This is a genomic window from Haloferax sp. Q22 (genome assembly GCF_001482285.1).
Lineage (GTDB): Archaea > Halobacteriota > Halobacteria > Halobacteriales > Haloferacaceae > Haloferax.
Window position 1 is genome coordinate 218,391 of record NZ_LOEP01000027.1, and the last position, 56,051, is coordinate 274,441.

Annotated in this window: 55 protein-coding genes, 1 tRNA gene and 1 pseudogene (2 of these 57 cut by a window edge); 22 read left to right on the top strand and 35 right to left on the bottom strand. The window is 66.6% G+C overall.

Translation table 11 applies throughout. The annotated features are described in order from the left end of the window. Positions 1 to 1,641: the 3' portion of a CDC48 family AAA ATPase gene (locus AM590_RS12010; protein ID WP_058827677.1), read on the top strand. The gene continues 591 nt to the left of window position 1, outside the view; 1,641 of the gene's 2,232 nt are visible here — the last part of the coding sequence; its start codon lies off the left edge, out of view; its stop codon occupies positions 1,639 to 1,641. A 122-nt stretch (positions 1,642 to 1,763) separates the two neighbouring features. Next, complete coding sequence (locus AM590_RS12015) at positions 1,764 to 2,042, top strand: hypothetical protein (protein WP_058827678.1); 279 nt, start codon at positions 1,764 to 1,766, stop codon at positions 2,040 to 2,042. Positions 2,043 to 2,133: 91 nt separating this feature from the next. On the opposite strand, the gene phoU is transcribed toward AM590_RS12015, so the two are convergent. The 5 genes from phoU to AM590_RS12040 form a co-directional block, all read right to left on the bottom strand. Further along, positions 2,134 to 2,814: a phosphate signaling complex protein PhoU gene (gene phoU, locus AM590_RS12020; RefSeq protein WP_058827679.1), complete on the bottom strand. Its 681-nt coding sequence runs from the start codon at positions 2,812 to 2,814 to the stop codon at positions 2,134 to 2,136. A gap of 174 nt (positions 2,815 to 2,988) precedes the next feature. Beyond that, entirely contained in the window at positions 2,989 to 3,837 is an 849-nt protein-coding gene (gene pstB / locus AM590_RS12025) for a phosphate ABC transporter ATP-binding protein PstB (RefSeq protein ID WP_058827680.1), read from the bottom strand. 51 nt (positions 3,838 to 3,888) lie between these two features. Continuing rightward, the gene (gene pstA, locus AM590_RS12030) at positions 3,889 to 5,517 is read right to left on the bottom strand and encodes a phosphate ABC transporter permease PstA (RefSeq protein WP_058827681.1); all 1,629 of its coding nucleotides are present in this window, start codon (positions 5,515 to 5,517) and stop codon (positions 3,889 to 3,891) included. 1 nt (position 5,518) lies between these two features. Then, positions 5,519 to 6,478 (bottom strand): phosphate ABC transporter permease subunit PstC, encoded by a 960-nt coding sequence (gene pstC / locus AM590_RS12035; protein ID WP_042662128.1) that lies wholly within the window; start codon positions 6,476 to 6,478, stop codon positions 5,519 to 5,521. 63 nt (positions 6,479 to 6,541) lie between these two features. Then, positions 6,542 to 7,579: a PstS family phosphate ABC transporter substrate-binding protein gene (locus tag AM590_RS12040; protein WP_058827682.1), complete on the bottom strand. Its 1,038-nt coding sequence runs from the start codon at positions 7,577 to 7,579 to the stop codon at positions 6,542 to 6,544. Positions 7,580 to 7,924: 345 nt separating this feature from the next. Between AM590_RS12040 and AM590_RS12045 the strand changes: the two genes are divergently transcribed. Beyond that, positions 7,925 to 8,926, top strand: a complete 1,002-nt coding sequence (locus AM590_RS12045) for a phosphate uptake regulator PhoU (RefSeq protein WP_042662126.1) — start codon at positions 7,925 to 7,927, stop codon at positions 8,924 to 8,926. Between the two features lie 163 nt (positions 8,927 to 9,089). On the opposite strand, the gene AM590_RS12050 is transcribed toward AM590_RS12045, so the two are convergent. Next, the gene (locus AM590_RS12050) at positions 9,090 to 9,467 is read right to left on the bottom strand and encodes a 30S ribosomal protein S8e (RefSeq protein ID WP_042662125.1); all 378 of its coding nucleotides are present in this window, start codon (positions 9,465 to 9,467) and stop codon (positions 9,090 to 9,092) included. Between the two features lie 129 nt (positions 9,468 to 9,596). On the opposite strand from AM590_RS12050, the gene AM590_RS12055 reads away from it, so the two are divergent. Further along, positions 9,597 to 10,043, top strand: a complete 447-nt coding sequence (locus AM590_RS12055; protein ID WP_058566799.1) for a DUF2240 family protein — start codon at positions 9,597 to 9,599, stop codon at positions 10,041 to 10,043. A gap of 80 nt (positions 10,044 to 10,123) precedes the next feature. Beyond that, the gene (locus AM590_RS12060; protein ID WP_058827683.1) at positions 10,124 to 10,528 is read left to right on the top strand and encodes a hypothetical protein; all 405 of its coding nucleotides are present in this window, start codon (positions 10,124 to 10,126) and stop codon (positions 10,526 to 10,528) included. Between the two features lie 20 nt (positions 10,529 to 10,548). Here AM590_RS12060 and AM590_RS12065 read toward each other — a convergent pair whose 3' ends face one another. Further along, positions 10,549 to 11,208 carry an HAD family hydrolase gene (locus AM590_RS12065; RefSeq protein WP_058827684.1) on the bottom strand — a complete coding sequence of 220 codons (660 nt, stop codon included), beginning with the start codon at positions 11,206 to 11,208 and terminating at the stop codon, positions 10,549 to 10,551. A 150-nt stretch (positions 11,209 to 11,358) separates the two neighbouring features. On the opposite strand from AM590_RS12065, the gene AM590_RS12070 reads away from it, so the two are divergent. Next, positions 11,359 to 12,633: a DNA double-strand break repair nuclease NurA gene (locus AM590_RS12070; protein ID WP_058827685.1), complete on the top strand. Its 1,275-nt coding sequence runs from the start codon at positions 11,359 to 11,361 to the stop codon at positions 12,631 to 12,633. 40 nt (positions 12,634 to 12,673) lie between these two features. Here AM590_RS12070 and AM590_RS12075 read toward each other — a convergent pair whose 3' ends face one another. Then, the gene (locus tag AM590_RS12075; protein WP_058827686.1) at positions 12,674 to 13,087 is read right to left on the bottom strand and encodes a hypothetical protein; all 414 of its coding nucleotides are present in this window, start codon (positions 13,085 to 13,087) and stop codon (positions 12,674 to 12,676) included. Between the two features lie 135 nt (positions 13,088 to 13,222). On the opposite strand from AM590_RS12075, the gene AM590_RS12080 reads away from it, so the two are divergent. Then, positions 13,223 to 15,193 (top strand): ATP-binding protein, encoded by a 1,971-nt coding sequence (locus AM590_RS12080; RefSeq protein ID WP_058827687.1) that lies wholly within the window; start codon positions 13,223 to 13,225, stop codon positions 15,191 to 15,193. 104 nt (positions 15,194 to 15,297) lie between these two features. After that, positions 15,298 to 15,729: a universal stress protein gene (locus tag AM590_RS12085; RefSeq protein WP_058827688.1), complete on the top strand. Its 432-nt coding sequence runs from the start codon at positions 15,298 to 15,300 to the stop codon at positions 15,727 to 15,729. A 37-nt stretch (positions 15,730 to 15,766) separates the two neighbouring features. On the opposite strand, the gene AM590_RS12090 is transcribed toward AM590_RS12085, so the two are convergent. After that, positions 15,767 to 17,305 (bottom strand): aspartate aminotransferase family protein, encoded by a 1,539-nt coding sequence (locus tag AM590_RS12090; protein ID WP_058827689.1) that lies wholly within the window; start codon positions 17,303 to 17,305, stop codon positions 15,767 to 15,769. Positions 17,306 to 17,480: 175 nt separating this feature from the next. Here AM590_RS12090 and AM590_RS12095 point away from each other — a divergent pair, with 175 nt between their 5' ends. Then, positions 17,481 to 18,152 carry a nitroreductase family protein gene (locus AM590_RS12095; RefSeq protein WP_058827690.1) on the top strand — a complete coding sequence of 224 codons (672 nt, stop codon included), beginning with the start codon at positions 17,481 to 17,483 and terminating at the stop codon, positions 18,150 to 18,152. Positions 18,153 to 18,245: 93 nt separating this feature from the next. Here the strand turns inward: AM590_RS12095 and AM590_RS12100 are convergent, their stop codons facing one another. Continuing rightward, on the bottom strand, positions 18,246 to 19,355 hold the full coding sequence (locus AM590_RS12100; RefSeq protein ID WP_058827691.1) for a KaiC domain-containing protein: 1,110 nt from the start codon (positions 19,353 to 19,355) through the stop codon (positions 18,246 to 18,248). Between the two features lie 173 nt (positions 19,356 to 19,528). On the opposite strand from AM590_RS12100, the gene AM590_RS12105 reads away from it, so the two are divergent. After that, on the top strand, positions 19,529 to 20,350 hold the full coding sequence (locus AM590_RS12105; RefSeq protein ID WP_058827692.1) for an NAD(+)/NADH kinase: 822 nt from the start codon (positions 19,529 to 19,531) through the stop codon (positions 20,348 to 20,350). Between the two features lie 18 nt (positions 20,351 to 20,368). Here AM590_RS12105 and AM590_RS12110 read toward each other — a convergent pair whose 3' ends face one another. After that, the gene (locus tag AM590_RS12110; RefSeq protein WP_058827693.1) at positions 20,369 to 21,121 is read right to left on the bottom strand and encodes an SDR family oxidoreductase; all 753 of its coding nucleotides are present in this window, start codon (positions 21,119 to 21,121) and stop codon (positions 20,369 to 20,371) included. 147 nt (positions 21,122 to 21,268) lie between these two features. Then, positions 21,269 to 24,517, bottom strand: coding sequence for a carbamoyl-phosphate synthase large subunit (gene carB, locus AM590_RS12115; protein ID WP_058827694.1), 3,249 nt, complete (start codon positions 24,515 to 24,517; stop codon positions 21,269 to 21,271). 144 nt (positions 24,518 to 24,661) lie between these two features. Here carB and AM590_RS12120 point away from each other — a divergent pair, with 144 nt between their 5' ends. Next, positions 24,662 to 25,684 carry a S66 peptidase family protein gene (locus AM590_RS12120; protein ID WP_058827695.1) on the top strand — a complete coding sequence of 341 codons (1,023 nt, stop codon included), beginning with the start codon at positions 24,662 to 24,664 and terminating at the stop codon, positions 25,682 to 25,684. 22 nt (positions 25,685 to 25,706) lie between these two features. Here AM590_RS12120 and AM590_RS12125 read toward each other — a convergent pair whose 3' ends face one another. The 3 genes from AM590_RS12125 to AM590_RS12135 all read right to left on the bottom strand — a co-directional run bounded on the left by AM590_RS12125 (position 25,707) and on the right by AM590_RS12135 (position 27,032). Next, positions 25,707 to 26,237: a DUF5815 family protein gene (locus AM590_RS12125; protein WP_008095664.1), complete on the bottom strand. Its 531-nt coding sequence runs from the start codon at positions 26,235 to 26,237 to the stop codon at positions 25,707 to 25,709. Between the two features lie 157 nt (positions 26,238 to 26,394). Further along, positions 26,395 to 26,646, bottom strand: a complete 252-nt coding sequence (locus AM590_RS12130) for a hypothetical protein (RefSeq protein ID WP_004975390.1) — start codon at positions 26,644 to 26,646, stop codon at positions 26,395 to 26,397. A gap of 164 nt (positions 26,647 to 26,810) precedes the next feature. Continuing rightward, positions 26,811 to 27,032 (bottom strand): hypothetical protein, encoded by a 222-nt coding sequence (locus AM590_RS12135; RefSeq protein WP_058827696.1) that lies wholly within the window; start codon positions 27,030 to 27,032, stop codon positions 26,811 to 26,813. Between the two features lie 170 nt (positions 27,033 to 27,202). On the opposite strand from AM590_RS12135, the gene eis reads away from it, so the two are divergent. Both eis and AM590_RS12145 read left to right on the top strand, forming a co-directional pair. Then, complete coding sequence (gene eis / locus AM590_RS12140) at positions 27,203 to 28,426, top strand: enhanced intracellular survival protein Eis (protein WP_058827697.1); 1,224 nt, start codon at positions 27,203 to 27,205, stop codon at positions 28,424 to 28,426. Between the two features lie 76 nt (positions 28,427 to 28,502). Continuing rightward, positions 28,503 to 29,525 (top strand): sodium:calcium antiporter, encoded by a 1,023-nt coding sequence (locus AM590_RS12145; protein ID WP_058827698.1) that lies wholly within the window; start codon positions 28,503 to 28,505, stop codon positions 29,523 to 29,525. Positions 29,526 to 29,565: 40 nt separating this feature from the next. Here the strand turns inward: AM590_RS12145 and AM590_RS12150 are convergent, their stop codons facing one another. The 5 genes from AM590_RS12150 to AM590_RS12165 all read right to left on the bottom strand — a co-directional run bounded on the left by AM590_RS12150 (position 29,566) and on the right by AM590_RS12165 (position 33,114). Then, positions 29,566 to 31,248, bottom strand: a complete 1,683-nt coding sequence (locus AM590_RS12150) for a DUF3604 domain-containing protein (RefSeq protein ID WP_058827699.1) — start codon at positions 31,246 to 31,248, stop codon at positions 29,566 to 29,568. 183 nt (positions 31,249 to 31,431) lie between these two features. Further along, positions 31,432 to 31,563, bottom strand: coding sequence for a hypothetical protein (locus AM590_RS21275; protein WP_256364942.1), 132 nt, complete (start codon positions 31,561 to 31,563; stop codon positions 31,432 to 31,434). Between the two features lie 179 nt (positions 31,564 to 31,742). Then, complete coding sequence (locus AM590_RS12155; RefSeq protein WP_058827700.1) at positions 31,743 to 31,931, bottom strand: hypothetical protein; 189 nt, start codon at positions 31,929 to 31,931, stop codon at positions 31,743 to 31,745. A 326-nt stretch (positions 31,932 to 32,257) separates the two neighbouring features. After that, positions 32,258 to 32,331, bottom strand: a tRNA-Ile gene (locus AM590_RS12160). Positions 32,332 to 32,514: 183 nt separating this feature from the next. Next, positions 32,515 to 33,114, bottom strand: a complete 600-nt coding sequence (locus tag AM590_RS12165; protein WP_058827701.1) for an FxsA family protein — start codon at positions 33,112 to 33,114, stop codon at positions 32,515 to 32,517. A gap of 172 nt (positions 33,115 to 33,286) precedes the next feature. Here AM590_RS12165 and AM590_RS12170 point away from each other — a divergent pair, with 172 nt between their 5' ends. Then, entirely contained in the window at positions 33,287 to 34,945 is a 1,659-nt protein-coding gene (locus AM590_RS12170; protein ID WP_058827702.1) for a DUF255 domain-containing protein, read from the top strand. Positions 34,946 to 35,019: 74 nt separating this feature from the next. Next, complete coding sequence (locus AM590_RS12175) at positions 35,020 to 35,823, top strand: TrmB family transcriptional regulator (protein WP_058827703.1); 804 nt, start codon at positions 35,020 to 35,022, stop codon at positions 35,821 to 35,823. Between the two features lie 45 nt (positions 35,824 to 35,868). Here AM590_RS12175 and mptA read toward each other — a convergent pair whose 3' ends face one another. The 6 genes from mptA to AM590_RS12200 form a co-directional block, all read right to left on the bottom strand. Continuing rightward, entirely contained in the window at positions 35,869 to 36,795 is a 927-nt protein-coding gene (mptA, locus tag AM590_RS12180; RefSeq protein WP_058827704.1) for a GTP cyclohydrolase MptA, read from the bottom strand. Positions 36,796 to 36,876: 81 nt separating this feature from the next. After that, positions 36,877 to 37,272, bottom strand: a complete 396-nt coding sequence (locus AM590_RS12185) for a hypothetical protein (protein ID WP_172795800.1) — start codon at positions 37,270 to 37,272, stop codon at positions 36,877 to 36,879. Positions 37,273 to 37,425: 153 nt separating this feature from the next. Further along, positions 37,426 to 37,665, bottom strand: coding sequence for a hypothetical protein (locus AM590_RS20525; protein WP_157575463.1), 240 nt, complete (start codon positions 37,663 to 37,665; stop codon positions 37,426 to 37,428). Between the two features lie 201 nt (positions 37,666 to 37,866). Next, complete coding sequence (locus tag AM590_RS12190; RefSeq protein WP_008095689.1) at positions 37,867 to 39,108, bottom strand: NAD(P)/FAD-dependent oxidoreductase; 1,242 nt, start codon at positions 39,106 to 39,108, stop codon at positions 37,867 to 37,869. Between the two features lie 106 nt (positions 39,109 to 39,214). Next, a complete protein-coding gene (locus tag AM590_RS12195) occupies positions 39,215 to 39,601 on the bottom strand; it encodes a hypothetical protein (RefSeq protein ID WP_058827706.1) in 387 nt (128 codons plus the stop codon). Positions 39,602 to 39,689: 88 nt separating this feature from the next. Then, the gene (locus AM590_RS12200) at positions 39,690 to 40,598 is read right to left on the bottom strand and encodes a winged helix-turn-helix domain-containing protein (RefSeq protein ID WP_058827707.1); all 909 of its coding nucleotides are present in this window, start codon (positions 40,596 to 40,598) and stop codon (positions 39,690 to 39,692) included. A 109-nt stretch (positions 40,599 to 40,707) separates the two neighbouring features. On the opposite strand from AM590_RS12200, the gene AM590_RS12205 reads away from it, so the two are divergent. After that, positions 40,708 to 41,349, top strand: a complete 642-nt coding sequence (locus AM590_RS12205; RefSeq protein ID WP_172795797.1) for a DUF6149 family protein — start codon at positions 40,708 to 40,710, stop codon at positions 41,347 to 41,349. 27 nt (positions 41,350 to 41,376) lie between these two features. On the opposite strand, the gene AM590_RS12210 is transcribed toward AM590_RS12205, so the two are convergent. From AM590_RS12210 to AM590_RS21280, 4 genes are all read right to left on the bottom strand, one after another. After that, on the bottom strand, positions 41,377 to 42,861 hold the full coding sequence (locus AM590_RS12210) for an MATE family efflux transporter (RefSeq protein ID WP_058827709.1): 1,485 nt from the start codon (positions 42,859 to 42,861) through the stop codon (positions 41,377 to 41,379). Further along, positions 42,858 to 43,517, bottom strand: coding sequence for a TetR/AcrR family transcriptional regulator (locus AM590_RS12215; protein ID WP_058827710.1), 660 nt, complete (start codon positions 43,515 to 43,517; stop codon positions 42,858 to 42,860). Before AM590_RS12215 ends, AM590_RS12210 begins: the two co-directional genes overlap by 4 nt. Positions 43,518 to 43,679: 162 nt before the next feature. Next, positions 43,680 to 44,993: an NAD(P)/FAD-dependent oxidoreductase gene (locus AM590_RS12220; RefSeq protein ID WP_058827711.1), complete on the bottom strand. Its 1,314-nt coding sequence runs from the start codon at positions 44,991 to 44,993 to the stop codon at positions 43,680 to 43,682. 232 nt (positions 44,994 to 45,225) lie between these two features. Continuing rightward, entirely contained in the window at positions 45,226 to 45,360 is a 135-nt protein-coding gene (locus AM590_RS21280; protein WP_007543265.1) for a hypothetical protein, read from the bottom strand. 58 nt (positions 45,361 to 45,418) lie between these two features. Here AM590_RS21280 and AM590_RS12225 point away from each other — a divergent pair, with 58 nt between their 5' ends. From AM590_RS12225 to AM590_RS12240, 4 genes and pseudogenes are all read left to right on the top strand, one after another. Next, positions 45,419 to 46,696 (top strand): RNA-guided endonuclease TnpB family protein, encoded by a 1,278-nt coding sequence (locus AM590_RS12225; RefSeq protein WP_058827712.1) that lies wholly within the window; start codon positions 45,419 to 45,421, stop codon positions 46,694 to 46,696. A gap of 19 nt (positions 46,697 to 46,715) precedes the next feature. Then, positions 46,716 to 48,473 (top strand): annotated as a pseudogene (locus tag AM590_RS12230) (histidine kinase N-terminal 7TM domain-containing protein); the annotation flags it as partial. Positions 48,474 to 48,539: 66 nt separating this feature from the next. Further along, positions 48,540 to 49,421 carry a homoserine kinase gene (locus AM590_RS12235; protein ID WP_058827713.1) on the top strand — a complete coding sequence of 294 codons (882 nt, stop codon included), beginning with the start codon at positions 48,540 to 48,542 and terminating at the stop codon, positions 49,419 to 49,421. Between the two features lie 133 nt (positions 49,422 to 49,554). After that, positions 49,555 to 50,046 (top strand): universal stress protein, encoded by a 492-nt coding sequence (locus tag AM590_RS12240; protein WP_058827714.1) that lies wholly within the window; start codon positions 49,555 to 49,557, stop codon positions 50,044 to 50,046. Between the two features lie 73 nt (positions 50,047 to 50,119). Here AM590_RS12240 and pdxS read toward each other — a convergent pair whose 3' ends face one another. Beyond that, positions 50,120 to 51,028: a pyridoxal 5'-phosphate synthase lyase subunit PdxS gene (gene pdxS, locus AM590_RS12245; RefSeq protein WP_058827715.1), complete on the bottom strand. Its 909-nt coding sequence runs from the start codon at positions 51,026 to 51,028 to the stop codon at positions 50,120 to 50,122. A 149-nt stretch (positions 51,029 to 51,177) separates the two neighbouring features. Between pdxS and AM590_RS12250 the strand changes: the two genes are divergently transcribed. Continuing rightward, entirely contained in the window at positions 51,178 to 51,897 is a 720-nt protein-coding gene (locus AM590_RS12250) for a DUF1405 domain-containing protein (RefSeq protein WP_058827716.1), read from the top strand. A 69-nt stretch (positions 51,898 to 51,966) separates the two neighbouring features. Next, complete coding sequence (locus AM590_RS12255) at positions 51,967 to 53,022, top strand: hypothetical protein (RefSeq protein ID WP_058827717.1); 1,056 nt, start codon at positions 51,967 to 51,969, stop codon at positions 53,020 to 53,022. A 52-nt stretch (positions 53,023 to 53,074) separates the two neighbouring features. Here AM590_RS12255 and AM590_RS12260 read toward each other — a convergent pair whose 3' ends face one another. The 4 genes from AM590_RS12260 to AM590_RS12275 form a co-directional block, all read right to left on the bottom strand. Next, a complete protein-coding gene (locus tag AM590_RS12260) occupies positions 53,075 to 53,323 on the bottom strand; it encodes a DUF4242 domain-containing protein (protein ID WP_157575464.1) in 249 nt (82 codons plus the stop codon). Between the two features lie 218 nt (positions 53,324 to 53,541). Continuing rightward, positions 53,542 to 54,486, bottom strand: coding sequence for a DUF6293 family protein (locus tag AM590_RS12265; protein WP_058827719.1), 945 nt, complete (start codon positions 54,484 to 54,486; stop codon positions 53,542 to 53,544). 51 nt (positions 54,487 to 54,537) lie between these two features. Continuing rightward, on the bottom strand, positions 54,538 to 55,662 hold the full coding sequence (locus tag AM590_RS12270; RefSeq protein WP_058827720.1) for a putative sulfate/molybdate transporter: 1,125 nt from the start codon (positions 55,660 to 55,662) through the stop codon (positions 54,538 to 54,540). A gap of 114 nt (positions 55,663 to 55,776) precedes the next feature. After that, a protein-coding gene (locus tag AM590_RS12275; protein ID WP_058827721.1) for a hypothetical protein crosses the window boundary here: on the bottom strand, positions 55,777 to 56,051 show its 3' portion. The gene runs 109 nt beyond the window's last position; the window shows 275 of its 384 coding nt (coding positions 110–384); the start codon falls outside the window, past its right edge; its stop codon occupies positions 55,777 to 55,779.

The following is a 56,051-nucleotide window of genomic DNA, read 5'->3' on the forward strand; positions in this document are numbered from 1 at the left end:
ATTCAGCGCGTCCGCGAGATGGTCGAACTGCCGATGAAACACCCCCAGATATTCAAGAAACTGGGCATCGAGCCCCCGCAGGGGGTGTTGCTCCACGGCCCGCCGGGCACCGGGAAGACGCTTCTCGCTCGCGCGGTCGCCAACGAGACCTCGGCGAGTTTCTTCTCTATCGCAGGGCCGGAAATCATCTCGAAGTACTACGGCGAGTCCGAACAGCAACTCCGCGAGATATTCGAGGACGCCAAAGAGGAGTCGCCGAGCATCATCTTCATCGACGAACTCGACTCCATCGCGCCCAAGCGCGAGGACGTGACCGGCGAGGTCGAACGCCGGGTCGTCGCCCAACTCTTGACGATGATGGACGGGCTCGAAGCCCGCGGACAGGTCATCGTCATCGCGGCGACGAACCGTGTCGATTCGGTCGACCCCGCGCTCCGCCGTCCCGGTCGGTTCGACCGCGAAATCGAAATCGGCGTGCCGGACGAGGAGGGCCGCAAGGAAATCCTCCAGATTCACACCCGCGGCATGCCGCTTTCGGACGACGTCGACCTCGACGACCTCGCCGACGACACCCACGGCTTCGTCGGTGCCGACATCGAGGCGCTGACGAAGGAAGCCGCGATGAAGGCGCTGCGGCGCTACCTCCCCGAAATCGACCTCGACAGGGAGGACATCCCGCCGAGCCTCATCGACCGCATGGTCGTCAAGAACGACGACTTCGGCGGCGCGCTCGGCGAGGTCGAACCCTCGGCGATGCGCGAGGTGCTCGTCGAGATCCCGAAGGTGACGTGGGAGGACGTCGGTGGTCTCGAAGGGCCCAAACAGAAGGTCCAAGAGAGCGTCGAGTGGCCGCTGACGACCCCCGAGAAGTTCGAGCGGATGGGTATCGAGGCCCCGAAGGGTGTGCTCCTCTACGGGCCGCCCGGCACGGGCAAGACCCTGATAGCGAAGGCCGTCGCCAACGAGACCAACGCGAACTTCATCTCGGTGCGCGGCCCGCAGCTGCTCTCGAAGTGGGTCGGCGAGTCGGAGAAGGCGATTCGGCAGACGTTCCGCAAGGCGCGGCAGGTCTCGCCGACCATCATCTTCTTCGACGAGCTTGACGCGCTCGCCCCGGCCCGCGGCAACGACATGGGCAACAACGTCTCCGAGCGCGTCGTCAACCAGCTCCTGACGGAGTTAGACGGCCTCGAAGACGCAGGCAACGTCATGGTCATCGCGGCGACCAACCGCCCGGACATGATCGACCCCGCGCTCATCCGCTCGGGCCGGTTCGACCGCCTCGTGCTCATCGGCCAGCCCGAAGAGGAGGGCCGCGAACAGATTCTCGACATCCACACGCAGCGGAGCCCACTCGCCCCCGACGTGAGCCTCCGCGAAATCGCGGAGATAACCGACGGCTACGTCGGCTCCGACCTCGAATCCATCTGCCGCGAGGCGGCCATCGAGGCGCTCCGCGAGGACTCCGACGCCGAGGAGATCGAGATGCGCCACTTCCGCAAGGCGATGGAGTCGGTCCGGCCGACCATCACCGAGGAGCTGATGCGCTACTACGAGGACATCCAAGACCAGTTCAAGGGCGGGTCCCGCGAGGGCCTGTCGCCCGACACCCGCGACGGCGGCCGCATCGGCTTCCAGTAAGCTGGGGGCGGCTCTTCGGGTTTTTTCGCTGCGCAAACCGTGTCAGCCAGCGGCTTTGATTTGGGCGCACATCCAGAATGACAACCAGAAAACATACTTCGGGGCGTCGTCAGTACAGTTGTGTGTCCGCCCACATCGACCGACGGCTCACCAGCGGGTTCCTCGTCGTCTGCGCTGGTGCCCTCGCGCCCCACATCGCCGAAGCATTACTGGCGCACCGCCTATCGCTTGAGGGGATGCCCGTGGTGTACGGCACGCTCGGCATTTCGCTCGTCGCGGCCGCCGCCGCAGCCTGGTACGCGTCAGCGTACTCGCTGAAGTACGTCCTGCTCTACAGTGCTGTGGCTGTCGGAACTGCGGGGCTGATGTTCGGGTATCTGTTCATGCAGACGTCCGCCTGACCCGTTCGGAAAATGCGGAGAACGCCGGGATTCGGTCTGACCCGCGTTGACCGACCCGCGGCCGACCGAGCCACCCGAGCGCCGACGTGCCTCAGAACAGCAGCGAGTCGTCGTTGTCTATCATGTAGAGCGTCCGCGCCGCGACGTTGACGGCGTGGTCGCCGATGCGTTCGAGGTCGCGCACCGTCAGCAGGAGGCGGCGCACGTCGACGAGCGCGGTCTCGGGTTCGAGGTCGCCGTCGCCCTCGAAGTCGTCGCCGCTCATGAGGTCGCGGACGATGCTCTGCGACGCGTTGTCACACATCGTGTCGAGGCTGTCGTCGCGCTCCGCTACGGACTGACAGAGGTCGGTGTCTTCGGTCTCGTAGGCGTCCATCGCCTGGTCGACCATGTCGAGTGCGGCGTCGCCGATGCGGCGGATGTCGACTTCGGTGTAGACGTCGTTTTCGGCGTCGATGGCGTACTGCGCGAGGTTGGTCGCGAGGTCGCCGATGCGTTCGAGGTCGGTGATGATCTTGAACGACGCCGCGATGAACCGCAGGTCGCCCGCGACTGGCTGTTGGAGCGCGAGCAGGTCGATACAGTCCTGCTCTAAGTCGAGGTAGATGCGGTTGATTTCGTGGTCGCCCTCGATGACTTCCTGTGCCTTCCGCTCGTCTTTGTCTTCGAGCGCGTCGAGGGCGTGCCGAACTCGCTCCGAGACGAGTTCGCTGAGATACAACACGTCCTCTTCGAGCTGATTGAGGCGAGACTGGTACGTGTTTCTGGCCATACGTGACGTTCCAACAGGCGAAGTGAAATTCCTTGTGATGGTTTCGGTGGTCGAGTCGCCGATACGTCCCGAACGACCGTGTCGAATGCGCGACGCCGAAACGCGGGCGTCGAGTCGGCGGTGCGAACCGAGCGTGGCACAAAACGAGCCGCGAGCCTCGCGAGCGAGAACGGGTTATCCGAACTTACCGGTGATGTAGTCTTCGACGCGCTGGCTCTCGGGGTTCTCGAAGATTTTCTGGGTGTCGTCGAATTCGACGAGTTCGCCGCCCGTGAGGAAGACGGCGGTCTTGTCGGAGATACGCGCCGCCTGTTGCATGTTGTGGGTGACGATAACGACGGTGTAGTCCTCGGCGAGTTCCTCGACGAGGTCTTCGATTTGCGAGGTCGCCACGGGGTCGAGCGCCGATGCGGGCTCGTCCATGAGCAGCACCTCGGGGTCGGTGGCGATGGCGCGGGCGATACAGAGGCGCTGTTGTTGGCCGCCGGAGAGGTCGAGACCGGACTCGTGGAGGCGGTCTTTCACCTCGTCCCAGAGGGCGGCGCGCTTGAGCGACTCCTCGACGACCTCGTCGTAGTCGGCGTCGATACCCTGAATCTTCAGGCCGTAGACGACGTTCTCGTAGATGCTCTTCGGGAACGGGTTCGGCTTCTGGAACACCATGCCGACGCGGCGGCGGAGCGCGACGGGGTCGACGTCATCGTCGTAGACGTTCTTGCCGCGGAGCGTGAGTCCCCCTTCGACGCGGGCGACGTCGATGAGGTCGTTCATGCGGTTGATACAGCGGAGGAACGTGGACTTCCCGCAGCCAGAGGGACCGATCATGGCGGTCACGCTGTTCTCGGGGATGTCCATCGAGATGTCGGTGAGCGCGTGGTCGTCGCCGTACCAGACGTTGATGTTATCCGAGCTGATGACGGTCTCGGCGTCCCGCCCCACCGAACTCTCCGACGCAGAGAGCCCGTCGCTCACGTCGGTTTCGACGAGCATCTCGTCGTTCGTCGGGTCCTCTGTTCCGTTCATGGCTTGCTGTTCTCCCTCGGGTGCTTTGTCTCTTTGGCTCATTGATGGTGTTCAGTTTTCACTTTCGAACTTGTTGCGCAGGACGATGGCGATGGAGTTCATCGCGAGGAGGACCGCCAGGAGGACGACGACGCCCGCCGGGACGGCCTTCGTGTAGAAGTCCTCGCTGGCGAACAGGCTGGACCACGCGTACACCTGCAGGGGCATCGCGCTCACCTTCGAGGAGAGCTCCGTCGGCAGGTTGAAAAGCACGTTCGGCGCGCCGATCATGATGAGCGGCGCGGTCTCGCCGATGGCCCGGCCGAGCGCGAGGATGGTCCCGGTCAGGATGCCGGGGAACGCCTCCGGGAGGACGACGTTCTTCACGGTCTGCCAGCGCGTCGCGCCCATCCCGTATGACGCCTGCCGCATGTCGCCGGGCACGGCCCGGATCGCCTCGCGCGAGGAGATGATGACGATGGGCAGGATGAGGAGCGCGAGCGTCGCGCCGCCGATGAGGACCGTCCCCGTCGGCTGGCCGAGATAGGTGACGAACACGCCGAGTCCGAGCAGCCCGTAGACGACCGAGGGGACGCCGGCGAGGTTCGAGATGTTCACGTCGATGAATCGGGTGAAGGCGTTGTCGGGGGCGTACTCTTCGAGGTACACCGCCGCGCCGACGCCGAGCGGGAACGAGAGGGCGGCGACCGTCGCCATCAGCAGGATGGAGCCGCCGATGGCCGGATAGAGGCCGGCGTTCTCCGCGGTCCCGCTGTGGGCGCTCGTGAGGAACTGCCAGTCGACCCACGACTGCGGGCCGGCGAAGCCGAGCGCGTCGACCGCGACCGCGCCGACGAGCGAGCCGCCGATGACGGCGGCCGCGAGCAGGAGGCCGATTCGCTCCTGTTCACGGGTGACCGCCGCGCCGCCGGCGTAGGCCACCGTGGGAACGAACGCGACCGACGTGACGACGGCGGCGGCGTTGGCGTCGACGCCGAGCATCGGGCCGACGACGGCCGCGAGACCGGTCAAGACGACCGTTGACGCGCCCGCCGCGAGTCCCGCGGTGGTGTTCTCACGGATGCGGGCGACGTACTGGCCGACGACGACTGCGGCCGCGCCGCCGAGGACGAGCGTCAGAATCATCCAGTCGGCGGGGACCACGGGGAGTTGCCGGACGATTTCGGGGATACTGTGGAAGTAGCCCGGGACGCCGACGAGCGAGAGAACGAACGCGGCGCCGGTCGCGGCGACGCGGAGGGTGAAGGGAATCTGCTGTTCGTACTTCGTCAGGACGACGACGAGCGCCGCCGGGACGAGGAGGCCGACGACGTACGAGAGGCCGGTCAGCGGCGGGATGATGTCGACGAAGACGATGGCGACGCCACCGCTGAACATCAGGAACACGGCGAGCATCCCGACGACCATGCCGCCGAGTTTGAGCGCCGGCACGTTGCGCCGGGCGAGGTAGCCGCCGACGACCGTCGTGGGGACGACGAGCGTCAGGAAGAAGGTGAGATGCCAGCCGAGGTCGGCGGTGAGCGGGCGAATCGCGTCGTTGGCGACGTAGACGAGGAGGACGGCGAGGGTGACGATGCCGAACATCGTCGCGGCCAACAGCAGGTACCGGAAGACCGTCCCGGTGGTTCGGCTGACCTGTCCGAAGCTGTCGATGTAGCCGGAGTCGGTGTCGGTCGCCATTTCAGTATGCCTCCCGGTAGCGCCGCGAGACGTAGTCGCTGATGACGTTCATGATGAGCGTGATGACGAAGAGCACGAGGCCGATTGCGAACAGACTGCGGTAGGCCAGCCCGCCACCGGTGATGTCACCGGTGAGAAGCTGGACCATCGCGGCGGTCATGGGCAGCGCGCCTTCGAGATACGACGCGGGGTTCAGCGGATTGAGGAACTTCGCCTGCGCGCCCGCGGCGACGGTGACGGCCATCGTCTCGCCGATGGCGCGCGAGAGCGCGAGGATGAAAGAGGAGAAGATACCGGAGAGCGCGGCGGGGACGACGATGCCGGTCGACACGTCGAACTTCGTCGCGCCCATGCCGTAGCCCGCCTGTCGGAGTTCGTCGGGGACGGCGGACATCGCGTCCTCGCTGATGGAGGCGACCATCGGGATGATCATGATGCCGACGACGATGCTCGCAGAGAGCATGTTGAACGTCCCGATGCTGGGGAAGACGACTTCCAGCGCCGGCGTGATGTAGATGAGCGCGAAGAAGCCGTAGACGACGGTCGGGACGCCAGCGAGGATTTCCAGCGCGGGTTTGAGAATCGAGCGCGCCTGTGCGCTCGCGTACTCGCTGAGGTAGATGGCGGTGGCGACGCCGAGCGGGAGCGCGATGACAGCCGACCCGATCGTGACCATCAGCGTCGCCGACACGAGCGCCAGCACGCCGAACTCTTGGCTGTGTATCTGCCACGTGGTTCCGGTGAGGAAGTCGACGATGGACGCCGTCTCCCCCGCGACTCCCATCAGCGGGGCTGTCAGCGTGAAGAACTTGGACGCCTCCGTGATGAGAAGGCCGACGATACTGAGGGTCGTCACGACGGACAACGCCGCGCACAGGAAGAAGAACGACCGCGTCAGTAGCTCACGCGGCGAATTCTCCGTGTTCCGCGTGAGGTCGGTTTCGAGGTCATCTGTGCTCATTGGTTGGATTGAATCGTGGTATATGAAAAAGCGCTTCGTTAGCTGATTCTGTCGGGAGAGCGGCTAGTTGGCTTCCTCGATGGCCGCGTTGAGCGTGTCGAGCATCTCCTGTTGCTCGTCCTCGCTGAGCGGGACGTAGCCGACCTCTTCGGCGACGATTTCGCGGCTGGTGGCGTTGTCAATCCAGTAGCGAGCGAACTCGGCGACGTGGTTCTCCGCGAGCGACTCGCGGGCGGGGTAGGTGAAAAGCGGGCGGGAAAGCGGGTTGTACTCGCCGGACAGGGCCGTGTCGAGCGACGGTTCGACGAATTCGCCGGCGTCGTTCTCGATGGCGACCGCCTGCACGGCGTCGGTGTTCTCACTGTAGTACGCGAAGCCGAGGTAGCCGATGGCGTACTCGGAGCCCTGAACGCCCTGGATGATGGTGCGGTCCTGCTCGGTCGCGGAGTAGTCCTGGCGGTGGCCCGGACCCTCCTCGCCGAGGATGGCCTCGATGAAGTAGTCGTACGTACCGGAGGCGTCGGTGGGACCGTAAATCTCGATTTCCTCGTCGGGCCACTCGGAATTGACGTCGGACCACGTCGTCGGCGTCGACTCGGCCGAGAAGATGGTCCGGAGCTGTTCGACGGTGAGGCCCTCGCCGATGAAGTCGTTGTCGTTGTTGACGATGACCGTCAGCGCGTCGGTGGCGACCTTGAGTTCGACGGGGGTCACGTCGTTGTCCTCACACTGCGTCTCTTCTTCGCCCTTGATGGGGCGGGAGGCGTTGTTGAAGTCGGTCTGACCCGTACAGAAGTAGTTCGCGAAGCCGCCACCGGAACCGGTGGACTGGAGGTTGATGTTGACCTCGGAGTGCTCGGTCTGGAAGCGCTCACCCATCGCGGTTGCGAGCGGGAACACCGTCGAGGAGCCGGCGATGTCGATGGTTCCCGAGAGCTCGTTGCTCCCGTCGCCCGACGAATCCTCACCCTCGGAGTCGCCGCCGGAGCCACCGTTGTCGGTGTTGTTCTCCGTACACCCGGCGAGTCCAGCGAGACCGGCCGCGCCCGAGGCAATCAGGAACTTACGCCGCGAAAGACCACTGTCCGAGTTACGCGTCATCGATTTTGACGAGCCGATTTTGTCGTAAATACCCTGCTATGACGACTATATAGTGGTACGTTCCGGTATATCCACAACGATTGATAACGTGTGACAAGAACGGGCCAAAATCGACGAAAGCAGCCGATTGTTCCATTCGCGGCCGTCTCGTGCGCGGTCTTTCCCCAACGTGTCAGGAAACGCGGGACGCACGGCCGACTGGGACGGCGCAAAACAACTACTGAGTGGGCGGTGTTTCGAGCCCGAATCGGCACGAGTCACGTTCGTCCGCGCCCATCACATAAAATATGGCTTCAATATATAGAGATAGACAGTTTTATTGTGTATTGAGAACCACCCACGGACATGGTCGAAACCCGAAAGGTGCAGGTGACGGGTGGTTCCACCTACACCGTCTCGATTCCCAAAGACTGGGCGACGGACAACGGCGTCTCGGCGGGGAGCGAAGTCGAGTTCTATCCGGAGGGCGACTCGCTGTTCTTGACGCCCCGCTCGGAAGAAGAACGCACTGAGGGAACCCTCGACATCGCGACCCTCGAAGGCGACGAACTCACGCGCGCCGTCATGACGATGTACGTGAGCGGGTTCGACATCATCGCGCTGGAGAGTTCGCGCATCACGACCGACCAGCGGCGGACCATCCGCGAGGCGACCCAGAGCCTCGTCGGTCTCGAAGTGCTCGAAGAGACGCGCGACCGGGTCGTCATCCGCGATCTGCTCGACTCCTCCGAGCTATCCATCCACAACGCGGTCACCCGGATGCGACTCATCTCGCTTTCGATGCTCGAAGACGCTATCGCGGCTATCGCCGAGCAGGACGACGACATGGCCCGCGACGTCATCCAGCGTGACGACGACGTCGACCGCCTCTGGATGGTCGTCTCCCGCATCTTCCGCGCGACGCTCCGGACCCCGAAGGCCGCCGAGGAACTCGGTCTGCCCCGCGAAATCTGCTTCGACTACCAGTCCGCCGCCCGGCAACTGGAGCGCATCGGCGACCACGCGACCAAAATCGCCCACCTCTCGTTGAACTTCGAGGAGCCGGTCGACGACGAAATCGTCGAGGCGATTCAGGAGCTGTTCGAGGAGGCGAAGGCCGTCGTCAACGGCGGCATGGACGCGCTGTTCGCCGAGGAGAGCGACGAGGCGAGCCGCCTCGCCAACGAGTCCCGCGAAGCCGTCCAGGCCATCGACACCAGCGCCCGCGGCATCGACGAGCTCCTCCGCGGCCTCGACCCGGCCCGCGCGCAACTGCTCGGCCTCATCGTCGACTCCGTCTCCCGGAGCGCCGACTACGGCGGCAACATCGCCGAGACGGCGCTTCAGAAGGCCGCGCCGACGCCCTGACCGGTCAGCCTACTCGCTGACAGCGGCTCGTCGCACGGTTCGATTCAGTATCGTCCAGTCTCGTTTTCGACTTCGACCGTACCACGTCCGCGAGCGACGGCCGCGGGGCTCACCGGCGTAAAACAGTCAGACCGCGCCGAAACGGCGACGCGGGGAGAGAAACTTACTCCTCGTCGACGACGACGGCGTTGACCTGCCCGTCCTGACCGGGGCGGGAGGTGACGCGGGCGCGGCCGGCGCTCGTCTCGATGATGGAGCCCTTCGTGATGATGTTCCGGCGGGCGTAGTTGACGTTCGACGGGTTGTCGACGACGCCTTCGATGTCGGCCTGCGTCACGTCGGCACCGTCGGCGACCTGCGCGACGTTCGTCGAGAGGGCGCGGAGCTTCTCGTTGTTCCCGCGGGAGTCGATGATCTGGAACCGGGGCTCGCCGACCGTCGTGGCGGCGGGTTCGCGGCCCAGCTGGTAGCGCTTCTTGTTTCGGGACGGCTTGCGCCGACCGCCGGTCCGCTTCCGCTTGGAGCGTCCTTGGTCCTTCATACGGGGTAAAAACCTCGGTGACTACTTGAATCGCTCGAATCGGTGCTCCGCGGAGGCGGGTGCCACCACGCCTCTCGGGCGCGATAGCAACGCAAACCGTTTAGTTCGCCCGCGCCCGCCGTCGAACCGATGAGTCTCGACGTTACCGTCGCCGTCCCCTTCCGGCAACACGGCTCGACCCGCCTCGGCGAGGGCGAGTTCGTCGTCGCCCTGTCGCTCGACCGCGACTGGTTCTCCCCGGACCAGGCGAAGCGCCTCATCGACCTCGCGGCGGGCCGCGGCCTCGTCGAACGCGACGACGGCGAGGTCGTCGCGACGTTCGACCCCGCCGGCGTACAGATTCCCGAGGAGTTCGAACCCGACGCCTCCGTCCTCCGCGAGCAGTCGGCGTTCGAGCAGATTCTCGACGCCTGCGTCGCCGCCGGCATCGAAAAACAGGCCGCCGTCGCCGGCATCAACGAGCGACAGTCCCGCCTCGGCGTCACCGCCGAGGCCGCCGCGGTCCTCTTCGCGCGCGCGAACGACGTGAACGTAGACGACGCGGCCGAGAAAGCAAAGCGGTCGCTGGCCGAGTAGCGTCCTCCCGCCTTTTCCCTTCGCCCCTCTGCTCGCCAGCGAAGCGACACCCCGAAACCGTCCGGGCGCGAACGTCCGGCATGGTCGTCGATTCGCTCTCCGACGGGACACGCATCGCTCAACTGCTCGCCTCGGAGGTCACGGGCCACGAGGACGCCTTTTCTGTTCTCTCCATCGTCGATTCCAACCCCGACGTGGAACCGACCGACGACGGCGCGCTCGCCTACGCCGTCGCCGCCGACGGCGAACGCGTCGCCGAGGTGTACGTCCAACCGGACCGCGCCCGCGTCGAGTTCATCGCCCACCCCGACGTGACCGCCGAGGCCGCGTCCGAGGAGGGGCTTCGCGTGCGCCCGAAGGCGGTCCGCCCGCCGCGGACGCTCGTGTTCGTCGAGGACGGCGCGCAGGTGAAGTGGACGCTCCCGGCGTTCCGCGCGCTGGTCGCGGCGCTCGAAGCCGGAGACCGAGACCGAGACGAAGAATAGACGCTCGTCGCGCGACCGACTCAGAGGTCCGCGACGAGTTCAGGAAGCGCCGTCGGCAGGTCGTCGTGGTGGATGTGGGCGACCGCCCGCGGGTCGGGGTCGTCACAGCCCTCGCCGAGCACCTGCACCGGGAGCATCCCGGCGTCGTGCGCGCCGGCGATGTCGTGGTGGACGCTGTCGCCGACGTAGACGGTCTCCTCGGGTTCGGTCCCAAGATCGTCGAGGAGGGCGCGGAACGCCCGCCCGTCCGGCTTTCCGGCGGGGAGCGCCCCGGTCACGAGGGCTGTGTCGAAGTGGTCGCGCCACCCGAGTTTGTCGATTTTCGCCTCCTGGGCCACGACCGGCCCGTTGGTGAGGAGGCCGACGCGGTAGGTCGTCCGCAGGCCGGCGAGCATCGCCTCGACGCCCTCGACGGGGACGACCGCGTCGGTGATTCGCTCTCTGTACGCCGTCGCGACGCGCTCCGGGTCGACGGGAGAGCCGTGCTCGTCGAGGAGCGTCTCGAAGATGGGCGCGCGGGTCTCGCGCGTGAGGTTCTCTTGGTGTGCCCGGAGATACGCCTCTCGGGTCAGCGGGGGCGCGCCCGCCGCCGCCGCCGCCTCCGAGAGAATCGTCTCGCGGTCCCGCGTCGGGACGGCGAGTGTGTAGTCGAGGTCGAACCCGACCGCGCTGACAGACATCGTCGGTGAAGCGTTGGCAACGGAGCGGTATGAGCGTGCCGGGACCTGTCGAGGGGGCGACCCGTCGCGCGTCGGCTTGCCGCAGGCCAGTCCAAACAACCGCCCACTGACGACGGCAACCACTATACCCGTCGGCGACGACGCCGAGATATGACCCTCGACCCCGTCCACGTGGACGACATCGCGTCCATGGCGAGTTCCATCGCTGACTCGGTCGACGACGCCGACTACGACGACCTCGCGCGGACGGTCTGGGAATCGTGGCTGGACCCCCTCGAATCGCCCGACGGAGGACTCCCAATCGTCGAGCCGCTCGGCGAACAGCGCCTCCACGCCGCCGCCATCGACGACGTCGCGCTCACGGAGTCGCCGTTTCCGACCGTCCACGGCCTCGACTCGGGGACCATCAACCCGACGACGTTCAAAAACGGGCTCGTCCTCGACGTGGCTCACGCCGCGATGGCGTCCGAGCCGTCCGACCTCGACCTCCACCGACACCGCTCTATCGTCATGGCGGCCCACACCCACGACCCGGTCCAGTTTTTCGACACGGACGAGTGGCTCCAGTCCGACGAGGGCTACGGCCGCCGGCGCGTCCTGAGCGTCCCGCGAGTCAACCGCTACGCCGAGGGCGTCGTCCACGCGCTCGCGCTTTACCTCGCCGAGAGCGCCCACGCGCTCGAACACGCCGACGCCGTCTCCGACCTGCTCATTCTCGACGGGCCGGTGTACCCGAAGGAACTCCTGAACTGGCGCGACCGCGACGCCGAACTGAAAGACCTCGCGCGCGACGCGAAGCCGAAGGCCGTCGTGGAGAACTACATCCGCCTCGTCGAGCGATTCGTCGAGCGCGACGTGCCCCTCGCCGGCTTCGTGAAGAACCCCGGCGCGAAACACGTCGTCCGCACGGTCAGAAAACAGCTCGACGGGACCGACGCCGGCAGGCGGCCGTGGGTCGACGACGCCGCCTTCTTCGTCAACCTGCTCGAACGCCGGGAGGGCCCCGACGGCGACGAGCGCCGCACCGAGGAGCTCACGTTCACGAGCTGGTTCGTCTCGCGCGGCGGGTCGGACCGCCAACTGAGCGCCGAGGGCGAGGCGTTCGGCATCGAGCGAACGCTCGACCCCGAGGCGTACACGGTGACGTTCTTCGTGCTGTACGACCCCCGAACCGACGTGTGCTACCGGGTCGAAGCGCCCTACGCGTTCACGAAGGACCCCGACCGACGCGCCGACCTGATGCACCACGTCGTCCGCGACGTGGCCGCCACGCGCGGGCCGCCGCTGGCGGTCGAGAAGGCCGACGAACTCGCGCGGGTGAGCGTCGGCGAGAAGGCCGCGCTCAGGCGGAAGCTCTCGGAGAAACTCGACTCTGACCAGATGAAGAGCTACGACAACATCCGCTGGGTCGACGCCGACGAGTAAGAGTGGCCCGACCGAAGCGCGCCCCGGCGACCGACCTCCCTCAGAGCGACGCGTCGCCCTCGGGAGAGCCCTCGTCCGCGGAGCGGTCCGCCGCATCCGGCTGTTCGTCCTCCGGCGTCCCCTCCTCTTCGGGTCTGACGACCTCGACCCGCACATCGTCGGCTGGGACGCCGACCCGCGCGAACTGCGTCCTGACGTGTTCTTTGGCCGCCGACAGCGCCTGCTCACGGGTGTCGAAGCCGCGGGGAAGCGGCGTGTCGAAGGCGACGCGAATCGTCCGCCCGTCGATTTCGGTCTCCGAGCCGCCGCTTTCGACCTCGTAGAACTCGTCGCAGACCCAGACGTAGGGCGCGTCCTCGTCCGGCGCGCCGCGGTAGGTCGGCGCTTGCTCCCCCCGTTCGAATATCGTACCGGTGAGTGCCGTGCCGCCGCCGTGACCGCGGACCAATAACATAGCCGGGCTAGGTGCGCGACACGGAAAAGTCGTACGCGACGGCCCGAGAGCGCGTCATCTGGGACCGTTCGACAGGGGAACCGCGCACCGTCGCCGACGCGTGGCTTTTTACTCGCCGCCCGCAAGCGTTGGAACATGACCGATTTGGGGGATTTCAGCGACTTCGCCGGCGACGACCCCGACGACTCGTCCGACGCGGACCGAGACGAGCCGACCGCTGACGCCACCGGAAACGGGCGCTCCGCGCGTTCCGAATCCGTCTCGGAAACTGAGAGCGCGACCGCCGCGAGTTCAGCCGACGGCGACGCCGTCGATATCGACCGCGACGGGCGCGACGACCGCGACGGCGGCGATTCGACCGATGCGACCGGCCCGACCGACGAGGCGGACGACCTGCAGTTCGACGAGTACGACGCCGAACCCGTCGGCGACGAGCGGGGCGTCGGCGCGATTGCGGTCTCGCAGGGCCTGCGCGTGTCGGAAGACCCCGAGCGGACGGCGCTTCGGGCGTTCGTGACCGCGGGAAATCGTGAGCGCGTCCGCCTCGGCAAGTACCTCATCGTCCCCTACCCGGACGACGAACTGCTGTTCTGCCGCATCGTCGGCCTGGAGTACGCCCAGGAGTTTCAGGCCGACGACGCGACTGAGATTCACGCCCGCCGGGCGATGCGCCGCCCCGCAGACGAGTTCGAGGAGCGCGATTTCAAGTTCATGGCCGAACTCGAACCCATCGCCGTCCTGTTTTCGGACCGCGGCGAACTCAAGCGCCGGATGGTCGACCGCGTGCCGAAACCGCAGGCGACGGTCGGTGAGGCCACCGACGCGACCCAGATTAAGACCGGGCTGAAGATTCCCGAGGAGGGCGTCTTCCTCGGCCACCTCTCCGTCGGCGGCGAGAAGGTTCGAACCGCGGCACGGCCGCCAACCATCGACTACCGACTGAACGACGACTACACCGACGGCGACCCGCTCGTGTTCCGCCACACGCTCGTCGCCGGCGGCACCGGGTCTGGCAAGACCCACGCCTCGAAGAACATCCTCCGGCAGTACCTCTCGGAGGAGCGGAGCTACGAGATGGACGACGGCCGTGAAGTCCAGACCGCGGTCGTCCAGTTCGACCCGCAGGACGAGTACGCCCAGATGCACGACGACAACCCGGACATGGACGAAGAGACGGCCCGGCGCTACGAGCGCGAGGGCGTCGCTCACGGCGGCCACGACGACACCGTCGCGCTCGTCCCGAAGATGGCCGGGTCGTCGTACCCCGGTACGAACCACCGCGCCGAGCAGTTAGAGTTCACCATCCCCTTCTCGATGGCGCGGGACCTCCCGTGGCTCGTCGCCGGCAGCAGCCTCAACGACAACCAGTACCCGGCGCTCACCGAACTCCTGAACCGCTTCTTCCGGAATTACGGCGACTCGGGGACGTACAAGCAGTTCCTCCAGTTCCTCGACGACCCGGCGCTGAAAGAGGAACTCCACGAGTCGGGGCGGGTCCACGAGGCGACCTTCGACGCGGTGAAACGTCGGGTCCGCGGCGTGCCGAGCGGCGTGTTCGACCAGGACGCCCGCCCGATAACCGAACTCGACCACCAGCTCGTCCGCCCCGGCGGGCTGACGGTCGTGCCGACCTACCACCTCTCGTCGAGCCGGGCGAAAGAGCTGTTCGTCCTCGCGGTGTCGGCGTTACTCATCGACGACAAGCTCTCGAACGACCCCGCGAGCGACCGCATCAAGGAGACGCCGGTCGTCCTCGGGATGGACGAGGCGCACAACTTCCTCACCGACGCCGACACCGTACAGGCGCGGAAGGTCATCCAGAAGTTCACTGAGGCGGCCAAGCAGGGCCGAAAGGAGCGACTCGGCCTGTTTCTCATCACGCAGGACCCACAGGACATCGCCGATCCGGTGTTCAAGCAGGTGAACACCAAGGTCGTGCTCAACCTCGGCGACGAGGACGCCATCAAGAGCGTCAACATCCCGCCGAACCTCGAAGACAAGGTGCCGTACATGGAGAAGGGCCAGATGGTCGTCTACTCGCCCGACAACTCCGAACCCGTCGAGCTGACGGGGCTTTCGACCTGCGTGACGCGACACGGCGACTGAGTACCCGGAACGCCCCGCGCCGTCCGTCGCAGGGACCGGGTCGCGGCTGTTCGGGGGCGCACCCGCCGGGCGGATTTTTAGCCCGCGGCCGAGTAGGCCGAAATATGGCCGAACACGTGCTCGTTCCGACCGACGGGTCGCCGCAGTCAGTCGCCGCGGTCCGCTTCGCCGCCACGGAGTGGCCGGACGCGGAACTCACGCTTTTGAACGTCATCAACCCCGCCGACGCCGACTATCGAGAACGGGCGCTCAGCGGCTCCGAAGAGTGGTTTCAAGCGGAGAAACGGAAGGCGAGAGAGACGTTCGCCGAGGTGAAAGCCGAGGTGGGGCTCGTCGACACCGACAGGACGATCACCGACCGCATCGAGGTCGGCAGCCCACAGAAAGTCATCGTCGAGGTGCTGGACGACGACGCCGATTACGACCACGTCGTGATGGGGAGCCACGGCCGAACCGGCGTCTCGCGCATCCTGCTCGGGAGCGTCGCCGAGGAGGTCCTCCGCCGGTCGCCCGTGCCGGTGACCATCGTCAGATAGGTTCGGAGCGGTTCGAGGGCGGAAGGCCCAAGCCCGGTTACACCGCCACCCCGAAGGTCTCACGAAGCGTCGCGTCTTCTCGTTGGCCGATGTCGCGAAGCGTCTCGAACGTGCGGTCGATGTCGTCGGTCGTGGTCCGGTGGCTACAGACGGAAAGTCGCAGGACCGTCCTGTCGTGTATCGACGTCGTCATGACGAACGCGACGTCGCTGAGTTGGATTTCGTCCGCGATTCGCTGGTTGAGCGCGTCGAGGTACTCGTCGACCGCTTCGCGAACGTTCGCATCGGCCGCGGCGGCCGCCCGGAGGTCCGGCGGGGCGTACTGGAACGAGTACAGGTAGAGGTTCGGTTCGTGGAGTGCGACGAAGTCGTCGGCGGCGCGGACCCTGGCGTCGAGATGCTCCGTGCACCGGACGGTCCGAGAGAGGCGCGCCCGATACCCCTCGACGCCGAGGTGTTTCAGACTCATCCAGACTTTCAGCGCCCGGAACCCCCGTGACATCTGTGGGCCGAGTTCGTAGTAATCCAGTCCCTCGTAGGGGGTCCGCTCCGTACCCTCCAAGTAGGAGGCGTGCATCGCGAACGACCGTTCCATCGCCGCCGGGTCACGCACGAGGATACACCCGCACTCGTAGGGGATGGACAGCCACTTGTGCGGGTCCAACGTGACGGAGTCCGCGCGGTCCAATCCGGCGTACTGCGGGCGCTTTTCGGGGAGAATCGCGCCGACTGCACCGCACGCACCGTCGGCGTGGAACCAGATATCGCGTTCGGCACAGACGTCCGCAATCGCCTCCAGCGGGTCGATTGCACCGACGTTTATCGACCCGACCTGTGCGACGACGCAGAACGGCACGTCGCCGTTGGCCTCGTCACGGTCGAGTTGGTCGACGAGGGCGTCGACATCCATCGTGAAGTCGTCGTGACTCGGGACGAGTCGAACCGCCTCCGCGCCGAGGCCGATGATTTCCGCGACTCGGAAGACAGACGAGTGGCCCTCGTGGTCGGCCATGTAGATGGTGAACTGGCCGGGACGGTCGTCGGATTGGAGGCCACGGGATTTTGTATCGTACCCCGCCGTCGAACGGAGAGCGGTGAGGATCCCCGTCAGATTCGCCATCGTGCCACCGCTCGTGAACATCCCCCCGCAGTCGGTTGGATAGCCAATCATCTCGGCGACCCACTCGATAGTCTGTCGTTCGATTTCGGTCGCCGCCGGCGCGGGTTTCCACCCGCCGACGTTCATGTTGACCGAGGCGGCGAGCGCGTCTGCGAGAACGCCCATCGTCGTCCCAGAGCCCATGACGTACCCGAAGTACCGCGGCGACCCCACGTGCGTCGAGTTCGGGAGAATCCGCTCCGGCCACTCGTCTAGAATCTCGTGTGGACGCTGCCCGGTCTCCGGTAGCGGTTCGTCGAACATCGCCTCGATAACTGATTGCGGTTTGGCCGGGAAGACCGGCAGTTCGTCCACCTGTTCGAAGTACTCCGCGATGATGTCGACCGTCCGATATCCGAGGTCACGAAACTCGTCGGGGTCGAAGTCGGCTGGGTGGGAGTCTACTGCGGTCACCATGCTAGATAAACGCTGCCATTCGAGATAGCGTTATCTCGTGGTGTCGCATCGGCCGCCCCAGTAACACGAGTGTAACCTAGTGAAAGCGGTGGTACGAGTGCTGCGAACACACCGGAATCGGCCGATTCACCCGGATTGCAACGCCCTATTTCCGTGCCGCCCCTCGCGGGAACCGATGGAATTCACGGAAGTCGCGACGACCCGTCGCTCGGTCCACGACTACGCCGACGAGTCGCTTGACGACGGGACCCTCCAGACGATATTCGAAAACGCCGTGCAGGCCCCGTCGAGCTACAACCTCCAGCCGTGGGAGTTCGTCGTGCTGCGGGAAGACGAGACACAGCAGGCGCTCCGCGAGGCGGCCTACGACCAGGAACACGTCACCGGTGCCGCCGCGTCCGTCATCGTACTTGGCAACAAAGACCCCGAGGCCCACGCCGAGACCGTCACCGACGACATGCTGGAGAAGGGCTACCTGCCGAACGAGGAGGTCCGCGACGGCATCCTCGAGAACATCGCCGGCATGGCCGACCTCCCCGAACAGGAGCGCCGCGTCTGGACCGTTCGCTCGACGTCGCTCGTCGCCATGTCGCTCATGTACGCCGCGTGGGACGAGGGCGTGGCCACCTGTCCCATCGGTGGCTTCGACGCCGACGCCGTTCTCGACGCGTTCGACATCGACGGCGAGCAATACGAGCCCGTGATGCTCCTGACGATGGGCATCCCCGCCGACGACGCCGGCGAGTTGCAGGCGGAGCGCAAGTACCGCCGCCCCGTCGACGAGGTCGTCCACTTCGAGGGCTTCGAGTCCGAACAGTCGGCCGAACCGGCGCCCGCCGACGACTGAGACGGCCGTAACTGACGAATCGCGTTTAGCCCTCTCACGGGAACGATACAGTCGGACACAGACCCTCCGTGAGCCGCGCGGCGAAACGCGGGCTCAGAAAATATTCGCCTGCTGGTAGACGCTGATGCCCTCGTTCGTGAGTTCGTAGGGCTTGGTCTCGCGGGAGTGGTTGGCGTCGCGTATCTTCTGAATCTCGATTGCGAGCCGCGTCTCGCGGAAGTCGTCGTTTCGGACGTACTGGAGAACGAACACGGCGTCGGAGAGGTACTCGACGATACCGTGTCTGGAGACGTAGGGGTTGGACTGGTCCGCCTCGGAGGTGAGCATCGTCGTCACGCCCGCGTCCTTCAGCGCCCGCGTGAAGTTGAACACCTCGCTGCGGCGCTTCGAGGGGTGGTCGTACATCATCTCCAAAAGCGAGACGGAGTCGAGGACGAGTCGGTCGGCACCGAACTCCTCGACCAGCCGCGGGAGGTCGTTTCGGATGCTCGACAGGCTGTTCGCCATCTCCACGGGGTCGAGGTCCACGACAGACAGTCGTCCCTCGGCCTCGTGTTTCGAGAACTCCCACCCCTTCTCGTCGGCGGTGTCGAGGATGCGCTCGCGACTCTCTTCGAGCGTAATGTAGACGCCGCTGTCGCCGTCTTCGAGCGCCTTCCGGAGGAACTGCAGGCCGAACGTCGTCTTGCCGGTCCCGGCGCTCCCGATAGTGACCATGAGCGACCGGTCAGGGACGCCGCCGAGAATCATGTCGTCGAGACCTTCGATACCGATGTCGATGCGGTCGATATCGGAATCGAACTCCTCGTCGTCGAACGCCGGCGGCTCCGACTCTCCCGGGTCGGAGCTGAATCCGAACTCGTCGCCGGACTGCTCGTCGCCGAAGCCGCCGCCCGGGTCGGGCATCGGCGCGTTCTCGAACGCCGTGGCGAAGTCGGTCGAAAAGGGGTCGTCGTCGAAGGAGTCGCCGCCGTCGAACGGGTCGCCGTTCTCGAACGACAGCGACTCTCCGCCGCTGTCCCCGGTCTCGGTGTCGTCTTCCGACGGTTCGTCCGCGGGGTCCACGACCGCATCGCTCTCGGGAGACCCGTCGGTCTCACCATCGCCGCGCTGCTCGCTTTCGTCCGGGTCCGCGTCGTCTGCGTCGGTCTCGCCGTCGTCGCGCTCGCGGAGTGCCCGCTCGAACCAGTCGTCGTCACTCACGGGAGCCACCACCGAACGACAGCGCGGCCGGCGTCCGTGCCTGCCATCACCTCAAGGTAGGCAGGCGTCGTGATGAACGTTTCCCGTGCGCGGAGCTACCGCGCGGCGTCGAGCGGAGACGGGCCGGGCGACGTGACGGTGGGCTTTTGGCCGGGGACGCCAAATCGCGGTGCATGAAGGTCGGCATCGTCGCACAGAAGGGCAACAGCCGGGCCGCGTACCTCGCCGCGGACGCGAGCGAGGCGCTCGCCGAAGTCGACGCCGAGGCGGTCGTCGACGCGGCGACCGCCGAGAAGTTGGGCGTCGAGGGCGTCCCCGTCGAGTCGCTGGACGACTGCGACCTCGTGGTGAGCATCGGCGGCGACGGAACGTTTCTCTACGCCGCCCGCGGTGCCGACGGCGTCCCAATTCTCGGCGTCAATCTCGGCGAGGTCGGCTTCCTGAACGCCGTCTCGCCCGACGACGCCATCGACGAGGTGCTGGCCGAGGTCGCCGCGTTCCGCGAGGGGAACCAATCGATTCGGGAGGTCCCCAGAATCGTCGCCAGCGGCGACGGCTGGGAGATGGACCCGTCGATGAACGAGGTCGTCGTCCACGGCCCGCGCCGGGGTCACGGCGGCGGCGCGGACTTGGAAGTCCGCGTGAACGGCTCCGTGTACTCCGGCGGCCACGCCGACGGCGTGCTCGTCACGACGCCCGCGGGGAGCTCCGCCTACAACCTCAGCGAGGGCGGGCCGCTCGTCCACCCCGGCGTCGAGGGACTCGTCATCACCGAGATGGCTGCCGACGCGGGGATGCCGCCGCTCGTCGTCCCGTTGGATGCTGCGGTGACCGTCAGCGTCACCGGCGCGCCGTCGTCGGTCGTCGTCGGCGACGGCCGGACCCGACGGACGGTGTCGCCGCCGACGGAAATTCACATCGAGCGGTCCGACTCGCCGGTCCGACTCGCCGGTCCGACCTCCGACTTCTTTGAAGCGCTCGGAAAACTCGACTGACCGCGCTGCCGCGGTCGGCTACTCCGCGAGTTCTCGTTTGCCCTCGTCGCCCGACGCCTCAGCGCGGGGGAGCGGCGTCCAGTCGATGTCGACCACGTTGTCCGCCCGCCCGCGGAGCCCTGGCCGAGAGACGACCTCGAACGTCCGGTTTTCGGTCTCGCGGGTGAAAAGCGAGTGCGCGAGGACGTTCGCCACGTCGGCGCGGGGGACGCTTCCGCAGACCGAGTCGCCGCCCTCGCCGACGACCACGTCGGCGGTCGCGGGGGCGTCGGTGAGCGCGCCGGGCCTGATAATCGTGTGGTCGAGCGGCGCGTCTCGAAGCCGATTCTCGCTTCGTTCCTTCGCCGAAAGGACGCCCGACGCGGTAAGAAGCGCGCGGAGCGACAGCGGGAGTCCGCCCTTCGAGTCGCCGACGCCGATGGAGGACATGAGAACGAACCGCTGTGCGCCGGAGGCGGTCGCGGCGTCCACGAGGTTGACGACGCCCGCGCCGTCGACGAGGTCGCCGCGGATGGTTTCGAGCCCCGCCGAGACGCCGACTGCGGAGACGACGGCGTCGGCGTCGAGAACCGCCCGCCGGGCGTCGTCGGGGTCGAGGAGGTCGCCGACGACGACCTCGTCCGCACCGCGCGCTCGGAGGTCGGATTCGGCGTCGGCGTCGCGGGTCAGCGCCCTGACGACGAGGGGAGTGTCCGCCAACGCGTCGAGGACGTGTCGGCCGGTCCGACCCGTCGCACCGGCGAGGAGGACGCGACCGCGATTGCGTGCCATACCCGCGCATGGGTGCGGGGCTCAATAACCTTCGGGAACGCGTCAAAAGTCCGGGTCGGCGTCGGCCGCCAGTCGGGAGCACAGACGGGTCGAGTCGGCGGTGAGTCGAAGAATCGGGTCGGGTGGGTCGCGCGCCGTACTGGTTCCTTACTGGCCCCAGTTGGCGACGACGCGCGGGCGCTCGCCGACCGGGAGCACGTCGATGTCCTCGTCGGCCGCGCCGCGGGCTTCGAGGGCCGCCTTCGCGGAGGCGTACGTCGAGAAGTAGCTGACCTCCTCTTCGACGCAGTCGATGAGCGTCTCGCGGTCGCGGGAGACGACGAAGTCGAAGTTGTCCTCGCGGAGCATGGTGAGGAAGTCGTCGACGTCCTCGGGCGTGAGCACCTCGTAGTACTCGCCGAAGGCGTCGAGCAGTTCCTGTCCGGCCTCGCTGTCGGCGTCGGGGAACTCGGGGTCCGCGAGGTCGACGTAGATGGTGCCGTCGGCCGGAATCGGGTCGTTAGCCGCCGACTGAGCCTTCTCGTAGGCCTTGCCGAACGAGGTCGCGGTGCCCATGACCTCGCCGGTGGACTTCATCTCCGGGCCGAGACGCGGGTCCGAACCCGGCAGGCGATCGAACGGGAGGACGACCTCCTTGACCGACACCTGCTCGGGAATCTGCTCGCTCACGTCGAGGTCGGCAAGCGAGTTGCCGGCCATGACCTTCGCCGCGAGCTTGGCGATCGGGACGCCCGTCGCCTTCGAGACGAACGGGACGGTGCGCGAGGAACGCGGGTTGGCTTCGAGGACGTACACGTCGTTCGAGCCCTCCTCGTTCTGCTTGACCGCGAGTTGGACGTTCATCAGGCCGACCGTGTCGAGGGCGCTGGCGATGTCCTCCGTGACCTCGCGGACGCGGGCCATCGTCTCGTCGTCGAGCGAGCGCGGCGGAATCATACACGCGGAGTCGCCGGAGTGGACGCCGGCGGCCTCGACGTGTTCCATCACGCCGCCGATGAGGACGTTTTCGCCGTCGGAGACGGCGTCAACGTCGAGTTCGACGCCGTCGGCGAGGAACTCGTCGATGAGGATGGGCTTGTCGGGGGAGACGCGAACGGCCTCCTCGATGTACTCCTTGAGGTCCGCGTCGGAGTGGACGATTTCCATCGCGCGACCGCCGAGGACGTACGACGGGCGAACGAGCACGGGGTAGCCGAGGTCGTTGGCGAGGTCGAGCGCCTCTTTCTCGCTGGTCGCGGAGCCGCCTTCGGGCTGGAGGATGCCGAGGTCGTCCATCAGGCGGTTGAAGCGGTCGCGGTCCTCGGCGAGGTCCATCGCGTCGATGGTCGTGCCGAGAATCTCGCAGTCGACGCCGCGGCGCTTGAGTTCCGATTCGAGCGGGTGACCGATGTTGACCGAGGTCTGCCCGCCGAACTGGAGCATGACGCCGTCGGCGTCGATGGCCTCGATGACGTCGGCGACCTCTTCTGCCGTGATGGGCTCGAAAAAGAGGCCGTCGGAGGTGTCGTAGTCGGTCGACACCGTCTCGGGGTTGTTGTTGACGACGTGCGCGTCGATGCCCATGTCGCGGAGCGCCTGCACCGCGTGGACCGAACAGTAGTCGAACTCGACGCCCTGCCCGATGCGGATGGGACCGCCGCCGACGACGACGACGCTCTCCATGTCGCGGTCGACGCGGAGTTCGTTACCCGCCGAGTCGCCCTCGAAGGGGCCGCGGAAGAACTCGGGCTTGCGCGCGGAGTAGTAGTACGGCGTCTGCGCGGCGAACTCGCCGGCGCAGGTGTCGACCTGCTTGTAGGTGCGACCGGGGACGTTCTGTTCGACCTCGCCGACGCTCGTGCCGGTCGCCGCGGCAATGCTGGCGTTGGTGTGGCCGGCGGAGGCGGCGGCGGCGAAGTCGCCGTCGGAGGCGGCCTCGACCGCCTCGACGACGCGGCCGAAGCGCTCGACGTACCACTCGTGGATGTCGGTCAGTTCGACCACGTCCTCCGTGGTGTAGCCGCGCTCGAACGCCTCGAAGATGGCGTACGGGCGGTCGGGGGTCGGCGTTTCGAGGTACTCGGCTTCGAGTTCCTCGTCGGACACCTCGTCCCAGTCGGCGGCGGGGTCGTACTCGGACGAGCGGAGCGCCTTCAACAGCGACTCCTCGAAGGTGCGACCGATGGACATCGCCTCGCCGGTGGACTTCATGGCCGTCGAGAGCTCGAAGTCCACGTCGGTGAACTTGTCCTTGGGCCACCGCGGGACCTTCGTGACCACGTAGTCGATTGCGGGTTCGAAGGCGGCGGTGGTCTCGCCGGTGATTTCGTTGGTAATCTCGTGGAGGCGCTTGCCGAGTGCGACCTTCGCCGTGACGCGGGCGATGGGATAGCCGGTCGCCTTCGAGGCGAGCGCGGACGACCGCGAGACGCGCGGGTTCACCTCGACGACGCGGTACTCGCCGCCGGGAGTGCCGTCGTCGTGCCACGCGAACTGGATGTTACAGCCGCCCTGAATGCCGAGTTCGCGGATGACTCCGAGCGCGGCGTCGCGCATCTCCTGGTGGCCCTCGTCGGGGATGACCTGCGAGGGCGTGACGACGGTGGACTCGCCGGTGTGAATCCCCATCGGGTCGATGTTCTCCATGTTGCAGATGATGATACACGAGTCGTCGGCGTCGCGCATCACCTCGTATTCGAGTTCGACCCACCCGGAGATGGACTCCGTGATGAGCACCTCGCTGTTGCGCGAGAGGCGGAGGCCCTTGCGGACGCGAGAGATGAGTTCGTCCATCTCGTGGACGACGCCGGAACCGGAGCCGCCGAGCGTGTAGGTCGTCCGCGAGATGACCGGCAGGCCGCCGACGGCGTCGACGGACGCCTCGACGCGCTCTTCGAGGGCCTCCTCGGTGATGTTCTCGACCGCCTCGCCTTCCTCCAGCGAGATGGTCGTCGATTTCGGGACGGGCTGGCCGATCTTCTCCATGCGCTGGCGGAAGAGGTCGCGGTCCTCCGTCGCGTAGATGGTGTCGAGCGGCGTGCCCATGATGTCCACGTCGAACTCCTCGAGGACGCCTTCCTCTGCGAGTTCGGCCGTGACGTTGAGTCCGGTCTGACCGCCCAGTCCGGCGATGACGCCGTCGGGGCGCTCGCGTTCGATAATCTCGGAGATGGCCTCGGTCGTGATGGGTTCGATGTAGACCTTGTCGGCCATCTCGGGGTCGGTCATGATGGTCGCGGGGTTCGAGTTGACGAGGACAACTCGCGCGCCTTCCTCTCGGAGCGCGCGGCAGGCCTGCGCGCCGGAGTAGTCGAATTCCGCCGCCTGTCCGATCTGGATTGGGCCGCTTCCGATGAGCAAAATCGTCCGGTCCTCCGTGCCTTGCTGAGGTCCGGTCGAGGTGTCCTCGTCAGTCATCGTCGGAATCCAATCCGCACATCGTAATAAGTCCGGCGAAAAATTACGAGGTCCGAAACTCGATTGCGAATTTCGAAAATGTTGCCGAACGCCGCTGTCGCGGCCGGGGAAGGCTTTTGACGGGTATCCGAGTACCGGCTACGCATGCCCGCGGTATTCACGACGCCGCCGCCGCTCGACTCCGGGAGCCGGGTCGCGGTCGTCGCGCCGTCGCGCCCCATCGACGAATCGCACTTGGACCGCGCGTGCGAGCGACTCCGCGACGTGTTCTCGCTCGACCCCGTTGTCTTCGAGTCGGCCCGCCGCGACTGGGAGTGGCTCCGGGACAACCCGGCGGCGCGCGCGGAGGACGTGATGGCGGCCTTCGAGGACCCGTCGATACGCGGCGTCATCGCCGTCACCGGCGGCGACGACCAGCTTCGAATCCTCCCGCACCTCGACCCGGCGCGGTTGACCGCGTCGCCGACGCGCTTCTTCGGCTTCAGCGACAACGACAACCTCCGGCTGTTCCTCTGGAACCACGGCGTCGTGAGCTACGGCGCGACGCTCCACCCGACGCTTACCGTGGACCCCGAACTACACCCGTACGTCGAGCGGTACCTTCGGCAAGCGTTCTTCGAGCGCTCCATCGGCGTCGTCGAACCCGCGCCGGAGTGGACCGACGACTGGTTCGACTTCGACACCGAAGAGCCGAGAGAGTGGCACGACAACCCGGGTCGGACGTGGCGGGGCGACGACCGCGTGACGGGTCGGCTCTGGGGCGGCAACTTCAGCATCCTGAAGTGGCATCTCCAGACCGGTCGCTATCTCCCCGACCCCGAGGAACTAGACGGGACAGTGCTCGCGCTCGAAACTTCGGAGGACGTGCCGCTGCCCCGAGAAGTCCGGTACACCCTGCGGGCGATGGGCGAACGCGGGCTGTTAGAACGATTCGACGGCGTCGTGGTCGGTCGCCCGCGAACGTACTCGCCCGGACTGGAGTGGGAGCCGCCGGCCGACTACGGCTCGCAGCTCCGCGCGGAGGTGCTGTCGGTCCTCGACGCGTACAATCCCGACGCGACCGCGGTGTTCGACGTGGAGTTCGGCCACGCCGATCCGACGGTGCCGCTTCCGCTCGGCGCGAAGGCGACGCTGGACCCGACGGTAGAGCGGCTTCGAATCGATTGAAAACGGGCGCTCGGTCCGCGCGCTACATGTACGGTTCGGGGTCGAGGTCGCGCTGGGCGCGGTACTGGTCGACGAACTCGCTCACGTCGAACTGGAGCATCTTCGACTCGAACTCCGAGACGACCTCGTCGTCGTCGGCGTGGCTGACGGCGTGTTCCATCAGTTCCACGACGAGTTCGACGATTATCTCGTGGAGCCGTCGAGAATCGAAATCGGTCACCCAGACGATGCCCGCGCCGAGTTCGCCGTCCTCCGAGACGTCCTCGGAGACGACGGCCTCGGGGAACTCCTCGAGGACGATGCCCATGAGGTGGGCCGTCCCGAACTCGGGCATGTCGTCGCTCGTGGTCTCGATGGTCTCCTGAAGGATTTCGACGAGGAACTCCGGGAGGAAACGGTCGGGCGGGTGAACGTCCATGACGACAGCGTGGCTGTCGCCGCACGGACAGTCGAACTCCCGTTTGCCCAAGTCGAGTTCCCGGACGCGCTTCGTCTCGCCGCAGGGGAGGTCCAAGACGGCCCCGCGGCCGCCGGGAACGCTCGGTTCAGACATACCCGTGGGTTGCGTTTCTCTCCGTTTAAACGTCGCGTTCTTCGGAATCGTCGCGAGCGAAAAACGAGTCGCGGACCGTCGGTTGCGGTCAGTCGGTCCGTCGTACTGTCGGCGAAAAACGGCGGTGAGTCGGGCGAAACCGCCCGTCGGCGTCCCCTCAGCGACGGCCCGAGACGTAGACGATGGGGCCGACGATGAGGAGCGCAATCCCGAGGAACAGGTAGTGAGCCTTGCCCAGCGACACCGGGGTCAGAAGGAAGATGAGCCCGAACACCGTGGTGTTGATACCGAGGACGTGCCGGGACTTCAGCGGCAGCGTTCCAACCGTCGACAGGATGAACACGAGCAACAGCGCCTGCCCGATGTTGTAGTCGAGCAGGAAGGTGTCTACGAGCTGAAGGGGAAGCATTCTTGTTTTCTCGGTCGGTTCGAATCGACTATCAAAGTTCCGTTATTCTCGTTGGAAACCAGCGGTCGGACCCCCCGATATTGGGGCGACCGGGCTGTCGGGGCGGTTCCCCCCGGGGTCTGAACCGCTGTCGGCACGGAGCGGCCTCCGATGGTCGGCGCGCGCTACTCGGACGGGCCGGTGATGTCGAGCGGTCGAATCCACCCGTACCAGACGACGAAGACCATGCCCGCGTAGCCGAGGACAAACACGACCATTCCGAGGTCGTTGTAGCCCGCCTCGCCGAGGAGGCGGCGCGCCACGCCCGGGATGACGATGCCGAGCGTCACGACGGCCGCGAGGAGGAGGTTCCCCCGCGATACCAACGACTGCTTCGTCTCACTCATGTGCAGGGCTCGGGACCGAGGCGACGTGAATCGTACGGTTCGGGAAGCGGCCCACGAAGGAAGTTTTCGTCGCGCCGTCGGTCTCCGCCGTCGGTGTTATCGCATCGTAATCGACCGCTTCCGAGCCCGCGGCACCGAAAACATATACGGTCCCCCGACGCACCGCGGGTATGAACCTCCGTCCCCTCCCCGAGGAGCACCGCGAGACGTACCGCGAGTTCCTCAACTACGCCTTTCGCCCCGAGAACGGCCCCGACTGGTCGGACGAGCGACTGCCCGACCCGGAGAGCTACCGCCCGCGGGGGTTCTACGACGCCCCGCCCGACGCGCCCGTCGAGGACCTCGACGCGGCCGACCTGCGGACGGTGTGTGCCTTCTACGACTTCACGGCTCGCGTCCGCGGCGAGTGGCACCCGCTCCCCGGTATCTCAGCGGTCGCGTCGCCGCCGGAGGCGCGCCGACAGGGCCACGTCGGCGCGATGCTCGACGACCTCCTCGCGGAGTTCCGCGACACCGGCCGATATCTCTCGGCGCTCTGGCCGTTCGAGTACGCCTTCTACCGCCGGTTCGGCTGGGCGACGGCGAACAACTACGCGAAGACGACGGTGCCGCCCGACGAACTCGGGGCGGTCGCCGCCGACCCGGCCGGGGAGTTCGTCCGCCTCGACGCCGACGACTGGGCCCGGGTCAAGGACGTGTACGCGACCGCGGCGACGGAAGACCTCGCGGTAGACCGAAGCGAGGGCTGGATTCGTCACCGACTGTTCCGCGGCTGGGACGGCGACCCGTTCGTCTACGGCTGGGAACGGGACGGCGACCTCCGCGGCTACGTCGTCTACGACGTGAGTGGCGACTGGGAGTCGCGGACGCTGTCCGTGGGCGAACTCGTCGCGGTCGACGCCGAGGCCCGCGCACAGCTGTTTCGGTTCCTGCGGGACCACGACTCGCAGGTCGACGAGGTCGTCCTCTCGTCGGAACACGAGTCGACCCGGCTCATCGACGGCCTGGCCGACCCGCGGGCGGCGACAGTCGAACTCAAGCCCGGCCCGATGGTCCGCATCGTGGACGTGCCGGCGGCCCTCGAAGCCGTCTCGTTCCTCGGCGACGCCGCCTGCGACCTCGTTCTCGCGGTCGACGACGACCGCTGCGACTGGAACGACGGGTCGTTCCGGGTCACCGTCGTCGACGGCGCGGCGAGCGTCGAATCAGTTGGTGGCGACATCAATCCGGACGCGACCGTCGAAATCGGGGCGCTCTCGCAACTCCTCGTCGGCGCGCGGACCGTCGAGGCGCTCGCCCGCACCGACCACCTCTCGGTCGCCGGAGAGGAGGCGGCCGACGCCCTCGCCTCGGTGTTCACGGAACGGGACCGCTACCTGCGCGAGGGGTTCTGAGCGGACGGGTCGAGCCGAAATCAGCCGACGAAGCCAGTCGGGTCGGTTTTTTCCCACCGGCCGCCGAAGTGCGGGCGTGGCATCAGTTCCGGTTCTCGTCGCGTTCACAGCCGCCGGCGCGATTCTCGCGTGGAAGGGCGGCGACATGCTCGTGCAGGCCTCGGACCGTTTGGGCGCGTACTACGGACTCCCCGCCATCGTGCAGGGAGCCATCATCGCCGCCGTGGGGTCGAGTTTCCCCGAGCTATCGAGCATCGTCATCGCGACGGTCCGGTACCAGTCGTTCGACATCGGCGTCGGCGCGGTCGTCGGGTCGGCCGTCTACAACATCCTCATCATCCCGTCGGTGTCGGCGATGGTCGGCGAGGGCGGACGGCTCGCCTCGAACCGCGACCTCGTCTACAAGGAGGCGCAGTTCTACCTGCTTTCTATCGCCGTTCTCGTGCTCACCTTCTCGCTCGCGGTCATCTACCGACCCGCCGTGGACACCGCGAGCCTCGACGGGTTCGTGAGCCCCGCGCTCGCGCTCATCCCGCTATCGCTGTACGGCCTGTACCTGTTCATGCAGTACCACGACACGCTGGAGCACCGAGCCGGACTCACCGCGGTCGTCAACGACGTGAACCCGAAACGCGAATGGGTCGCTCTCGTGGCGTCGCTCGCGGTTATCCTCGTCGGAGCCGAACTGCTCGTCCGCGCGGCGGTCGGTCTCGGCGACGCCTTCGGCACGTCGCCGTTCCTCTGGGGGCTGACGGTCGTCGCCGCCGGGACGAGCCTGCCGGACACGTTCGTCAGCGTCGCGGCCGCCCGGCAGGGCAACGCGTCGATGAGCCTCGCAAACGTCTTCGGGAGCAACGTGTTCGCGCTCCTCGTCGCGCTCCCGGTCGGCATCCTTGTCGCCGGGGGTGCGGTCATCGCCTTCGAGGAGGTCGTCCCGATGATGAGCTTCCTCACGGGCGCGTCGGTCGTCTTCTTCGCCGTCCTCCGGACCGAGATGGCGCTGACGCGCGGCGAGTCGTACCTCCTCCTCGGAACCTACGCGCTGTTCGTCGCGTGGCTGGTCGCAGAAAGCCTCGGCGTGACGAGCGTCCTCGGCTGAGAGGCCGACCGGTCGCGAGCGCGACCGCCGCGACGTCGGCTCAGTCCGGCGGGTCGACCCAGACCGGGCCCGCCCACGCGGTCCCGGGGAACTCGCAGTCACGCGGGACCTGCGTGACCCGGAGATAGTACGCGTCGGCCGCCGAGCGCCGGTCGTCGTCCCAGACCGTCCCCTCGACCGGGTCGTCGTCGGTCCACGAGACAGCCGTCGTGTACGCCGAAAGCGGCGCGTCGGGGTCCGAAGTAATCGCCTGCGACCGCCACGTCTCGCCGTTTTTGACGACCTCGACGCGTTCGAGCGGGGCGGTCCCCGCGACCTCGACGTCGACCTCGCGGGGGTCGTCGCGGGCATCGAGGCGGAGTGAACTGTCGTTCTCGCCGGGTTCGACGCCGCCGACGGAGAGGGACGCGAGGATGCGGTGCGGCTGGGTCGTCCCGTAGACGCGGCGGCTCCGGAGGCTCTCGAACACCGCCTCGCGGGTGAGTTCGGGCGCGCGGAACGCCGAGAGGCCGCCGGGGTAGCTCCGTTCGTTCCAGACGCGCCAGATGCTCGACCAGCCGACGCCGTCTTCGACCCACTCGCGGACGGAGGGGAGGTGCGGGTCGGCGTGGATGAGCGAGTGGCCGGGGTGCGGGCCGTGGTAGTCCGCGCCCGCGACGAGACCGACTCGATGGCCCATCGAGAGGGCGTCGCGGACGAAGTGACCCGGCTCGTCGGTCTCGCCGCGCCCCATCGCCAGCGGGAACGGGTTCCCCTCGTCGCCCGGGCGTTCGCCGGACCCCCACTGCGAGTACACCTCGACGAGCGGCGCAAGCTCGTCGTCGTACTCGACGGCCGAGAAGTCGAAGGGGTACATGCGTTCCGTCGGGTGGTGCGGGATCGTCACGACCCGCGAGTCGCGGGTCGACTCGAACTCGCGGAGGCGACTCCAGAGCTTCTCGTAGGTGTCCGTCGTCCCGCCGCGAGAGTCCAGAAGGACGGCGTCGTCGGCGTCCTCGAAGTAGACGTTGACGTGGCCGCCGCAGTTGGGCTGTTTCGTCCACTCGTAGCCGACGAGCGTCACGAACTCGTCTGGGTCGTAAAACCGGTCGACGACGCGGCGCGACCGGTCGAAGTACCACCCGTGCATGAGGGCGCGCTGGAGCGACGGCGGGATGAAAAACCCCATCGTGTCGTGGTCGGTGTAGGCGACGACGTCGAGAGCCATCGCGTCGCGGCCGAACCGATACCCCTTTTTCAAGTTCCCCGTGCCGTCCGAGAGTCGCGAGTGCAGGTGGATATCGCCCCAGTAGACGCGCTCGTCGGGGGAGTCGGCGGAGACGGAAACGGGGTTCGAGACGTACCGTTCGTCGAATCCGGGCCGCGAGAAGGTCAGGTAGTGGACGCCGGGCGACTCGAAGGAGACGGCGTCGGCGAGCCTGACGTATCCCTCGTCGTCGCCGGCGAGGGAGATGCGGTCTGGATACGTCGCGCTATCGTCGGTCGCAGACACCCGCAGGTCGCCGTCGTACGCGCTGTGCAGCCGCTCGTACTCGTCCCACACCTGCACCGTGAGGTCGAGGGATTCGCCGGCCGCGACGGTCGACGGCAGGACCGCGTGGGCGCGGTCGAACGACCCGGTTCGACTGTGCAACAGGTCGCGGATGGACGGCCGCCGCTCGGCGAAGACGCGCATCGTCTCCGCGAACTTCCCGAGGGTTCCGGTGGGTTCGGCGTCGAACACGCGAGAGGCTACGGACGCGTCGCTAAAGAAGGACGAGGGCGACGAGTACGGCGGCGAAACCACTCACGGGCACAGTCGCTCAGAAAACGGAAAACGGACTCGCCGCAAACAGGGCAAGTTGCGGCGAGCGGGGTTGATGATGACCGCACGCGCGGTCAGGGGTCGAGGGAGGTCCGAATCCTGTCAGTCGCCGGGCGTGTTACCGCGCTGGTACCGGCCGACCATCTTCCACATCGCCGCGTCGAGGTCCTCACCGTCGGCGGCGGACTCAATCTGGCGGTACAGGTGTTCGGAGACGTCGATGGTTGGTATCACCAACACGTATGGCGTGTACGGGTTTAATACTACTGGGATACAGAACTGAGTAAATTTGTTCGGATAGGTCGCTCGCCGAACCGCGGAATCGACAGATAGCGCGGCCACTCGAACGAGCGAGATGGTGATAGTCGAGAGAAACTCGGGTTCGAAGACCTGACGGAAGTTCGAGTAGTCGGCTACTGCCGCGCCTGCCGGAGCGACGCGCCGTCGAAGCGCTTCAACGCGAGTTCCCCCGCTTCGAGCGGGTCGACGGGCGTGTCGTGTTCGTCGTCCATGTGTTCCATCACGAGAACGCCGACGTTCTCGCGGGAGTCGGCCGTGGAGGTGTGGCCGCACCCGTACAGACAGGTGAGTTCGTATTCCATGTTATTCGGTACCACAATCTATTGCGTGATATAGATTTCTCCGTATTCGTCCGCCCAACCAGCCGAGTGGTAATGAATTCGGACGAGTATGTGCAAACAGGTGTGTGTTTGTACGGAACAATCGGGGATTTGAGTTAAACATTAGTTATCTTCTATGTCGAGGCAGTCGTGCTCGGTCGAGGCTGTCGAGTGTTCACCGCTGATTCGTCCCGACGACACGAACGATAAACCGGGCGTTCTCTCGGTCAGTAGTATCCGCAGAAGTTGGGTGGCCGGGGAGTTTGAGCCCCTAACTCGCATCGGCAACGAATCGTTGCCAACGGGAGTGGGCCAACGCGGATTTGAACCGCGGGCCTCCCGGTTATCAGCCGAGCGCTCAACCTGACTGAGCTATTGGCCCAGGTAAGCGCATTCACTCGTTGTGCGCTGTTGATTTTAAGACTTTCTTTTCGGAGGCGCGTTGGTGCGTGTTAGTGAATGTCGGCGTCGTCGGTCGATTGCGGGACCGGAAACGCGAGCAAATCGCGCGGCTACGTGCGTGCAACCCGCCGACGAGAACCGATACGAGAAGAGACCCGACGCGCTACTTGGAGTCGTTGCCGTCGCCGTCGAACCGGTAGGAGTCGGGGTCGGCGTCGTAGACGCCGTCACCGCCGCTACTCCCGCTACTGCCGGTCCCGCTGCTTCCGCCCGAACCGCTTCCACCGCTCGGGCCGGGCGAGCCACCGGGGCCACCGGGACCGCCGGGACCGAAGTCGCCCTGCGGGAAGCCGGTCGTCCAGACGTTGCCGGTGACGAAGCCGTCGGCGCGCTTGTCGAGGTACGGCTTGACGACGAAGCGCTTGAGCACCTCGCGGATGGGGTACCGAGTCACCGGGATGGCGAGCAGGAAGCCGATGGTGTCGGTGACGAGCCCCGGCGTGAGGAGGAACGCGCCCGCGGCGATGAGCAGGCCGCCGTCCATGACCTCGTTCGTCGGGAGGTCGCCCCCAGCGAACTTCGACTGGAGGCTTCTGAGGGTGTGTCGCCCCTCGGCGCGGACGATGAGCATCCCGACGAGCCCGGTCAGGACGACGAGCGCGACGGTCGGCACGAGGTCGATGTACTGCGCGACGACCACGAGTAACAACGCGTCGGAGAGGGGGATGAGGAGCAAGAGCGCCATCAGCGTGCGCGTTCGCATGGGCGACACTACCGGGTCGCGGCCCATAGCCCTTTTGTCCCGCCCGCGGCGCGCCGGTCTCTCGATCCCCGGACGCGGCGACCGTCAAGGAACCCGCGTGACCCAGCGACTGTGACCGGTCGTGTCACGAGGGCTCGAAGCGCTTACCCGCGTCCACCGCGGATGGGTGGATATGACCGACGAGACGCGCGTCGAATGGCGAGAGTGGGGCTCCGACGCGTTCGCCGAGGCGCGAGCGGCGGACAAGCCAATCCTGCTGTCGCTGTCGGCGACGTGGTGCGAGGACTGTCACGAGATGGACGCCGAGACGTACGCGGAGCCGCGAATCGCGGCGAATCTCAACGACGACTTCGTCCCGATTCGGGTGAACGTGGACCGCCAGCCGCGCATCCGCGAGCGATACAACATGGGCGGCTTCCCCTCGACCGTCTTCCTCGCGCCCGACGGCCACCCCATCACGGGCGCGACGTTCATCGGCCCCGACGGCATGCGGCAGGTCATCGACCGCGTGCGCGAGGTGTGGGAGAAGAAGGGCGCCGACGCCGGCCGGCTCCCGCGGGCGCTCAAAGGTGACCTCCCGCCGGCGGGAGAGGTCTCGCCCCGAATCGAGTCGCACCTCGCCGGCCAGTTGGAAGTCGCCTTCGACGAGGCTCACGGTGGCTGGGGCGACGCCGCGAAGTTCCCGCTCCCGCGGACCGTCGAGTTCGCGCTGAAGCGCGACCGAAGCCGGGCGCTCCGGTCGCTCGACGCGATTCGCGACGGCCTGTACGACCCCGTCGAAGGCGGCTTCTTCCGCTACGCCGACGACGCCGCGTGGTCGAAGCCGAACCGCGAGAAGACGCTCGAATCGAACGCCGCGCTCCTGCGGGCGTTCGCCAACGGCTACCGCTACACCGGCGAGGACGCTTATCTCGACCCGGCCGCGGGAACTGCCGAGTTCCTCGTCGACTCGCTGTGGACGGGAACCGGCTTCGCGGGGAGCATGGGTCCCGCCGCGGGGACTGACTACTACCTCCTCGGCAAGGAGGGCCGCGACAACGCTCCCGGCCCGCGGACCGACCTCACCGTCTACGCCGGCGGCAACGCCCTCGCCGCGGACGCGCTGTTGGTGCTGGCGGGGCTCACCGACGACGAGCGGGCCCGCGAGTTCGGCTCTCGCGCGCTCGCTCGCGTCGCCGAGGACCTCGTGGACGACGGCGTCGTGACTCACTTCCGGTCCGGCGGTGACGTGGGCGAGACGCTCCTGCTCGAAGACCAGGCGCGCGTGGTCGCCGCCGCCTGCCGCGCCCGGCAGGTGCTCGGCGACGAGTCGGTGGCGGGCGACCCGCTTCTCGACTTCGCCGCCGATGTCGCCGACGCCACCATCGACGAACTATTCGACGAGGGCTCGTTCCTCGACGGCCCCGCGAGCGGCGAGGCGCTCCTGTCGTCGCCGCTGCGCCCGCTCGACGGGAACGTGGAGATGTCGAACGCGCTGCTCGACCTCGCGGCGCTCACCGGCGACGAGCGCTACCGCGAGGTGGCACAGGAGACCATCGGCGCGTTCGCGGGTGCGTGGGACCGAATCGGCGTACAGATTGCCGCCTACGGGACCGCGGCGGCACGTCTGCTCCGCGACCCGCTTGTCGTGGAACTCAACGACGGCGTCGGCTCCGACCTCCACCGGGCGGCGCTCCGCGTCGCGGACCACGAGGCGCTCGTGGTTCCCGAGGCTGACGCCGACGACCTCGCCGCCGGGACCGCGCGCGTCAGCGCCGGCGAGACGACGGTAGAAGCAACCACTCCAGAGGAGTTGATGCAGGCGGTCTCCTCAGTCACGCCCGACGCCTGACCGCGACCGGCGGCAACCGAAAGCGGGTGTAAACATCCGGTTTGTTTATCAAGGAGAAACGTGACGGACGGTGCATGACCAGTCTGCGAGACCTCGGGTTGTCCGAGTACGAGGCCCGTGCCTACCGCGCGCTCCTGCGGACGGGCGCGACGACGGCCAAGGAGTTATCGCGCGCCAGCGACGTCCCCATGGGCCGCGTCTACGACGTGCTGAACAGCCTCGAACAGTACCACCTCATCCGGAGTCAGGCGGCTAGCCGGCCGAAGAAGTACGTCGCCGTCGAACCCGACACGGCGCTCGACCGCCTGCTCGAATCGAAGCGTCAGGAGTTGGCCGAGAAGGCCGAGCAGTACGAGAACGTCGTCGCCGAGTTGACCGACGAACTCGACGCCGCGGAGCCCGTCCACGACCAGTTCTGGACGGCCGCCGTCGGCGCGGACGAGACCATCGACCTGCTCGTCGAGCGACTCGCGGCGGCCGACGACTCGCTCGTGATGGTCGCCGGGACGCCCTCGCCGCAGTTCGACCTCAACGCCGTCGGCGACCTCGTCGTCGACGAACTGGAGGCCGCGCTCGACCGCGGCGTGGAGGTTTCGATGCTTATGTCGCCGGACCTCGTCGACAACCTGCCCGAGAGCGTCGGCCAGAGCTACATGAACCGGCTGTCGAGCGCACAGAACTTCCACGTGCGAACTGCCGAGAACGTCACGGGCGTGTTCAACCTCATCGACGACGTGGAGGTCTGCATCGAGGTGCCGAACCCACTCAACCCCGGACAGGCGTTCGCCATGATCGACCTGAAAGACCCCGAGTTCGCGGCGAACCTCCGAGAGACGTTCGACCCGCGCTGGGAGGAAGCGGCACCGCTCCCGCTGTAGGCGAATCGGAAAGCAAAAACGGTCGGCTCCGGGCTCGGAGCCCGTTCAGGCGTCGAGTTCGTCGCGGAGCTGTCCCAGCGTCACTTCGCGCTCGGCGTGCGCGTTGTGCTGGTGAATCGACTCGTCGTTCGACTGTTTCATGTGGACCACCGCGTCGTCGCCGAGGTGGTCGAGTGCGTCGATGGACATCTCGGCCATCGAGCGGACGCAGTCCTCGACGAACTTCGCGTTCGCGTGGGCGTGGTAGGTCATGTGGTCCTCGTCGGGGCGCTTGGCGAGGTTGTAGATGCGCGCCGACATCGAGTCGCGGGCGATGTCGATGAGGTCCATGAGGTCGACCTCGGGCGAGCCCTCCGTCTCGACGGTGAGCGTGGCGTGACCGCGCTGGGAGTGCCCCGGCTGGGGAACCTTGTCGAGGAACTCCTCGATGGTGTCGTCGTCGACCGAGAGGTCCTGCAACACGTCGCGGGCGCGGGAGGCGGACATGCCCTGCGAGCAGGGACAGACGGTCATGCCGACCACTTCCGCACCGATTTCCTCGCGGGTTCCCTCGTTGGTCGCGGTGGCGCTGGCGATAATCTGCGCGGTGCTCTGGGTGGAGAGCCCGCTGGCGGGGGTGTCCTCGCGGACGACGAGTTCGGCGGTCATGCTGACCTCGGCGGTCGTCGTGTACTCGTGTTTCGCGAGGAGGCGCTCGGCGGCGTCGCCGCACATGTCCTCGACGCGGTAGGCCGGCTCGGAGACGGCGGCTTCGAGGACCTCGTCGATGACCTGCATATTTCGGCTCATGTCGATGCCCTTGCGGCCGCCGGGGAGGTCGACGAAGACCTCGAACTCAGCCATCAAGACGAGGGGTCGCTTCCCGTCGCGGGCGATCTTGACGAGCTTCTCGACGCCTGTGACGCCGACCTGGCTCAGCCCGACGGTCACGTCCGGCTGGGAGGCCTGTACGTCAGGCAACTGGTGACTCATCGAAGAATAAAAAGTGCCGTTGCTGATTAGTGCTTTCGATAGGGGAACAGAATCGCGGGCGAACGCCCCGCTGTGCTCCGACTACGGCCAGTCGTCGCGCCCCTCGTCTTCGAAGGGGTCCGCGGGGGCGTCGTCGTCGCCGGCAAGCACCCACTCGGCGGCCTCGGCGGCGTCCTCGATGGGGAGGTACTCCCAGCCGGTCTCCTCGGCCACCGCGCGGTCCTCGTCGGACGTGCCGACGAAGACGTGCCGGTCGGTGTCGAACTGGCGCATCACGTTTTCGAGGCTCTCCTTGACGCCGCGCGGGCCGGAGAAGAAGTCCTGCCGGATGCGCTCTTTCCGGGTGAAGTTCGTCACGACGTAGGTCGGCTTCTCGCTCACCACGCCGATGTACTTCGTCCACGTCCGGGCGTCCGAAAACGCCGCGTTCGGGTCGCCGAGCTGCTTGAGCGCGGAGAGTTCGAACGCGAGCGTCATCGTCCCTTGGCCGCCACCTGTTGCCATACCCGGCGATAGGCGGCGACGCGTGGAAAACGACTTCGGTCCCGGCCGTCCGCGAGCGGGAGGCCGTCGGCTCGGGAGCGACCGGGTCGGGCGGAGAACGCGAGCGACGGGACGAGCGCAGCGAGATTACTGAACGCGGACGTAGTCGGTGAACACCACGATGTCGCCCCGCGAGAGCCGCGAAGTGGTCGGGTCGATGTCGAGTCGGCCGGCGGGACTGGCGGCCGCGAGCGCGTGCTGGGTTCGCTCGCTCAACTCGTCGAAGTGGTGGACGCGAGCGCCCGGCGGCACGTCGGTCACGGGTGCGACGGTCGGCGGCGCGGTGACTGCTGGGGAAGACGGCGACTGTCCGTCTTTTGATGACATGTGGTAACACACACCATGAATGGAGATAAATGTTTGGCCGGCGGGACGACTGTCGGGGAGCGCGTAACGAGGGGCGAAAGAGAGCCAAGAACGAGGGGTCGAACCGCGAAGGCGGGCGGGCGCTCGGCGAGCCGACACCGCGCCGGGCGGCCGCGCGCAGACGCGGCTGGCCGGATGAAAACAGCGGGAGCGGGTCCCGAGTTACTGTTCTGCCGCCGCGCCTTCGAGGTCGTCGAGCTGGAAGTCCTGCTTCACGAGGATTTCCTTCTGTCCGCTCACGTCGACCTGTTCGCGCATGAGCTTCTTGTACTTCGTCTGCGGTGAGAGGTCGCCGATGAGGACGCCGCCGACGATTTTGCCGTCCTTGATGGCGAGGCGACGCCACTCGGTGTCGGAGTACTTGGCCTCGACGTGGTCGTCGCCGAGCGTCGGGTGGCCGAACGAGAGGAACGGGAAGTCGAAGTGGGTGATGGAGTACGACGAGACCCAGCGGAACTCCTCGGAGCCGTAGTCGACCATGTTCTTGGCCGCGATGGTGCCCTGCTCTTTGGCGGAGCCCCACGCGCCGTTCTGGGCGCGGTCGCCGAGGATGAGGTCGTGGAACTCGGTGATGTCACCGGCCGCGAAGATGTCATCGTGGTTCGTCCGCATGAACTCGTCCGTGTAGATGCCGTTGTCGTACTCGATGTCGGTGCCACCGAGAATCTCCGTGTTGAAGTTCAGGCCGATGGCGATGCCGACGAAGTCGGCGTCGTAGCGGTCGCCGTTGGGGTCGACGGCGGTCGTGACGCGGTCGTCGTCGTCGACCTCGAAGTGGTCGACGCCGGAGTCGAAGACGGGTTCGACGTTGCGCTCGCGGAGCGCCTCGTGGATGATTTCCGCACCTTCCTCGGAGAGCGCGTAGCGCCACCACGCCTTGCCGCGCATGAGGTACTTGCCCTCAACTTCTTGGGCGGCCGTGATGGCCGCGAGGTCGATGCCGAGCAGGCCAGCGCCGATGACGACGGAGTTGTCCGCGCCCTCGATGTGTTCCTTGATGTCGCGGGCGTCCTGGAACGTCCAGAAGTGGTGGATACCCTCCGCGTCGGAGTTCTCGACGGGGAGTTGGGTCGGCGTGCCGCCGATGGCGAGGAGGAGTTTGTCGTAGTCGTACTCGGTGCCGTCGTGGGCGGTGACGGTGTGGCCCTCGGGGTCGATGTCCGTGACGAGCGTGTTGAGTTCGAGGTCCACGTCGCGGTCGTCGTACCACGACTCGTCGTGGATAGAGATGGGGGCCTCGGGCAGTTTGCCCTTGGCGAATTCCTTGATGAGAATGCGGTTGTACAGCGGTTCGCCCTCGTCCGTGATGATGGTGATGTCGGCGTCGGGTTCCTCTTCGCGGAGTGTCTCAGCCGCTGAGGCCCCGGCGATACCGTCGCCGACGATCACGTACGATTGGCTCATGACCCGACGTTTGTATTCGGGGTTAATGTGGATTGCTATCTCCCTCATGATTGTTTTGCAGCCGGAAATCGGCGCGAGATTGGGGGACGAAGGGCGAATCGCGGGGCTACTGCGACTCCCCGAACCGCTCGGCAACGCCGCCGTCGGTCGCGGCGGGGCACTCCGAGGGGAGCGACTCCGCCCCGTCGTCGCCGCGAGCGAGTGCGCCGCGGCCGAGAGCGCGGATACGGCCGGGAACGCCGCTAGTGGCGGCGATGCGGACGGCTCCGCGAACGCCGGCGACGCCGGCAGCGAAGCCGAGCGGCCAGCCCAAGAACAGCGCCACGAGACCGAGACCGGGTGCGAGCGGGGCGACGACCGTCGCGACGGCGGTGGCCGCGAAGACGCCGAAGACCGCCGCGGCCGCGACGAGCACCGTCTCTGAGACCGTTCTGAACCGGCCCGGAACCGTCTCTCGTACGTCGCCGCGGCCGAAGTTGATATCGTCGAACATAGTCGTTCTCCTCGTTTGGAGAGACGACCGCCGACACCAAAAGGGTAATCTGAATTACATTTCTGTAAGCGGGCTTACCGTAGCGCGCTTATGCAATCTTCTCGACAACCTCGACCGCGGAGTCGACGACCGAGAGCTCGCCGTCGAGGTCGACGACGAGCGCCTCGTCCCCGTGTTCGATGCGGACGCGGACGCGCCACGGCTCCTCGGAGACGACGGTGAGCGCGTCGTCGCCGACGATCCAGGGGAACCGCCAGAAGGGGGTTCCACACACGTCCTGTCCCCGCGAGGAGAGGAAGCCGAGGACGGTCGACTCGTCGAGCAGGACCAGTCCCACGGGCGAGACAGCCTCGTAGGCGCACTGGGCACAGCGGTGGGTCACGACCACGTCGAGGTCGAACGGGTCGGCCTCGCGGGACAGCGAGGTGCTCGTCGTCCCGCCGCACTCGGGGCAGACGCCGTCGGCGGCGAGGCAGTGGAGGTGTCGCACGCGCTGGTCGAACGCGGACAGAAGCGCCTCGGTGGTGCGGCCTTCGAGGCCTCCGGGCGGGAACTCCTCGTGGGCGTGGGTCCGCGCGCAGTCGGCACAGGAGATCGTGAGTTTCTCGTCGCCGTAGTCGGCTTCGAGCGACCCGTCGCAGGCGACACAGGAGCCGGGTGCCGAAAAGGCGGGGAGGACGGGGTCCTCGTTGAACGTCCCCGCGAGCACGGCGCGGACGACCTTCTCGCCGGCGTGGCGGAAGTCGTAGCCGTCGTCGGTCTTGCGGACGAACTGGCCCCGGAGCTTTCCGAGGTGGTAGTTGAATCGCGCGCTGTCGTCGACGCCGACCCGTCGGCGGAGTTCGGAGAAGGGGACGGGTCGGTCGGGTGACTCCCAGAGCGCTTCGAGGATGGTGAGTCGGGTCTCGTCGGCGACGATACCGAACGCCTCGGCCGGGGAGATGCAGTCGTCGCACTCGAGGACCGAGTCCTCGCGGACGGATGCGGAGTCGCTCATACCCCTCACATACGGGCGAGTCGCATTAAATCACGTCGTGAAATTTCGTTCAGGAACCCGAGACGCGCGTCGCCTCCGCGACCCGCGCGCTGTCGACGGCCCCGGAGACGTGGTCTTTAGGTGTATCCGACCCGAAGCGAACGACGAAATGAAGATTCGCCAGAACATCCGCCACTTCGCGACGAAGAAGGCCCTCACCATGCCGGTCATCGGGGACATCGCCACCGAGAAGATGGTGGACCTCCACGTTCGCATCTTCGGCGAGCGCGCGGACCCCGACCGCAGAGACGAGCGCGAAGCCCACATGGCGGCGTTCTTCGAGTGCACGTTCGACACCTACCTCGCGGCGCTCGACGCCGGCTTCCCCGAGGCCGAGGCCCGCGAGATAACCCACGTGCAGGCCAACTTCGACTTCTACAACCACGGCTGGACGGAGATGATGGAGATTCCGGTCGACGAAATCGAGGCCCACTACGAGCGCTACGAGGAGTTCTTCGAGCGCCACAGCATCGACATCGCGGACCCGCTCGGCGAGTTCCGGACCATCGATATCCCGGACGCCCCCGCGACGCTCGACAAGCTGGACGACCCGGACCACCCCCACGCGGAGGGCGGCTTCGCCGACGACGTATACGTCGAAGACGACTCGGGCGAGGTCGAAGTCGGCGGGGCCGACGAACCCGAGGACGTGGACGTGTCGGCCGCGCCGGGGATGCAGGACGTCGACGGCACCGACGAGAAGACCGCATAAAAGAAGCCGCGCGAAGTCGGGTCGATTCTAATCGTCGGTCGGCACGGCGGGGCCGACATCGACGACGCTGTTTTTCCACGTCCCGCGGGTGAACCACGCGAACGCGAGCAGCGCCACCCCGACGTTCGAGAAGGCGATACCGTACCAGACGCCGGTCGGGCCCATGGAGAAGAACTCCACGAGCACGAACGCCGCCGGGATGCGCAGCACCCACAGCGAGATGAGCGAGAACACCATCGCCGTCCGGGTGGACCCGCTCCCGCGGAACCCGCCGTTGACGACGTTGAACGCCCCGAGGAACAGGAACGTCGGGCCGATGATGCGCAGGTAGTCCACGCCGATGGCGATGACTGCCTCCTCGCCGGGGATGAACACCGCGACGATGGGTTCGGCGAACAGGTAGGCGGCGGCGGAGACGAACACCAGCGCGGTGACGATGATACCGACGCCCCAGAACACCGCCCGTTCGGCGCGCTCGGCCTGGTCGGCGCCGAGGTTCTGCCCGACGACCGTCGAGGTGCCCTGCGCGAGTCCGATGGCCGGCAGGAACACGAGGGAGTTGAGACGGTTACCGATACCGAACGCGGCGACCGCGGTCTCAGTGCTGGCCCCGCCAGCGTTGACGGCGGCGTAGGCGACGAGCGCCGTGAGGGCGGTCACGCCGAGCGCGCGGGTCGACTGCTCGATGCTCGACGGCGCGCCGATGCGGACGATGCGTTCGACCATCTCGCGCTCCGGAATCAGGTCGCGCGGCGAGAGGCTGATGCCGACCCGGCCCGACAGTAGGAGCCAGAACCCGACGAGCGCGCCGACGCCGCGGGAGAACACCGTGGCGATGGCCGCACCCTGCACGCCGAAGCCGGTGAAGCCGGTGGCGGCGAACAGCGACTGTCCGAGGCCTTCGAGACCGACGAGGCCGAATATCGGGTTCGCGTTGAACCCGAGGATGAGGAACGGGTCGAGGAAGACGTTGATGACGACGCCGAGACCCATCAGGTACATCGGCGTCTTAGTGTCGCCCCACCCGCGGAGCAGCGCCTGGAAGATGAAAAAGCCGAACATGAACGCGACGCCGAGGAAGATGGTGCGCGTGTAGTCGACCGCCAACTGGTGGACCTCGGTGCCGGGCGTCGTCCCGATGAGCGGGAGCAGTATCGGCGTCAGCAGATAGCCGATGAGCGCGAACCCGGCCGAAAGCAGGATGACGAACCCGAGGGTCTGGCCGGCGGCGTGGTCGACCTCGTCGTGGTTGCCCGCGCCCTTGTTCTGGGCGACGAGGACCGTCCCCGCGACGGTGAACCCGCCGCCGAACGAGATCATGAGGAACACGAGCGGCCACGAAAAGGACAGCGCCGAGACGGCCTCGGAGCCGACGCGGCCGACCCAGAACGTGTCGGCGAGGTTGTACGCCACCTGCATGATCTGCGAGAAGACGAGTGGGAGCGACAGCACCAACATCGGCTTGACGAGGTCGCCGTCGACGAGGTTGACGTCCTTGGCCTTCGCGCTCATTCGTCGCCCTCCTCGCGCACGAGGTTCTCGACGACGAACTCGTCGAGCGCGGCGCGGACTTCGATGGGCGCGTCGAACGCGGACTGACTCGCCGTCTCGGTTCCCGAGGGGTCGGTCACGGCGACGCGCTGGAGGCGCGCGCCGTCGAGTGCGGCGAAGAGGAGCGACGCGGTTCGGTCGGCGTCGACCTCGCGGAAGTGCCCTTTCTCGACGCCCTCACGGATGATGTCGGCGAGCCGGCGACGGATGACCGCCTCGTTGCGGGCGACCTGCTCGCGGTAGGCCTCGACGTAGGGGGCTTGCGTCCGCAGTTCGTTGAGGGCGAGCCCGAAGCGGTCGTAGTCGCCGTCGTCGTCGCCGTCGGGGACCATCTTATCGAGGAGGACCCGGAGGCGGGTCTCGGGGGCGTCGCCCTCGGTCGCGGCGACCCGCTCTTCGAAGCGGTCGAACAGGTAGCCGAGGAACGCGACGAGCAGTTCCTGTTTCGTCCCGTAGTGGTAGTGGAGGAGGGACTTGCTCTTTCCGGCCTCGTCGGCGATTCGTTGCATCGTCAGGTCCGCGTAGCCGTGGGCGCACAGCGCCCGGTAGGTCGCGGCCATCAGTTCTTCGTGGACCTCGTCGGGGACCGACTGGTCCGGCGTTTCGTCTGCACTCACTAACTGACTAGTCAGTCAGCTACTTAAAAAGACGTTGCGAACGGGAAACAAGTTGCCGGTAAGTGTGCGATGGGGAGCCACGAGACGCGACGGCACGCTGTGGGACGACCCACCGCGAGAAGTCAGAAAAGAGTCCGAGAGAGTCGGCGGTACGGTCGCGCGCTACAGGCTGCGGTCGATACGGTCAGCGACCTCGTAGCCGGCGACGATGCCGCCGTTGAGCGACCGTTCGGGGTACTGCGCTTCCGACGCCATCCCCGCGTAGTAGACGCCTTCGGCCACGTCGTCGCCGAGGTCGTACGGCACCACGAGGTCGAGGTAGCCCCGCTCGTACACCGGCCCGGCCCGCGGGTTGCGGGCGATTTCGAACTCCTCGACCGCCGAGCGGTCGAACTCGGGGAACATGTCCGCTATCTCGTCGAACCACACGTCTTCGACCTCCTCGTCGCTCATCTGCCAGAGCTCTTCGTGCGGCCCCTGCACGTAGCTCGCGACGTACAGCAGGTGGTCGCCGCCGTAGCGCTCTTTCGGCACGAAGTTCGTGTGCTCGATGAGCGACCCGAACGGGGCGTCGTGGGCGATGTTGAGCCAGTAGGTGTCCATCAGCGACTCCGACATGGTCGCCAGTCCGCAGACCGCGCCTTGGAAGTCGATGTCGCAGGGGAAGCCCGTGAGGTCTTCGAGCACGTTCGGCATCGTCGCCACGACGACCGACTCGACCTCGTGTGTCTCGGTCCCGTCGTCGGTGTCGACCGTCAGCGTCGAGACCGCCTCGCCGTCGGTGTCGAGTTCGGTCACGCGCGCGCCGGTCTCGATGTGCTCGCGGCCGACCGCCTCGACCAGCGCGTCGATGAAGGGGGCGAAGCCGCCGTCGAAGTAGCCGAGTTTCTCGCCGCGCAACAGGTCGCGCTCGCCGCGGAAGCGAACGCGCCCGAGGAACCACGACGCCGACACGTCGTGTTTGCGCTCGCCGAACTTCCCGTCCAAGAGCGGGTCGACGAAGTTGTCGTAGACGCCGCGGGTGGTGTGCTCGACGACGAACTCCTCGATGGGCGTGTGTTCGTACTCGGCGAGTTCCTCGTAGGCGTCGAAGTCGGGGATACCCCCGCGCACGTCGACGCCGAGGGTGAGCATACCGAGGCGGAACTTGTCGTAGAGGCTCATGTGGGGGTAGGCGGCGATCTGCCACGCGGTGTCGAGGGGATGGACGACGCCGTCGACGTAGTAGGCGTTCTTGCCGATGCGCCACTCAAGGTCGTCTTCGAGGCCGAGTTCTGCGGCGAGTTCGACGATAGTCTCTTCGGACTTCGAGAGGTGGTGGTAGAACTTCTCGATGTCGTCGCCCTTCGTGTCGTAGGTTGCGGCGAGGCCGCCGAGGGAGTCGGCCGCCTCGAAGACTCGAACGTCGTGACCCCGGTTCTGGAGTCGGTACGCCGCGGCGAGGCCCGCGATGCCGCCGCCGACGATGCCTATCATGCTCGGACGTTCGAGGTCCGGCTGAAAGTCCTTTCTGATTAGCCGGCTTCGGAAATGACGGGTGGTGTTTTTAACCCCGCTCGACTGAACACCGGGCATGCACGGCGCTCCGTACTGGCAGGCGACGCCATACACGATCCCCATCGGGGTCGGTGCGGTCATCTTGCGGTAGCGAGGAAACCCCGCCGTAAACGGCGGGGAGGAATCGCGTTCGTACACAGTACCCCTTGACTCACAGCGGCCCCTCGGTGTCCAGTGCTTTCGCACCCTGTATGACGAGTCCTCGCCACGTCAGCCCGTGTGCTTCTTTTACTTCGCTCAGTTTCTCGTATTCTTCGTCGCTCACTTCGATGTTCAGGTTCGGCATCTATGCTATAACTTAGTGAATCAATAGTTTTAACTTTCATGGTTTCGAGTGTTCTACTGTGACCGCTACTGCCACCAAGACGTTGCAGGCCACGCTCGCGCCCCCAACGGCGCACAAAGAGCGTCGGCTTCAACGGACTGTGGCTACCTACCGTCGTGCCCTCTCCGAATCGTTTGAGAGTGGTGCGACGACACAGACAGCGGTCAACGACGTTGTGACGCCATACACGCTCACGTCCTACGCAAAAGACGCGCTCAAATCCTACGTCCCGAAACTGCGGACCACATACAACGCTTCGGAGTTGAAGGATGACCACCCCGTTCGATTCACGAACCGTGGGTGGCGTCTCGACCACTCCGAAGAGCGACGACACGAGTTCTGCTGGCGCGTCCCACAAGCAGGACGTGGCAACGCCTTCTGGATTCCGCTCCGCATCAACCCCGCTCAGCGAGAGTTGTGGGACGACCTTCTCGATGGTGACGTATCGGTCGGAGAGTTCCGACTTCAAGAACACCGCACCAACTGGGTGCTTCACGTCACTGTTGAGTACGAGGTCGCGGAGCCAACTGAACCAGACGAGCCGACGTACATCGGATTCGATATTGGGGAATCTAAACTCCTGACGGGCTGTGCCCTTCGGGACGGTACTCCAACCCAACCGTATATCTACGACGGTGGTCGTGCCCGACACCTCCGCAAAGAGATGTTCACGACGCTCCGCCGTCTTCAAGAGCGAGACGCCGAGTGGCGTATTCAAGAACGATTCAACCACTACCAGAACGCTCTGACGGATATTGTCGAGAAGGCGTCTCGGGGAGCCATCGAGTACGCCCGACAGTTCGAGAATCCCGTTATCGTTCTCGAAGACCTGTCGCACATCCGCGAACATCTGGACTACGGCAAGTGGATGAACCGCCGTCTCCACAACTGGGCGTTCGCACGACTCACTGGCCGAATCGAAGACAAAGCCCGTGACGCGAGTATCTGTGTCCGATTCGTGAATCCCGCGTACACCAGTCAGACGTGCCATGAGTGTGGACACATCGGCTCTCGTAGTTCCCAAGCCATGTTCCGCTGTACGAACGACGAGTGTTGGGTGACGGAGTACCAAGCAGACATTAACGCGAGTGTGAACATCACACGTCGCGTCAACCCGTGGGGAGAGAGGTGTGCGCTGAAACTGCACACCGATGACTCGCCACAGGACAGGAGTGCTTGTGACAGCACCACAGGACACCGCGAGCAGAGTCGGCAATCCCGACAGACGACGCTCGGGGACTTTAGTTCTGAAACCTCCGACGACGAGACTTCCCTTGTAGGAAGCCCCGCCCTTTAGGGCGGGCGAGGATGTCACCTTCGTCGTTCTCGCCGCCTACCTCTTTCGCCGCCGGACGGCGCGCCGACTCGTCCCCGGTGCGACCCTCGGCGCGGTTCTGTTGTTCGCGTCTGGATTCTGGATGGGAACGTACGCGCTCGAACTGTCCGTCACGGACTTCTCGGCGAAGGTGCTGTTGAACCAACTCGGCTACTTCGGCATCGCGCCGCTCCCGCTCCTGTGGTTCGCCTACGTGGTGCGCCACGCGGGCGTGAAACTGGAGTCCCGAGTCGTGTGGGCGGCGCTCGGGTCCGTGCCGGTCGCCGTCGTCGCGCTCGTGCTGACGAACCCGTGGCACGGCCTCATCTGGACCGACCTCTGGCTCAACGCCGACCACGGGTTCGTCGTCCTCGTGAACGAACACGGGGTCGCGTTCGCCGGCTTCATGGTCTACGCCTACGTGCTCATCCTGCTCGGCTGTGGTGCGCTCGTCCAGACGTCTTTTCGGTCCGACGGCGTGTACCGGAAACAGACGCTCGGTCTCCTCGGCGGCGGCCTGATCCCCGCGGTCGGGGGTCTGGTGTACGTCACCGGGTTGAGTCCGACCCCGGGACTCAACATCCCCGTGCTGGCCTTTTCGGTCGCCTCGGGGGCAGTCGCCTGGAGCGTCTTCCGACACCGGCTGTTCACGCTCGTCCCCGTCGCGTGGGAGTCGGCCGTCGAATCGATGCACGACGCCGCGCTCGTCCTCGACAATGACGGGCGCGTCATCGACGTCAACCCCGCGGGCGAGCAGTTCCTCTCGCTTCCCCTCTCGGACGCCTACGGACAGTCCGTCGTGCGCGTTCTCCCCGCGGAACTCGTCGACGCGCTCGACGGCGTTCCGGAGTCCGACGCGGAGGTGGAGACGACGGTCCCGACGGACGACGGCGAGCGCGCCCTCCTCGTGGAGACGACGCCGCTGGGCGACGAGTCGAACATGACCGGGACGCTCGTCCTCGTCCGCGACGTGACCGAACGGGTCGAACGCGAGCAGCGGCTCGAACGCCAAAACGAGCGGCTCGACGAGTTCGCGTCGGTCGTCTCCCACGACCTGCGGAATCCGCTCACCGTCGCCCGCGGCTACCTCGAACTCGCAGCCGAGACCGGCGACGAGGAGTACTTCGAGCGGATCGAGGAGGCCCACGACCGGATGGAGAACATCATCGAGGACCTGCTCACGCTGGCTCGGGAGGGCGAGACGCTCACCGACGTGACGCCGGTCGCGCTGCGAACGGTCGCACAGGAGGCGTGGGACGGCACGGTCGTCGGCGACGCGGCCCTCGACGTTCAGGTCGACCGCACTATCGCCGCCGACCGAGGCCGACTCCGACAGCTGTTCGAGAACCTGTTTCGGAACGCTGTCGAGCACGGCTCGACGGGCAGTCGGGATGCTCCCGACGACGCTGTGGAACACGGTTCCACAGGCAACCAGACTACGTCTGGTGACGCTGTGGAACACGGCGGCGAAGACGACGACGCGCTCACCGTCACCATCGGCGCGCTCGACGACGGCTTCTACGTCGAAGACGACGGGTCGGGCATTCCGGAGTCCGAGCGAGCGGACGTGTTCGAGCGGGGGTACACGACCCACGAGAACGGAACCGGCTTCGGCCTGCCCATCGTCAAGACGATTGCGGACGCCCACGGCTGGTCGGTCAGCCTCGGCGAGTCGGACGCCGGCGGGGCGCGGTTCGAGTTCACCGGCGTCGAGAGCGACCCCGAGCCCGCGAACGCGGAGCAGTCGACGAGCGACTGAGCGCGCGGCGAGGGGTCGGTTGCGACGTTCGCCACATTTTTATCTGCGATAAGGCAACAGCGGGGCATGGTTACGGTCCGCGCACCCGCCACGAGCGCCAACCTCGGAAGTGGGTTCGATGTTTTCGGCGTGGCTCTCGACCGCCCCGCCGACATCGTTCACGTCGAACGGGCGGACCGGACGACAATCGAAGTGACCGGCGTCGGCAGCCAGTACATCCCGACCGACCCCGACCGGAACGTCGTCGGCGCGGTCGCGGAGGCGCTCGACGCCCCCGCACACATCCGCATCGACAAGGGCGTCCGCCCGTCGTCCGGACTCGGCTCGTCGGCGGCGAGCTCGGCCGCCGCCGCCGTCGCGCTGAACGAACTGTACGACCGCGGCCTCTCGCGCGAGGAACTCGTCCCCGTCGCCGCCGAGGGCGAGGCGGTCGTCTCCGGCGAGGCCCACGCTGACAACGTCGCGCCCGCGCTCCTCGGTGGGTTCACCGTCGCGACCGACGAGGGTGTCACGACCGTCGACGCCGACATCCCGCTCGTCGCCTGCCTCCCCGAAATCGCGGTCTCGACCCGCGACGCCCGACGAGTCGTCCCGAGCGACGCCAGCATCGAGGACATGGTCCACACCGTCGGCCGAGCGGCGACCCTCACGGTCGGGATGTGCCGCCGCGACGCCGACCTCGTCGGTGCGGGGATGGACGACCGCGTCGTCACGCCCGCGCGGGCGGAACTCATCAACGGCTACCACGCGGTCCGCGAGGCCGCCCTGGACGCGGGCGCGTCCGGCGTCACCGTCTCCGGTGCCGGTCCCTCGGTCCTCGGCGTCTGCCAAGCGGCCGACCGCACCCGCGTCGCCGGGGCGATGCTCGAAGCGTTCGACGAAGCGGACGTGGCCGCCCGCGCCTACAAGACGCGGGTCGGTCGCGGCGCTGAAGTATTCGAACTCTGAGTGGTACAGAGAGAACCACTCGCACACGCTATTCTCGCCTCTTTCCGCTCCTGAGCCACTGTAACGCGTTGTCGCGGTCGGTGGTAACACGATTCCGAGAAGACTTTTCTCACTATCACGATATATTCGAACCATGGAACGAGCACTCGTCGTCGTCTCCCCCGAAGAACGGTCGCAACGAATCCTCCGCGAGGCCGGCGAACTGGCCGCCGGCAGCGGCGCGGAACTCATCGTCCTCACCGTCCTCCCGGACGAGGAGTTCGAGCGGACCCGCTCGGCGCTCGCCAGCGTCGGCTCCTCTGACGTCGTCTACGGCATCGACCAGGCTGTCGAATCGGCCACCCGTCGGGCCAAGCGCGTCGCCCGCGAGGCGTTCGAGGGCCTGGACCTCGACTACCGCATCGTCGCCGACATCGGTCCCGAAGCCGACACCATCCTCGAAACGGCCCGCTGGGAGGGCTGCGACCATCTCTTCATCTCCGGTCGCCGCCGCTCGCCCGCCGGCAAGCTCATCTCCCGAGACCTGACGCAGTCGGTCATGCTCAACTTCGACGGCCCGGTCACCGTCCTCCTCGGCGAGGAGTCGTCGGACGACGCGAAGGGTAAGTCGGGACTCCTCGCCTGAAGCGGGCGGCGCGCCGAGTCGGAAAAAATCGAATCGAAAACCGAGACGGCCGGTCGTCGACGGGTTTCGCCGGTTAGACGCCGCGGCCCTGCAGCTTGTCCTCGTCGGCCATGCCGACGTTCGCCTCGCCTTTCATGCCCTTGCCGATGCCGGAGGCGATGTCGGCGAGCGTGTCGGGGTCGTCCCAGTTGTTGACGGCCTCGACGATGGCCTCGCCCATCTGTTCTGGGTCCTCCGCGCCGAAGATGCCGGAGCCCACGAAGATACCGTCGCACTCGTGGTACATCATGAGCGCGGCGTCCGCGGGCGTGGCGATGCCGCCGGCCGCGAAGTTGACGACGGGCAGGCGACCCATCTCGGCCGTCTCGTGGACGAGTTCGGCGGGCGCTTCGTGCTCGCGGGCCCACTTCTCGCGCTCGTCGAAGTTGAGTCCCGTCAGGCTGCGAATCTGGTGTTTGATGGTGCGCTGGTGCGTGACCGCCTGGTTCACGTCGCCGGTGCCGGCCTCGCCCTTGGTGCGAATCATCGCCGCGCCCTCGTTGATGCGGCGGAGCGCCTCGGGGAGGTTGCGCGCGCCGCAGACGAACGGCGAGGTGAACTCGCGCTTGTCGATGTGGTAGTCGTTGTCCGCCGGGGTGAGCACCTCGCTCTCGTCGATCATGTCGACGCCGATTGATTCGAGAATCTGCGCCTCGGTATAGTGGCCGATACGGGCCTTCCCCATCACCGGGATGGAGACGGCGTCGATAATCTCCTTGACCGTCTCGGGGTCGGCCATCCGGGAGACTCCGCCGCGCTTGCGGATGTCGGCCGGGACGGCTTCGAGCGCCATGACGGCGACCGCGCCGGCTTCTTCCGCGATTTTCGCTTGCTCTGCGTTGACGACGTCCATGATGACGCCGCCCTTCTGCATCTGGGCGAACCCGCGCTTGACGAGTTCGGTCCCGCGCCGAAGCTCCTCCAGGTCGGTCTCCTCTGGCATATCCGTCGCTTGCGACTGGGTTTACTTAAGCGGTCGCTTCCATCCGGCAACAGTTCGCATTCCACACAGGACGTGTTTCGCGGTGGGCGACTCCGGCCGCGGTCACCGAGACCGGCATCACTTTTGCATCCCCCCGCTTCGGCGTGGGTATGGACGCGGCGACCCGACTGCGCCGACTGCTCGACGACGACGACCTCCCGGCGGGGGCCGACCTCCCGCGGTGGCTCGCGCCCCTGCCGGAGTGGCTGGAGAACTTCGGCCTCAACATCGCGTGGCTCGTGGTCGTCATCAACCTCGTCGGGACCGCCTTCGGCTTCTGGTACTACGGCTACCAGTTCAGCATCGAGCCGACCGCGATGTGGCCGCTCGTCCCCGACAGCCCCGTCGCCACGCTGTTCATCGCGCTGTCGCTCGCGCTCTGGAAACTCGGACGGTCCAACGAGTACGTCAACGCCCTCGCGTTCTTCGGCTGTCTCAAACTCGGGCTGTGGACGCCGTACGTCCTCCTCGTGTTCAAAAGCGACTTCTCGTACCTCCACTGGGCGATGTACAACTTCCTCTTTTGGAGTCACCTCGCCATGGTCGTCGAGGCCTTCCTCATCCAGCGGTACGCCGAGTTTCCGTCTCTGGCCGTCCTCGTCGCGGTCGGCTGGTACGGTCTCAACGACCTCGTAGACTACTTCGTTCCCATCGTGGGCACGCCCCACCACACGCTCATTCCGGCCGAGCCAATCGTCGATGGGGTCGTCCAGCACGTCTCGCCCGCCCACGAGTACGCCGCGGCAGGCGCGGTCCTCCTGACCGTCGCGGCGACGTTCCTCGCGCTCGCGACGCGGGTCGCGAAGCTCGAACGCGGCGGCATCGACTGACCGAGAACCGACGACCCGTCGGCCGACTCGGACGTAGCCTTTTGTTCCGGCGCACCGAACCGACAGGCCATGCGCCTCTTCGACCGCGTGGCCGACCTGCCGGTGGCCGTCGAGTCCGTCTCCCGCGACCGCTTCGAGAGCGACACGTCGAGCGGCTTTCTCCGCAAGACGACGGTGTTCTCGCTCGCTGGCGACGGCGCGGTCGGCCGCGGCGAGGACGTGACGTACGACACGGAGGACCACGACGCCCTCGCCGACGCCCCCGAGGACGCCTTCGACCTCGCCGGAAGCTACGACTCCTTCGCCGACTTCTCCGCGGCGCTCGACGGGGTCGACCTGTTTCCGACGAAGGATCCCGAACGCGAGACGGCCGAACACTACCGGCGCTGGGCGCTCGAATCCGCCGGCCTCGACCTCGCGCTCCGGCAGGCCGACACCGACCTCGCGTCCGCCGTCGACCGCGAGCGTGACCCGCTCCGGTTCGTCGTGAGCACCCGCCTCGGTGACCCGCCGTCGGCCGACCGCGTCGAGATGCTCCTCGGTCGCGACCCCGACTGCGAGTTCAAACTCGACCCGACAACAGATTGGCACGACGAGCTTGTGTCGTCGCTCGCCGCCCACGACCGCGTCCGCATCCTCGACCTCAAGGGCCAGTACGAGGGAACCGAGGTGGACCAGGAACCCGACCCCGAACTCTACGAGCGCGTCCTGTCGGGCTTCCCCGACGCGGTCGTGGAGGACCCGGCGTTCACCGACGAGACGCGCCCGCTGTTCGACGGCCACGAAAACCGCGTCTCGTGGGACGCGCCAATTACCGGCGTCGAATCCGTCGAAAACCTGCCGTTTGAGCCGTCGTGGCTGAATATCAAACCCTCGCGGTTCGGCACGGTCGAGTCGCTGTTCGACACCATCGAGTACGCCGACGACCGCGGGATGTCGCTGTACGGCGGCGGGCAGTTCGAACTCGACGTGGGTCGCGACCACATCCAACTGCTCGCGTCGGTGTTCTACCCCGACGGCCCGAACGACGTGGCCCCCCGCGAGTACAACCTCCCCGACCCGCCGGCGAGCCTGCCGACGAGCCCGCTCGAACCGGGCGATGACCCGTCAGGTATAGACTTCTAAGAACCGAAACCCGACCGCACAAAAGACGCGCCGAGGGGTGCGCTTGCCGCGCTCACTCGCCTTGCTGTACTTCGAATATCTCGTCGGCGACGAGGCCGTGGGCCTCTTTGTGGACTTTCGCTCCGGCCTCCTTGTTCGGCGCCTCGAAGAGGCAGAACACCGCACCGTCCGTCTCGTCTACCCAGTAGTGCTTGTAGTTCACCCCGTACTTGTCCTGCGTCTCGAGGTCGGCACGGTGGGCTTCAGCGACGTCTTTCGCACTCCCCTCTACGTTCCGGTGTACGTCCATGTATAGCGGCATGGTTGCTAGAGTATAGCATTCCAGAGCGGATAATCGTTCTTTATCATTTACCAGAACATTCTGATACAACCGTCAAACGTTCGCTCAATCGGGTTCTCTCTGGATACCTCCACACAGTGTTGTATCACATAGTAGTCAGACAAGCGCCACCTCGACGACCGTGGTATCAGGATAGGTCGGCCCGAATCGGGTTCTCCACGGTCACCCGCTGCGTCAGTTCAGTCGTCGTTCGTCCGAAATTCGTCACTGTCGGCGTGGGCGCGGACCCACAACTGGCCGATTCGGGAGAGGCGCGTCCGGTAAGACTTCCCGCGTTCCTCCTGTTCGATGTAGCCCTTGCCGCCGGGGCCGAGGCGGTCGACGTTGTAGATGACCTTCGACCGGAAGGAGTCGGTGTACTCCTCGTTCATCTCGCGGGCGAGTGCCTCCGCGAGTTCGGAGACAGACCCGAACTCGCCGTGCTCGCCGAGTTTGAACAGGATGACCTCCTCGAACGGCTTGACGTTGGAGAAGGAGGCCACCGGGAGTTCGACGATGTGGCGGCCGTCAATCTGCTTCGCGCCGATGGTCGTGCCGCGCTCGTCGAACTCCGACAGCAGGTCGGAGGTGGCGTCGAGACGCTCGCGGATGCGGTCGGCGTCGATTTCGCCGGATTCGAGGAGGTCCTGCAGGAGCGCGCGCTCGGTTCGCAGCTCCTCGGCGAGTTCGGTTTCGAGGTACTTCTCGGGGGCCGTGTAGTAGGTGTGGATGCGCTCGCGGTCGGCCTGTCGCTCGACCATGATGGAGTGGGCGGCGGTGGCGAAGGCAAAGGAGACCGGCCGGGGCATCGCGCTCACGTTGACCCACACCTCGCCGGGTTCGTCGTCGTCGCCGCGGAGTTCGTCATCGGCGTCGAGTTCGGCGTTGATGAGGTCGTACGCCTGCTCGAACGCCGCGTCGTAGTCGTACACGTCGTCGACGATGACGCGCTCGGTCTCCGCGCCGAGGAGGTTCTCGAAGTCCTTGCCGAGTTTGCCCGAGAGGTTCCGCGAGTACTCGACGTTCGCCTCGCTCCCGACGGCCCCCTCGAGGAGGATGACGCGGTCCACGTCCAACTGATCGCGGATGAGCGGCGCGATGAGTCGGTCGTAGTCGAACCCGACGGGAACGATGTGCGTCTGCATACGTGGTACGTGGGAGGGGTTGGTTATGAAACCGACCAACTGACCCGACTATCACATCCCGTCCCACACCGCACGCCCCCAGCGCTCCCACACCACCCACGCCACCACGCCGCCGACGAACGCGACGCCCAGATTCACCGCGACACCGACGACGCCGATAGCGACCACGAGGGGGTAGCCGTCCGCGCGGGTCAGACTGGTCAGACTCGTCCGCGCCAGTTGCAGGCCGATAATCGCCAGGATGACGCCGAGCATGGCGACCGGGTAGGCGGCGACCACGTTCGCGGCGAACAGGGCGACGAGGACGTAACCGACGCCGAGAATCACGTTCGCGCCGGCGGTCCGCGCGCCGAAGGCGTACTTGCCGGCGACGCCGCCGCTGCCGTGGCACATGGGAAACCCGCCGAAGGGGACCGCGAGGAGGTTCATCGCGCCCATGCTGGTGGCGAGTTCGTCGGCGGAGATGTCGCGGTCGAAGTAGTCCGCGAGCAGGACTGACGTGGCGAGCGCGGCGTTGCCGACGGTCATCGCCAACTGGGCGACCGCGGCCTCCGCGGCCGAGAGCGAGAGGTTGTCGAGCGAGAGCAGTCGGGCGTTGCCGACCGACGGGACGGTGAGCGACAGGTGTCCCACGTCGGCGAAGGCGACCGCGCCACCGACCGCGAGGACCGCGAGGGCGCTCACGTTCGAGCGTCTGGTGAGGAGGGCGACGGCGGCGACGGCGACCGCAAGACCGGCGAGCGGGAGGTCACCCGCGCCGAGTTCGAGCCCGGTCGAGAGGAGGACGAGCGCGACGCCGAACTGGACGCCGCGGACGACCGGCGCGCCGATATAGCGACTCACGCGACCGAGCGAGCGGGTGCGACCGATAGCGAGGAGGACGACGCCGAGGCCGAACCCGGCGAGGAGCGCCTCGCCGGTCGTGACCGTCTCGGCGAGGACGAGCGCGGCCAGTGCTTTCATCGGTTCGACCGACAGCGGGGCCGCGTAGTACAGCCCCCAGACGACCTGAAACACGCCGAACCAGACGAGCACGACGGCCAGCGAGAGGTCGGTCAGGCGGGCGACGGCGACGACGATCGGAAGAACCGTAACCGAATCTCCTACCGCGCCGGTGAACTCGTGCCACTCGAAGTCCACCGCGAGTTCGTCGCCGTACGGGAAGGAGACGCCCATTTGGATGGTGATTCCGCGTCGACGGGGAAATGTATTTGCGTAATCGGGAACCGGAACGATGGTAGTCTTGAGAAACCTAATTAGGTTACGTGCGGCCGCGGGCGAACCCCACGGTCACTCGAACGTCGAGAGATCGAAATGGACGCCGCCGCGGAGGTAATCGACGCCCATGAACAGCATCACGGGGGCGAGCAGGAGCGCGAACAGGCCGCCGAAGAGGGCGTCGCCGTGGGCGTCGAGGACAGACGAGAGGCCGTTCACGAGTATGGCCAACCCGAAGCAGACGTAGCCCGCGCCCGCGACGACGTGCCACCGGAGCGTCGTCGACCCGAGCGCGACCGACTCGCGGACACCCGCGACGACCAACAGCACGCCGGCGGCGATAAACA

Bases quoted from the DNA above. Each gene is read 5' to 3' on its own strand.
- phoU (WP_058827679.1), bottom strand. From the start codon at position 2,814: ATGGCCAGAAACACGTACCAGTCTCGCCTCAATCAGCTCGAAGAGGAC.
- pstB (WP_058827680.1), bottom strand. From the start codon at position 3,837: ATGAACGGAACAGAGGACCCGACGAACGACGAGATGCTCGTCGAAACC.
- pstA (WP_058827681.1), bottom strand. From the start codon at position 5,517: ATGGCGACCGACACCGACTCCGGCTACATCGACAGCTTCGGACAGGTC.
- pstC (WP_042662128.1), bottom strand. From the start codon at position 6,478: ATGAGCACAGATGACCTCGAAACCGACCTCACGCGGAACACGGAGAAT.
- AM590_RS12040 (WP_058827682.1), bottom strand. From the start codon at position 7,579: ATGACGCGTAACTCGGACAGTGGTCTTTCGCGGCGTAAGTTCCTGATT.
- AM590_RS12045 (WP_042662126.1), top strand. From the start codon at position 7,925: ATGGTCGAAACCCGAAAGGTGCAGGTGACGGGTGGTTCCACCTACACC.
- AM590_RS12050 (WP_042662125.1), bottom strand. From the start codon at position 9,467: ATGAAGGACCAAGGACGCTCCAAGCGGAAGCGGACCGGCGGTCGGCGC.
- AM590_RS12055 (WP_058566799.1), top strand. From the start codon at position 9,597: ATGAGTCTCGACGTTACCGTCGCCGTCCCCTTCCGGCAACACGGCTCG.
- AM590_RS12060 (WP_058827683.1), top strand. From the start codon at position 10,124: ATGGTCGTCGATTCGCTCTCCGACGGGACACGCATCGCTCAACTGCTC.
- AM590_RS12065 (WP_058827684.1), bottom strand. From the start codon at position 11,208: ATGTCTGTCAGCGCGGTCGGGTTCGACCTCGACTACACACTCGCCGTC.
- AM590_RS12070 (WP_058827685.1), top strand. From the start codon at position 11,359: ATGACCCTCGACCCCGTCCACGTGGACGACATCGCGTCCATGGCGAGT.
- AM590_RS12075 (WP_058827686.1), bottom strand. From the start codon at position 13,087: ATGTTATTGGTCCGCGGTCACGGCGGCGGCACGGCACTCACCGGTACG.
- AM590_RS12080 (WP_058827687.1), top strand. From the start codon at position 13,223: ATGACCGATTTGGGGGATTTCAGCGACTTCGCCGGCGACGACCCCGAC.
- AM590_RS12085 (WP_058827688.1), top strand. From the start codon at position 15,298: ATGGCCGAACACGTGCTCGTTCCGACCGACGGGTCGCCGCAGTCAGTC.
- AM590_RS12090 (WP_058827689.1), bottom strand. From the start codon at position 17,305: ATGGTGACCGCAGTAGACTCCCACCCAGCCGACTTCGACCCCGACGAG.
- AM590_RS12095 (WP_058827690.1), top strand. From the start codon at position 17,481: ATGGAATTCACGGAAGTCGCGACGACCCGTCGCTCGGTCCACGACTAC.
- AM590_RS12105 (WP_058827692.1), top strand. From the start codon at position 19,529: ATGAAGGTCGGCATCGTCGCACAGAAGGGCAACAGCCGGGCCGCGTAC.
- AM590_RS12110 (WP_058827693.1), bottom strand. From the start codon at position 21,121: ATGGCACGCAATCGCGGTCGCGTCCTCCTCGCCGGTGCGACGGGTCGG.
- carB (WP_058827694.1), bottom strand. From the start codon at position 24,517: ATGACTGACGAGGACACCTCGACCGGACCTCAGCAAGGCACGGAGGAC.
- AM590_RS12120 (WP_058827695.1), top strand. From the start codon at position 24,662: ATGCCCGCGGTATTCACGACGCCGCCGCCGCTCGACTCCGGGAGCCGG.
- AM590_RS12125 (WP_008095664.1), bottom strand. From the start codon at position 26,237: ATGTCTGAACCGAGCGTTCCCGGCGGCCGCGGGGCCGTCTTGGACCTC.
- AM590_RS12130 (WP_004975390.1), bottom strand. From the start codon at position 26,646: ATGCTTCCCCTTCAGCTCGTAGACACCTTCCTGCTCGACTACAACATC.
- AM590_RS12135 (WP_058827696.1), bottom strand. From the start codon at position 27,032: ATGAGTGAGACGAAGCAGTCGTTGGTATCGCGGGGGAACCTCCTCCTC.
- eis (WP_058827697.1), top strand. From the start codon at position 27,203: ATGAACCTCCGTCCCCTCCCCGAGGAGCACCGCGAGACGTACCGCGAG.
- AM590_RS12155 (WP_058827700.1), bottom strand. From the start codon at position 31,931: ATGGAATACGAACTCACCTGTCTGTACGGGTGCGGCCACACCTCCACG.
- AM590_RS12165 (WP_058827701.1), bottom strand. From the start codon at position 33,114: ATGCGAACGCGCACGCTGATGGCGCTCTTGCTCCTCATCCCCCTCTCC.
- AM590_RS12170 (WP_058827702.1), top strand. From the start codon at position 33,287: ATGACCGACGAGACGCGCGTCGAATGGCGAGAGTGGGGCTCCGACGCG.
- AM590_RS12175 (WP_058827703.1), top strand. From the start codon at position 35,020: ATGACCAGTCTGCGAGACCTCGGGTTGTCCGAGTACGAGGCCCGTGCC.
- mptA (WP_058827704.1), bottom strand. From the start codon at position 36,795: ATGAGTCACCAGTTGCCTGACGTACAGGCCTCCCAGCCGGACGTGACC.
- AM590_RS12185 (WP_172795800.1), bottom strand. From the start codon at position 37,272: ATGACGCTCGCGTTCGAACTCTCCGCGCTCAAGCAGCTCGGCGACCCG.
- AM590_RS20525 (WP_157575463.1), bottom strand. From the start codon at position 37,665: ATGTCATCAAAAGACGGACAGTCGCCGTCTTCCCCAGCAGTCACCGCG.
- AM590_RS12190 (WP_008095689.1), bottom strand. From the start codon at position 39,108: ATGAGCCAATCGTACGTGATCGTCGGCGACGGTATCGCCGGGGCCTCA.
- AM590_RS12195 (WP_058827706.1), bottom strand. From the start codon at position 39,601: ATGTTCGACGATATCAACTTCGGCCGCGGCGACGTACGAGAGACGGTT.
- AM590_RS12200 (WP_058827707.1), bottom strand. From the start codon at position 40,598: ATGAGCGACTCCGCATCCGTCCGCGAGGACTCGGTCCTCGAGTGCGAC.
- AM590_RS12210 (WP_058827709.1), bottom strand. From the start codon at position 42,861: ATGAGCGCGAAGGCCAAGGACGTCAACCTCGTCGACGGCGACCTCGTC.
- AM590_RS12220 (WP_058827711.1), bottom strand. From the start codon at position 44,993: ATGATAGGCATCGTCGGCGGCGGCATCGCGGGCCTCGCCGCGGCGTAC.
- AM590_RS21280 (WP_007543265.1), bottom strand. From the start codon at position 45,360: ATGCCGAACCTGAACATCGAAGTGAGCGACGAAGAATACGAGAAACTG.
- AM590_RS12235 (WP_058827713.1), top strand. From the start codon at position 48,540: ATGGTTACGGTCCGCGCACCCGCCACGAGCGCCAACCTCGGAAGTGGG.
- AM590_RS12240 (WP_058827714.1), top strand. From the start codon at position 49,555: ATGGAACGAGCACTCGTCGTCGTCTCCCCCGAAGAACGGTCGCAACGA.
- pdxS (WP_058827715.1), bottom strand. From the start codon at position 51,028: ATGCCAGAGGAGACCGACCTGGAGGAGCTTCGGCGCGGGACCGAACTC.
- AM590_RS12250 (WP_058827716.1), top strand. From the start codon at position 51,178: ATGGACGCGGCGACCCGACTGCGCCGACTGCTCGACGACGACGACCTC.
- AM590_RS12255 (WP_058827717.1), top strand. From the start codon at position 51,967: ATGCGCCTCTTCGACCGCGTGGCCGACCTGCCGGTGGCCGTCGAGTCC.
- AM590_RS12260 (WP_157575464.1), bottom strand. From the start codon at position 53,323: ATGCCGCTATACATGGACGTACACCGGAACGTAGAGGGGAGTGCGAAA.
- AM590_RS12265 (WP_058827719.1), bottom strand. From the start codon at position 54,486: ATGCAGACGCACATCGTTCCCGTCGGGTTCGACTACGACCGACTCATC.
- AM590_RS12270 (WP_058827720.1), bottom strand. From the start codon at position 55,662: ATGGGCGTCTCCTTCCCGTACGGCGACGAACTCGCGGTGGACTTCGAG.